Origin of the sequence: Nostoc sp., from assembly GCF_036919895.1 — a bacterium.
Lineage (GTDB): Bacteria > Cyanobacteriota > Cyanobacteriia > Cyanobacteriales > Nostocaceae > Nostoc.
Window position 1 is genome coordinate 1 of record NZ_JBALBW010000069.1, and the last position, 57,671, is coordinate 57,671.

The window sequence follows — 57,671 nt, forward strand, 5'->3', positions numbered from 1 at the left end:
CAACATTACATCACCAGGTGTAGAGGCACGGCACTGCCGTGCCTCTACGGGTGTACTCACGGACATCAAATTTTTATTCAGTTAAATGTTACTTTCGTCATTGCGATAAATACTCACATTTAACTAAGCAATTACTACACAATTTGCACAGCATACCATTAACATCAGCCTAGTTGGGAAAGGCAACAGCTGCCCCAAGGTGGACATTTACAGCAATTTTAAGTTAAAGTAGTAATGAGTTTGTTTTAGATTAAGGTCTGACAAAATAGCCATCAACAAGCAAAAAATAGAGCATTATTTATCGCCACCTGTTACTTCCCCAACATCACAAGCCAAAATACAAGTACAGGTAGAACAATGGTGTGCAATATTATTGCATATATTAAATAAACAATAAAAATTGAAGTGGGAAAATTCCCTCAACAGTTAACAAGCTGTAATATGCAAAAACAAACAATTTCTACAAAACCAATTCGTTCTCTAGAAGATGCGCTAGATAGGTGTCAAATCCTGGGTATGCGTGTCAGTCGTCAACGTCGCTTTATTCTGGAATTACTTTGGCAAGCAAATGAACATCTTTCTGCTAGAGAGATTTACGATCGCTTAAACCAAGAAGGTAAAGAGATCGGCCATACCTCTGTTTATCAAAATCTAGAAGCATTATCCAGTCAAGGCATCATTGAATGTATTGAACGCTGTGATGGACGTTTGTACGGCAATATCAGTGACTCTCACAGTCATATTAACTGTGTGGATACAAATCAAATTCTTGATGTTCATGTGGAACTTCCAGAAGATTTGATCCGCAAAATTGAAGAAGAAACAGGAGTGCGGATTACTGAATACAGTATTAACTTTTTTGGCTACCGTCAGCCGCAAGAAGGCTAGGGATTGGGGATTGGGGATTGGGGGAGTAGGGGTAAATAAGCAATGCCTAATTACTAATATGTACTACTCTCATCAATGGAGTCATTGCCAAAAACTGTTTTATCTTCGACATCTTCATCATATAAACCTACTGGTAAAATTGTACCTTCGGAGCTTTCGATTACTCCGATCGCAGGGAGTTTGGGCCAATTCTTATCTGTGTTTGGTGCAATTTTGACAGTGTTTAAAAAGGGTTGGTGCGCTCGCAAATTTTTCAGTCTTTGAAATGACTCTTTGGAGAACAAAGCACCATTATCAGCAGCTAATTTTTTGTCAGCCTCAGTCAGGATGGCATCAAATAAACAGGCGTTGGTGAGATTCGCTGAATTAAGATTTGTCCCCATCAGGTTTGTCTGTTGGAGGTTTGCGCCTGTAAAGTTAGCCTGTTGGAGGTTTGCGCCTGTAAGGTTAGCTTGTTGAAGGTTTGCGCCTGTAAGGTTAGCTTGTTGCAAATTGGCTCCAGCAAAATTTGTCCCGATTAACTCCGCATTGGATAAGTTTGTCTGCTCAAGATTTACCCCAGTTAACATCACTTGCAACAAAGAGGTTCCCGATAAATTGAGTCCAGCTAGAGACTTGATTCGGGTTGCAAAGGCACTTTTGTGCAAAACGGTTGTCCTCGCAATTAGCACACTCAAAGCCTCTGGATTGAATTCTGTTAAATTGAGTGGATTGCCACAAGGGCAAAAAGGGATTTTTGTTTCTCGGTAACAAGCACAAAGCAATAAAAACACATTTAATCCTACCGCCGCATTCACCTGCTCAACATTTACCGGGTTTTGCAGTGCGTGGAAATGAGTCAAAGCCTTGTGAACTATCCCTTCATCCAACCAACAGCCTTGACAGTAAGCACGCCAGAAAGACAAAAGCCGTTGGAACAAAACTTCAAAAGAAAACTTGTGCTTTTGCTCCCGCCGCAAAATTGCGATCGCCAGTTCTTCAATTTCCTGGCTAAGGATGCCATAACCCAGTAAATTATAAATATGCTGGGCAACATTACTGGGAGAATCAAGCACAAAAGTGAGCGAACCATAAGCCTCACTTTGGTACTGAGTCAATAATTTCAACTCAGCAGTCACAGCCTTAGCACAAAGAAATTCTCCTAGCTTAATATGGGAAAACTCAATTAAATTGGTTTTTTCTGAGCTTTCTAAATTCTGAATCTTAAAATAAAACCCTGGTAGACGATTAAATTCACCAGCCAAATTAATCTGATGACGTTGAGAGTGTAAAATTTTCAAAGCGATCGCTTGCATCTGATCAAGTAAATCTTGGGGATGACGATTAGCCAGTAAATTAGCGATCGCTTCTGGAGTTCGGTGGATATGAGCCGAACCTGAACGCAGCAGCATCGTCTTCATCTCACCAATTAGCGGATAGCCCAATAACCATCGACTCAGGCGATGGTAAATTTCCGACAGAGAAGACTTTGGGGTATTAGCAGCTAATTGCAACACTTCATCATCTAGCAGTCCATCTCGGTGTAAAATGCCCAATAAATGCAGCATCAGGGGTTGACGGACAAGGGGAGATAATTCTGTAAACCTTGATTGGCTGGCAAATAAGCCTGACTGTTTTAAGAATGTAAAGAAATTTTGAGCGATCGCCAACGATTGTACTTTTGCCCACTGCTGAAACCATTGTTTGAATTCGTCCACATCCAACGATTGAATGATAATTCGCTTCAATGGTAGAGGTATCTCTGGGGCAATTTCCTGTAATGTTGTTGACCGACTCGTTAACACAATTTTGTGTCTATGCTGAGATTTAAAGTTCAGTAATTGCTGAATAAAAATTGCTTTGGTTCTTATACCATGAGCAGAAGGGGGCAATTCATCCAAACCATCCAGTAGCAAAAGACAAGGCGGATTTTGTTGCTCTAACCAAGTTGAAAGATTAACATCAAAAGCAGAATTTAGGGTTTCGGTGAAAGTTTTGCCATAAGTTACATCCCGTAACCTAATTACTATAGGCATCCAAATAGGGTAAAATTCTTGTGCTATCTGTGCTGCCCAGAGTTGGCAAAAACTGGTTTTTCCATAACCAGGTTCCGACTCAATCATCGCGATCGTTTCTAAATCAGCTAGCTGTTGCTGCGCCCATGTCTTTAAATCAACCGGCTTAACAGCTTTTTTTTCCCGATCGGAAATACTTTCCTCTATTGGTAAGCCTTTTTGTGGCACATAGATATCCTTGAGAGAAAAGGATTCTATAAGCAACGGCATACTGAGATTTTTAATCAAACTTGCACGGTAGTGTTCTCGATGCAAATCAATTTTCTCACCGACTAGAGAACCAACTTCTGGAGCGTTCAAACTGGGAGATAATGAAATCCCCAAACGGAAAAACTTTTGCAGTTGGGCTAAAGGGGCAGCATTTTCGGTAACGACTACCAGTATGTCACCAGGAAGAGAGTTGACCAAACGCTGTGTTAAAAGTTTAGCTTCATGTTCCTCTGCACCATTGGCAACTAACCAAGCGATGACAGCATGATTTATTTGTTGTACCAGTAATGAATCTGCAACCAGAGATAGGGCTTGTTCCGCCTGAGTATCAGTTAGTTTACCTGGCGTGAGAGTTTTTAGTAATCCTTGCAGTTGCGAATCTTGGAGGGCGAGTTTACCCACATCCTCTTTAAGTATTTGGGCTTGGATTGGTATACTTGCCCGATCTAGCCACGGTTTTTGCAGGCTTACTTCTTGCTTTAGAATTGTTTGCAAAGCTTGGAGATAGGCAATTTGAAACGCTAGCCATGTGCCTTCGTTACGTTTTAACGGTTTTTTTTGGCTGAGACTACGCAACAGGTTTTCTGTCAACTGGGAAATGACACTGATTTCTTCCCAAACAATCCCTAAAGGCAGTTCTAAAACTTCTACCAAGGTACAGATATCAAAAGGCATAAGGCTTTTGACTTCCATATCCTGAACAATCCGGTAGGCAATACCTGCCAATTGGCCTGCCGAAAACTCTCTGATTTGATTGATTGCGATATAGCGTTCTGCCAACCAGTGCCGAATACTCAAGTTCATTTAATTACACAGTGATGGCTGTCTATGGCAATTACGATGGATTTATCAGTTTGTGAAAACAGGTAACAATGAGGGAGACAAAGTTTTGTTTGTATCAAAGCTGTTTTCTGATTAGTAAAAAACAGTGCTTGTGTAATTGATGGACTATGAGCGATCGCCATTTAAAATTATTGTTATTCGACCAAGACCCGATTTTTCGTCTGGGATTACGGGTAGCTCTGGAAGCAATTCCTAACCTGGAAGTAACAGGAGTAGTAGAAACTGACACCACTGCCTTGCAAATTTTAGCAGAAATTGCCCAAGAAGACCCTAAACAAGTAAATTTGCTGGTTTTAGAATTCGGTAATGGCCGCTCCACCACCAGCCAGCAGCTAGGTTTACAATTCTGTCGGCAACTCAAAGCCTTATATCCCAACCTGCCAATTTTGCTCCTAAGTTCTGTGCAAGAACAAGGACTGCTATTAGCTGCCAAATCTATTGGTGTAAATGGCTACTGCGCCAAAGGGACACCACTACCTGAATTAGTCGCTGCCATGCAAGAAGTTGCAGATGGTGGTGACTATTGGTTTCGGGACACAGAAGCGATGGCTTTGCCAACGCCAAGGGCGAACGCAATTCCTAACTCCTCACTCCCTAGTAGAGACGCGATTAATCGTGTCTCTCCCTACTCCGTACTACCTTTTTCTAGACTGCGAAATAATTTACGTTTGTCAGGAATTACTTACATTGAGGCTACTCTAGCCGCAGTCACAGCACAATTACAAGTTCCCGGATTACCAGTGCTAGATCGAGCAATTCTAGCTGGACAGAGGCGAGAACTCCTAGCGGCTCGTTGGTTGTTAAATCGGTTGTTAGTTTCATCCCAAGAAAGGCAAGAGGAACATATTCCGGTTGCTGATCAGCCACCGCTCACACCTTTATTGAGTAGTGCCATTGAGCAAAGGCAAACTGTTTCACCTTTACTTAGTCCAGGAACACTACAATCTGCCTTGTTTACATCTTGTGTTACTAAACTTCAATTTCCTTTAAGAAATGTCACAGATGTCCCTTTAGAAATTGACATCTTCCGTGAAGATAAAAAACGAGAATTACTTTATCTTATTCTGCAAAAATTGGCTGAACAGTTGGATGAATTGCGTGCATCTCAAATCCAGTTAAGTCAATTAAATGAGGTAAAAAATGCCTTAATAGGCGATTTATGGCAAGCCGCAATTACAGATTTTTTTGGTAAGTTTTCTCGGATAAAATTAGGAAATAAAAACATAGAAATTGTTAATTTATTACTCCAAAATTCCGAGGTTGTGCAAAGAGATATTCTCAATAAAATTCCGTTATTTTGCGAGTTGTATTCTTATCTACTATTTCAAACGGAATTGAACATTGATAATACCTCCTATCCAGTAGTGAGTGCTGAAGCCAAATCCCAAACATTAATGATTTTAGAGAACTTGTTAATTCAGGTAGCCAATGGGGTAGTTCAACCACTACTAAATTATTTAGCAGATGTAGAAGAGATTAAAGAAAACTTTTATGGTCGGCAATTAATTTCTACAAGAGAAATTGAACGGTTCCGAAACGATTTATCATGGAAATATCGGTTGAGCAATTATATAAACGAACCAAAAGCAGTTTTTGAAAGTCGTTATGAGCTATTTGTAATTGCGCCTCGTGGCATTGCCAGTACTTCAGTTTATGCTCCTCGAAATCAGGAGTTAGGAAAACTGTCTAATATTCCTTTAGTAGTGACATTGCTTCTAGAATTTAGTGATGCGATCGCACCGCGCTTAAAATCACTATTATCTTTTTTAGGTAGCGGTATAGTCTTCATCCTCACCCAAATAATCGGTCGGGGTTTAGGTTTAATCGGTCGTGGTATCCTTCAAGGCATTGGTAGCGTTTCGTTACTAGAAAAGAACCTAAGACGAAATAGCGATCGCACTAAGTGAATAAGCAAGGGAATAAGTAATATTGATAATTAACCAATGACAAACAATGATTTTATCGGGCTAGCAATTTCTTATATTTACGCGACTAGTCTGCTTGTGATTGGCGAGGGACTGCGTAGGCTGTTTGACGTAAAGCCGGATTTGACCCGTAAGGTGATTCATATTGGTGCAGGGATGTGGGTTTTCGGTGTCTTGCTGCTGTTTCACCACTGGGAAATCGGAATTATACCCTTTGCGACCTTTATCGGACTTAACTACCTGTTCTACCGCTACCGAATTATCGGCGCAATGGATACTGAGGAAAGCTCACCCGGTACAGTTTATTTTGCTATCTCAGTGACACTACTTTTCGGGCTACTATGGCGACCAGACGGGCCATTAGATAGTGCCCCAATCGCTGTAGCTGGGATAATGACAATGACTTGGGGTGATGCATTGGCAGCATTAATCGGTAGACGGTTCGGACAGCATAAATATCAAGTGGGAAATTCTGTGCGTTCCTGGGAAGGTTCGGCAGCAATGTTTGTAGCGAGTGCAGTGGCGATTTTCTTAGTGCTGTTGCTACTACCTGGTTCGTCGCTGAGTCCTCTGGCAAAAACTTTTAGTTTGGGATGGGTTTTGTTAACTACGGTAATAACTGCGACTTTTGCCACCCTAGCAGAGGCAGTCTCACCCCACGGCACAGATAACCTCAGCGTGCCTCTAGTCGCTGCGGGTGTAGTTTGGATTGTCATGCAAGGATTTTAACTCCTAACTCCCCCCTCACAAATTCCAATTGCGGCGGAAATGAAAGAAGCCTTCTAAAAATTCTTGCAAAGCAATATTGCTATTTAACTTTTGCTTACTCCACTCTCTTGCGGCTTGTTCCAGAATTTCAGAGAAACTGGGATAGACAGGAGATAGATTTGCTAAATCTTTGACTTTAATTTTTTGTGACATTGCTAAGGCAATCAAATTAATCAATTCTCCAGCTTCTGCGTTCAATATCGAAGCTCCCAAAATTTCACCGTTGCGTAGCACAATCAATTTACATATACCAGTGGTTTCGTCCCGAAGTTGGGCTGCTGCAACTGTTTTAAAATATTGACGCAAAACTAAAACTTCATCTCGACCAAATAGGCGTTTTGCTTGTGCCTCTGTCAAACCCACTTGCGCCACCATCGGCACAGAAAACATTGCCCAAGGAATGGAGCCATAATTTACTCGTAACCTGGGGAAAAAGAGTGCATTGTTCAGGGCAATTTTTGCTTCATAATTAGCGATATTGGCACAGTCGTAACCACCAATTACATCACCACAGGCGTAAATGCGGTGGTTAGTAGTTTGTAGTTTATCATTCACTACTAAACTCCGCCGATGCCATTTCACGCCTACTGTTGCCAAATTTAGGGATTCAAGATTCGGTTGTTGTCCAGTCGCCACTAAAATTTCATCAGTTTCAATGGCTTTGTCTCCTGCTTGAATCCATTTTTTATTCTCAATCAGCTTCACCTGAGTCACTGTTTTATCGGTGAGGACGCGCACACCTTCGACTTCCAACTGCGCCTGAAGCAAGATGGCTATTTCAGGGTCGATATTGGGTAGAAGATATGGATACTTGACCACCAGTGTCACACTACAACCAAACCGCGCTAAAGTTTGAGCGATTTCAATGCTTTGGGGAATCCCGCCGATAATAACCCAACTTTTGGGTAGTGTCGCTTCCTTTAGGGATTGCCAAATATTAGAAAGGGTTAGATAGCCAGTAGTTTGCAATCCTTCAATCTCTGGAATTTCTGGACGCGAACCACTAGCTAGCAAATAAGTACGGGCGCGTAGTCGGCGATTATTAACGGTAAAAGCAAGTTGGGGTGAAGATTGAAATTGACCGCTACCAACAATAATATCAACTCCCTGCGCGGCTAATATGGCGGGAGAATGCTGTTCTTTGAGATTTGAGGCGATGCATTGAGCATATAGCATCGCTTCTTGCCATGCCATAAATATGTGGCATTCTTCTGAGGTATCAGTATGTGTGGCATGAATACCAAAACTAGCGGCATCATTCAACCTTTGTGCCAGTTTACCGATTTCGGTAAGAGCATGGTAATGAGTAAACCTGTAGTCTACTTTAGGTTCCACCAGGGCGACTGTAGCACGTAGTTGGGTGGCAGCAAGGGCAGCGTAGTATCCAGCAAGACTGCCGCCAATAATTACAACATCATAGTCAATTGTCATTTATCAATTGTCATTTGTCATGGCTGAGAATGGAGAATGAAAGTTACCTCATCTCCCATACTCCCTATTCCTCACTCAGCGCTGTTAGTAAGCGTTGGTTATCGGACTCTTCACGTACAGCAACCCGGAAAAAACGATCGCCTAGTTCTTTAAAGCTAAGGCAATCACGGATTAAAATCTGGTGATGCTGGAGTAATTTTTGCTGTAACTGCGAAGTAGACTTCTGGGACTCAACCAGTAAAAAGTTAGCAGCACTTACTTGGGGTTGGAATCCTGGGATTTTAGCCAAACCCTGAAAGAGTTGGTTTCGTGCAGGTGGTAGCCATGCCCAGGTTTGCTGCTGAAACTCCGTATCTTGGAGTGCCGCAATTGCCGCTGCCGCCGCTAGGGTGTTTACGGGCCAGGGGTCACGCCATAGCTGCCATTTAGCTAGGTAGTCAGGGTGGGCGATCGCATATCCTAATCGCAGTCCGGGGAGACTGTAAAATTTGGTTAGCGATCGCAATATTACTAAATTTGCATATTCCTGCACCAGTGGAATCAGGCTTTGTTCCTCATGAGGCGGTACAAAATCCATAAATGCTTCATCCACCACAACCAAAGCAAATTGCTCCAGGTAGGGCAAAATAGAGTCCCGTGAGAATATTTTTCCGGTTGGGTTGTGGGGATTATTCAACAATAGCCCTTTGTTATTTGTTCTTTGTCCTTTGTCCTTGGTTAATGACCAATGACCAGTGATAAATGACAAAGGACACTCCAGCACATTAGCGTTATACCCTGCCAAGGTTCGGTAATAGTCGCCAAAGGCTGGAGTGATTAAAATTGTCGCGGCTAATTGAGCTAATTCTCTACCCACCAAAGTAAGCAATTCTGCGGAGCCGTTACCCGGCAGAATCCACTCAGGAGGTAGTTGATGGAAGTGACTGAGAGCTAGTCTCAGTTCACTATAGTTTGGGTCTGGATAGTGCTTAAGATTACCAAATTGGGACAGTATAGCAGCGATCGCGCTGTTTGGAGGCCCCAACGGGCTGATGCTAGCAGAAAAATCCAGAATAGCATCAGGGGGACAGCCAGCCAGTGCTGCTGCCCAGGCTAAATTTCCCCCATGTGCAGGTTGCCGCATTAAAAAAAAGTTCCCGAAGACAGAATCTATACTTTTGGGGGTGCTACCTTTTCTCTAAACAGTTTTCCTGCGGAGAAGGCAGGAACCCTCGTAGCGGGAATTTCCATTTTTTCATTTGTTTTCGGGTTGCGACCTTCGCGGGCTTTACGTTCCCGTGATTCAAATGAGCCAAATCCCACTAATGTTACTTTATCACCAGAGGAAACCGCTTCAATAATGGTTTCCAAAGCGGCAGTTAAGACTTGATCCGCTTGTTTCTTGGTAACACCAGCCTTTTCAGCTACGGCATCAACTAATTCACCTTTGTTCATGTCAAACTCCTGAAGGTTTACTTGAGATTCTTTACGGATGCACCCTGGTACATCCGTACTGAAATCTTGGTTCGTGGGAATAAAAAATCATCCTTTGGGAGTACTTTTACTCAAAACGGCTGTACATCCCATCGGCTCGACTTTTCAATGAATCATTCTAAGGTGTTGTAGCCTGATGTGGATAGATGAAACCATTAATTTATATAGATTTCAGGATTTTTTTTCATTTTAGGGTAGTTGTTTCACTAAAAACCACGTCTACAGTAAGAAAAAATACCTATTGAAACTACGTAGGGGCAGCCCACCGGAGGCATTGCGAGGAGAACAGGGGAGGAGGTAGAGGCAGGAGGGAGAGATATAATTTATGTATACTAACCCTCCTCTGTCACTTCCCAGTAGGGCGATCGCTATAAGCCTTATGAGGCAATCAATACAAGCTATACTATTGAAAAAAAATGAGTCTTGTATTTGTTATTAGATAAAGAATCGCGCGTAGGCGTAGCCCGTAGTAGACATCGCTTGCTATACAAAAGCTCTAGAATTCAGAAATGGCAAAAGTTTTCGGAGAGTGACAGAAGAGGGTTAATTAAAGATTATGTGCGATATTTCACTGTAGGAAGATGGCGACCAATATAGCCAATAATCACTATTCCCGGTTGTTCTGCAAAAAAATGGATTCGCCAGTTGCAAAACCTCAATTTAACATGTCGTTCAAATAGGCGCTCTCTACCATCAGGAGAACAAAAAGTTCTTTCTTTAAAATATTTACCAAGCGTTGGTTTACTTTCGCCCGATTCCTCAATAGAATACCCGTCGAGATTGAAATAGGCATTATTCCAGTTTTTACAGCATTTGTGAAGCTCAAATAATATGTTCACAACAGGCTGTAATTCCAACTGTCCAGCACGGATATCTTCTAACTGCTTTCTAACAGCATCACAGAATTCTAGGTTAGGAAACAATTCCTCCCTGCGATTCCAAACTTCTAACCCATCGCTAACATTTTGATAAATGCGTTCTTGGTTTTGTTGAATCAGACTAGCGTGTTTTTGTACATGGCTGCTACGGCTAGCATGGATAATTTCTACAACTTCACTAATTATCTCTCCATCCTCATCTAAGTATCGGAATTCAAGTTTTACACGGTTACAATCCCAGCATTCCTGAGAAAGTAAGCTGATTGCGATCGTATTAAGTACATAAGCAATACCAAGCCCAATAGCCATTTCTCCTTGATGACGAAATTCAGACAAGCTAGCATTATTTTCAATATTCTGGATTTCGGAATTTACAATATCAGTTGAGAAAGGTGCTTTAGTTGCAAGAGTTTTGATAAAAAGTCGTTCAACTTGCTCTGCATCATTAAGCCAATGACGAAGAGGATAGTTAGGTGCAAGTATTGTTGTATGAAAATCTTCTTTAGTGCGGAGGCTTACTTTTACCCCTTGAGCTTTAACTGCTTTTATGGTCTTAATTAGCTCAGACATTCTTTGCTGTGCTACTTGTTCATTCGGAGCCGGATTTCGCAGAGATAACTCATTTAATATTAAGTCAAAATCCACCTTTTACTCTCCCGCAGGCTCAAGTAAAACATCTAAACTTTTTTCCCATTCATCAAAGAAACCATCAGGCCATTTATCAATTCTTCCATTGCGATCAATATATGGAGATACTACTTCTGTAACAGTTTGTCCTTCTTTTTCTTGTCGCTGAAAATAATGTAACTGAACATCATAGGGCTTAATTTTTCCTTTATGAACAGCAAGACGAATACCATTTAAAACATGATCACTATGAGTTTCTATTACTATTTGAATTCCACAACTAGCTGCAAGCGATAATAATTCACCCATCTTGACTTGCCCTTTAGGATGTAGATGTGCCTCTGGATTTTCAATTATAATTAGTGTACCCGGAGAAGATGATAAAACTGCTACGATAATCGGTAATGTGTAACTAATTCCAAATCCGACATTAGTAGTACGATAGGGGTTACTATCCCCATAAAAATATTGTAAACTCATCAAACCTATATCTGAATTAGAGTTAATTTTAATCCTTGTACCAGGACTAACTTCTCTCATCCATCCTTCAACCTGGCTGCTAAGAGCGTTAGATTTTGCCATCGGATGTCTTAGTTTACTTTGAAGAACATCTTTATCTTGATTAATTGCTAAAAAATGTGCAGTATATTCACCCTTACTACCTAACTGTCCTAGTCGTCGTGCTTGATAATCTGACATATCATAAGATGTTCGTGGCCCGAGACGTTCAGCCTGTAAATAGTGAAATCTTCTATTGAAAGGACTTAATTTATAGACATTCTCAATTGGTAATTTAGATTCTAAATTATTTAAAACATCTGCACCTGTCTTAATTTGGTCATAGCTAAAACGCCAAATCCCTTTTTTTCTATCATTCCAAATAATCTCAAAACCAAGATAATCCTCTTTGGCTCTTTCACAAAATGCATCTTGAGCAGTACCAATGCGTACCAGTTCACCATTCAATGCTAAACCGATATTTGGCAATAATTCTTGTTGATAAGATTGACGCAGCAAAAGTAGGGATTGTAAGACAGAAGATTTTCCCGTACTATTTAGACCAGAAAGTAAAGTTAGTGGCTTAAATTCGATTAACTGATTTTCAAAGGCTTTGTAATTGGTCAATTTCAGAGAATTAATGAAATTAATCATAATAATACTTCTTGGATAATTTTCTCTACTGTTTCAAATCTATGCTCAATTTTATTTTTTACTTGAGAGATTGATACTAGAAAGTCCGCATCGTTATCTACATATCTAACAAAAGTATCTATTAGCTTTTGTTTTCTATCTTTTAAAATTTGAATGTTTTCTATATTTAGTCTTCCAAGATTTACAGACCAAACTTCAAACAAAGATTTATTAAGGGGGAACTTTCTTTTGTTTTTATTAGAAATTTTGCGGAAAGCGTTATTATTAAAAATATCAAAAGCTGCAATCAGCGCTTTCTTAAAAGTTTCTTCTATTTTTGTTATCTCCTCATTGGAAAGACTATTTATTTTCGATAAAGCTTTACTGAGGAAAGAATCTCTAGTTTCCTCTTGATATTCTTTGTAAGAAATTAGATAAAAAGCAAGAAATCCTAGTACAAACTCCCTATCATCCATTCTCTTTTTCTTTGAGTCACTGAGATTAACAACACATTTGAACTCTGAGAAAGAAGCTAGTTTTGCCACCAATTTTATAGCTTTTCCAGGATTCAAAGCATGGCGCAGTTCTTGATTGGAAAGAGGCACACCTCCCGTATTAATACGTTTAAATATATTATATTTGACTTCTAAAGGCGTACCTTTTTCAATTAAATATACTGTGACTTGAGTTTCTAAAATACGACGTTGATATCTCCTTTCTAATTCATCATAGTATTTGTTATTTAAGTCTTTTAAATATTATAATCCAACTAATTTAAGCCTATTATCACTTTTATCAATTACAAATTGCTTTAAGGCAGACAATCTTTGTAATCCATCTACAACTACCCATTTATCTTCATCTGTCTCTTCGTTTGTAGCATCAATATAAAAAGCAGGTAATGGGATTCTAATCAAAATGGATTCAATTAATTTACTTTTTGCTTCTAAAGTCCATATATTAGCTTGTCGTTGAAAATCAGGTGCTAAATCAAGGGCTTCTTCGTCAATTCTTCTGAGTAATTGCTCAATAGTTGGCTCCCTTGTAGCAATATTTATTTTTTCTGGATCGTATTGAAAAGTTACTTTTTCATATTGCTCTTCATCATTTTCTTCTTCATCTAAAATTTCTTCATTAGCTAATTCTGCATTATAATTATTCAAATTTACCACGGCGCTTACTCCTTATTATTAACACTCATTAATTCAGTTATTGCTGATATTTAGTGCTATTACATCAGCAAGTGGGGCTGTTTGACTGGCGTACTTAAATCCTACTCTCTCCACAAATTATAAAGGCGCAAAAATTCGCGTCTCTACGTACCTAGTCTATTACTTGTTTAACTTCCCCAGCTAAATCGAGAATTGGCGCGATCGCACCCTTAAACCAAATACTTAAACCTCTGGTTCAACACCGAGCGATCGCAATTGAGCAGTTAAGCGATCGGCTCTTTGGCATTCTAATTCTGCCCTTTGGCTTTCCTGCTCCGCTCTTTCCTCACCACTCAACAACAAATTACCTTGCAAATCCCACCAGCGCAGCCAAGGTAATTCTGCATTCTGATAAATTCCTTGCCAAATACCTAATTCAACTCCCAAAGGCGCAATGGGATAATGTCCCCGTTCATTTGCTGGTAAAAGTTGATATTGGCTTTCAATAATGTGGTACATTTCCACACTGGCTTTATTCACTTCATAAATGCCATAGAAAGCCGGATGAATCACTTGCTCATAAATCCAAAATTTGCCCTTCCAAGGAGTTTTATCTCGCTCTTCACTACCATCCCCGGAGACAAATTCCAATACAATTAAAGGAGCAATGTGTTCTTGCCAAAGCACATAAGACCGGCGCATTTGCCCATTGAGTGTAGGCGGCACATTCGGGACATAGAACCAATCGGGAGCTTCTGCACCTCGTTCTGGCGGGTCAGTAATGCGCCAGTAGATGCCACTATCTTGACCTATGCAATATTGCCCGTCAGGATGACGTTTTTGCAATACTGGTTTAATGGCCTCTGTTATTAAAATGCTTTGGGGATGTTCCTGGAAGTTTTTCACGAAGGTGCCATCAGACTCTGGAAGTTGAGTGTGGTCTGGAAGTGTAGTACTAGTAGCTGGATTCGTTGCAGTCATAAGGCTACCCTCGCGTTCAACGCGCCAGTTTGTTATTTAGTCTACCAAAGGTAAGCACAAACAGAAATTTGAAAAAAACTAAGTATTCTAGTCTGCGGTAACACCTAATAGCGATCGCTAAACGATAATCTCAAAGTACACGCAGTAAACTAGGAATGCTTTCAATCGATTCAAAATCCCGAATTTCTGCCAAAGCTTGCCGGAAATTACCTTCCCGCACATCATGGGTAACAACCACAATCTCTGCAAGTTCTCCTTGAAAGCCAGTTTGGACAATTGACTCTAAGCTAACGCCATAGTTACCAAAGCAAGTTCCCAATTTACCAATAACTCCAGGTTGATCGTTCGTGAGGAAACGGGCATAAAACCGAGTTATCAATTCTGCCATCGGTGCAATTTGACAGTATTCTTGATGTCCACAAGCTATTAAAGGATTTGCAACTGCTGTATTGGTTTTGAGGACAGCAACTAAATTCAAGATATCTGATGTCACAGCACTGGCGGTTGCACCAGCACCAGCACCGGGGCCAAAAAACATCACTTGCCCTATGGGTTCTCCTTCCACAAGGATGGCATTATAAACGCCGTTGATGCTAGCCAAAGGGTGGGCTTGAGGCACTAAAGTCGGATGAACTCTAACAGAAAGTGGGGATGAGGGAGTATCACGTTTAGCGATCGCTAACAGTTTAATCACAAATCCCAATTTTTCGGCGTAGACAATATCTGTTTTGCTGACTTGCCGAATCCCCTCAGTATAAACATCTTGTAGGTTGATGCGTCCACCAAAGCTTAATGATGCGAGGATGGCGATTTTATCGGCTGCGTCTAAGCCATCAACATCAGCTGTAGGGTCAGCTTCAGCATAACCCAAGCGCTGGGCATCAGCTAAGACATCGTTGAAGTTGCTGCCTTCTGTTTGCATCCGCGTCAGGATGTAATTAGTTGTACCGTTCACGATGCCTGTGACAGTGTGAATCCGGTTAACACTTAAAGACTGCTTTAGGGGTTGAATCACCGGAATCCCACCACCCACAGCAGCTTCTAGCATGACGTACACGCCGGCTTGATTGGCAGTTGTGAAAATTTCTGCCCCAAAGCGGGCGATCGCTGCTTTATTGGCGGTAACTACGTGCTTACCATTACTCAAAGCTTTGAGAATTAGCGATCGCGCCGGCTCTAATCCGCCCATCACCTCGACAACTATATCTACCGCCGGATCGTTGACAATTGCTTCTAAATCTGTGGTTAATACATCCGTAGATAATTCTACTGCACGGGGTTTATCGAGCGATCGGACTCCCACCCGATAGATTTCTATCTCTTGCAACAACGGGTGACGACCAACCCTATCTTGCAACAACTGCACTGTTCCCGTTCCCACGGTGCCTAGTCCCAGTATTCCTAGTTTCACACCCACAATTTCTGCACCCAATTTCACGAACAACAATAGTAGGTAGAGCATTTGCCCTACCTACTGATTATCCTGCTTCCCTTGTCATTTGTCTTTTGTCATTAGTATTTACAAATGACCAATGACTAATGACTAACTTAGTAAGTTTCTACGTGCCAGCGACCAGCTTTCTTGATTTCCTTCTGGTAAACACTCCAGGTTACGCCTTCCTTAGCAGCAGCAGCAGTTAAAGCTGCATCAATACCTTCTTCCATACCGCGCAAACCGCAGATGTAGGTGTGGGTTTTTTCATTTTTAATCAACTGCCACAATTCATCAGCATGTTCTGCTACGCGGTCTTGAATATACATTCTACCGCCTTGGGGATTTTTTTGTTCGCGGCTGATGGCAGCAGTGAGGCGGAAGTTATCAGGATATTTTTGTTGAATCTCTTCCAGTTCTTCCTTATATAACAGGTTTGGAGTTGTTGGTACGCCAAATATCAGCCAAGAGAGTCCTTTAAATTCGTATTCTGGGTTAGCAGCTTTTTCCGCATCTTTAAACTGCCGCCACAAGTAAGCCCGCATCGGCGCAATACCTGTTCCGGTTGCCATCATGATCACATTAGCTTCAGGATCTTGGGGTAACAACATTTCCTTACCCACTGGCCCGGTAATTTTCACATCTTCCCCTGGCTTGAGAAAACACAGGTGTGTAGAGCAAACACCATAGACTGTTTCGCTAGTTTCTGGGTGCTTGTATTCCAACTGGCGGACGCACAGTGATACTGTCTTATCATCTACATCATCGCCATGACGAGTTGACGCGATAGAATATAGCCTGAGTTTTTCCGGTTTACCGTTCTTATCTACTCCTGGTGGAATAATCCCAATACTTTGACCTTCTAGATACTTCAAATCACTGCCAGAAAGGTCAAATTTAAGGTGTTGAACAATACCAATACCGTCTTCTTTGACTAGCGGTTCATTAGATATTACCTTGCCAATAAATGGAGCATTGGGACGGTAAGTGTTAACAGGAACGTCACCGTGGTCTTTTTTGGCTTTCGCTTGAGTCATGGTGTTGCCTTTCTTGTCCTTATTCTTAAGCTGTTCTTCAGCTGGTGGTTTAGCAAAACCTTTGGTTTCACTATGAGTATTTACAGGTGTGGCTTTACCATTCCCTTCAGTGTTAGCAGTTTCCCCAGATGTAGCTAACTCGCTGACTTCGCTTGTAGCATTCCCAAGTGAGGCTTTACCATTAACTGGCTGTAGCGCAGTTACAGGCTGAATACCAACAATTGTGCCGCCTAGACGAGTGATACGTCGCATTTCTTGATTCATGCGGTTGTAAGGCACTCTGATGAACACACTGCCACTTTTGCGAATTGGGTAGTTAGTTTGATCGGTTTCTTCTCCCTGACGCAAACCCACCACTTCATAAACGAAGACGCGGCTACCTAATTCTATGTTGGCAGCACCCTCAACAGCACCTTGATTGTACATTCGCTCTACCACTCCGATAATTTACTTAACCGTTTTTCAAAAAAAAACAATTCCCCTACCTTACCAGCTTTAGTTTACCGGATTTTCGTTTCACAAAACTGGCTCTGAAGGAAAAACGGCATCATTAAATTAATGCTTTGCTAAGTACACTCACCAAAGACATGCAGGCATAGCAAAAAACACACCTGTTCACCTTCTAAGGTAAAGGATAAGTCTTGTGGAGAATGTTAATAATGAGTCAATTTAATCTTTTTTTTGTTAACTACCATCTGCATCAGCGAGATAGTTTTTTACCTGACTATCCAACACTACCCAACGAGTAACTCACGATAGATAGCAGATATTCATAAGGAGGACTAGTTTGATTGTCAAGCTATATTCAGTAATCTGCTATAAACCAACGCTTCTATTTGAGCCTATCCATAAATTTACAGCGAATAATTTGACTAATGACAAGTTGTTGGCTCATTCGTTGGATAGATTTTTGCTTTGAATATCTTAAGCATTGTCGAACTGGAATTACAATTTAAGAACATCAATAAAATCGCTGCAATCTTAAATTATACCTTATAAACTTAAATTTGTAGAGTCATAAGTAGCAGAATTACAGAGGTGCAATACTCATGAGCAGTGTTGATCCCCATTTTTAAATTAACAACTAAATCACCAAAAAATGATTCATGAACCATGCTAATTCTTCTTGACAGCAATCTTGTATGGGATACCTCCTTCTGTTAAAATCAAATATACCACTAGGATTAAATACTTACCGGCACCAACATTCAGGCTAGTCCGACGAGTAGCAACTTAATTACTTTGTTGTTTACCCGCTTGGTGTCTTATAGATGTGCTAGGTAGCAAGAACGCAGGATGAACCAAAGGGATCAACTCCTGGCTTCGGAATCTGCTGTGTGAAAAAATATTGACACAATTTTAGTATTTTAGAGGAGATTTATGACAAGTAAGCCGGAACGCGTGGTACTGATTGGAGTAGCCGGAGACTCTGGGTGTGGGAAGTCTACGTTTTTGCGTCGTTTGATAGATTTGTTTGGTGAAGATTTAATGACAGTCATCTGCTTGGATGATTATCACTCCTTAGATCGCAAACAGCGTAAAGAAACTGGGATAACTGCATTAGATCCTAGGGCGAACAATTTTGACCTAATGTATGAGCAAATTAAAGCGCTCAAAAGTGGTCAAGGGATTGATAAGCCGATTTACAACCATGAAACTGGCTTGCTCGATCCGCCAGAGCGGATCGAGCCGAATCGCATTATAGTTGTTGAAGGACTGCATCCTTTATATGATGAGCGGGTGCGATCGCTAATCGACTTCAGTGTTTATTTTGACATTAGCGATGAAGTCAAAATTGCCTGGAAAATTCAGCGAGATATGGCTGAACGCGGTCATCGCTACGAGGATGTCTTAGCGCAAATCAATTCCCGCAAACCTGACTTTGAGAAGTTTATCGAACCACAAAGAGAATTTGCCGATGTAGTTCTCCAAGTATTACCCACAAACTTGATCAAAAACGACACCGAGCGCAGAGTCCTACGGGTACGGATGCTTCAACGGGAAGGGAAGGAAGGCTTTGAACCGACCTACCTATTTGATGAAGGGTCAACAATTAATTGGACTCCTTGTGGACGCAAGCTGACCTGTTCTTACCCTGGTATGCAACTATACTATGGTTCGGATGTTTATTACGGTCGCTATGTCTCAGTACTAGAAGTAGATGGTCAATTTGATAACTTGGAAGAAGTAATTTACATCGAAACCCATCTCAGCAATACATCCACCAAATATCAGGGTGAATTGACTCACTTGTTACTCCAGCACCGCGAGTATCCAGGTTCCAATAACGGTACTGGTTTCTTCCAAGTACTGACAGGTTTGAAAATGCGTGCTGCTTATGAGCGGTTGACAGCTACAGAAGCAAAGTTAGCGATTCAGGTTTAAAAGTAGCAGTGCTTGTGTCAAAGTTTGTGGGGACGCTTCTGAGTGTCCCCCTTTTTTTGTGTTATTAAACACATTCGCCCCAAAAAATAATTAGCATAAATTTATCTTATTTACACATACTTGCCTTATGATTAGTGGTTTTTATCAATATCAACAAGATACTAACTACTGAAGTATAAATATTGTTATGATTTCATAAATTAACGTGAGTTATACAGTTTATGTGGTGTTCGCCTAACGAGCTGAATCAAAAGACCTCTAAGAACCTAAAGCTGTCTCTCTCCGAATCTGAGAGGGATGGACTTGAGCTAAAGTTCAAGTTCGGGAGAGGTTCATAGAACTCACGTTAAATTTAGGTAGTTGAACTAAATACTCACATTTAGTCAGCGAAAAAACTCAATTCAGGAGGAATTTGCTGTGTCTCGTCGATATTTATTTACCTCCGAGTCAGTCACCGAAGGTCATCCAGATAAAATCTGCGATCAGATTTCTGATACCATTCTGGATGCCTTACTGACACAAGACCCCACTAGCCGGGTCGCTGCTGAAGTAGTAGTTAATACTGGCTTGGTGCTAATCACTGGTGAAATAACCACCAAAGCCAATGTGAATTTCGTCAATCTCGCCCGTAAAAAAATTGCCGAAATTGGTTATACCAATGCTGATAATGGCTTTTCTGCTAACAGCACCAGCGTTCTGCTGGCTTTAGACGAACAATCACCCGATATTGCTCAAGGCGTTAACACCGCCCAAGAAACCCGCGAGCAAGATAGTGATGAACAATTCGACAAAATTGGTGCAGGCGACCAAGGTATAATGTTTGGCTTTGCCAGCAATGAAACACCAGAACTGATGCCATTACCCATCAGTCTCGCCCACCGCATTGCTCGCCGATTGGCAGCAGTCCGCAAAACAGGTGAATTGTCATACCTGCGTCCTGATGGTAAAACTCAAGTAACTGTAGTCTACGAAGATGGGCAACCAGTAGGTATTGATACTATTCTAATTTCTACCCAGCATACAGCCACTATTGGGGAAATTACGGATGAAGCGGCTGTACAAGCCAAGATTAAACAAAACCTCTGGGCAGCAGTAGTCGAACCTGTTTTTGGCGACATTGACGTTAAGCCTAACGAGCAGACACGTTTTTTAGTCAACCCCACTGGCAAATTTGTCATTGGTGGCCCTCAAGGAGACTCTGGTCTAACAGGACGGAAAATAATCGTTGATACCTACGGTGGCTATTCACGGCATGGTGGCGGCGCTTTTTCTGGCAAAGACCCCACGAAGGTAGACCGTTCTGCTGCTTATGCGGCTCGCTATGTAGCGAAAAATATTGTCGCTGCTGGGTTGGCAGAAAAAGTTGAAATCCAGCTATCCTATGCTATTGGTGTAGCGCGACCAACAAGCATTTTAGTGGATACCTTTGGCACAGGCAAAGTGGATGAAGAAATCTTATTGGAATTAATCAACCAACATTTTGAACTGCGTCCAGCAGGGATTATCCATACCTTCAACTTACGCAACTTACCAAGTGAACGAGGCGGACGTTTTTATCAGGACGTCGCGGCTTACGGTCATTTTGGGCGGACTGATTTAGACTTGCCTTGGGAACAGACCGATAAAGCCGAATTGTTGAAGCAAGCAGCAAACGATTCACTTTCGGCAGTAGTTGCTCAAGCGTTAACTTAGACTTATAGGCGACTGCAAAAACTTAGTTTATAGAAATGAGGATATAATCAACTTCAAAAATTGCCTATACCCTCATTTATTTTTCAACTGTCACCCGTAAGGTTCAGTTAAGAATTATTAAGACGCGAAGTCAAGGCGATCGCACGCATATCGAGTAAAATCTAGATAAATCCTGTTTAAAACGTTAACCACGAACAATATTCTACTGGTTAGCGATCGCAATTATCTAATCAGGTGTCTTTCTACTTCGTTACCTCTGCTCCTAGTTTATTTAACTCATTAGATGAAGCTGATTCTGGCTTCTCTGATTGCGTCTCACTAGTTTGTTGCAATTGATTAAGGTGAATGTTGTTCACTTGAACAATAAAGTATTCTAATGCTTGACTTGCCTTTTGTTGCTGTTGCGTTTCATCAGACACATCATAGCAACGATAAGGTGGAGTCACTCCCAATATAAATTTCTCTTGTTCAGCTTCTAACAATTCAACGGCTGTGTTAGCAGCAAGGGAATTTTTCTGAAAAGGAAAAGAGGTAACTATACTAGCAACGATAGAAGCAATAGCTGGGCAAAGTACAGGGAGCCACTTGAGCCAAGCTTGTCCTGCTTCTAATTTGTCTACTAGAACTAAAATTGGTGTGACTCCTGATAAAATTACTGTCGCAATTTGCAAACTATAGTAAAGGTTCCTTGATAGACCCCTAATTTTTTTATAATCGTCAATCAAGTCTTGGCTGTATTGTAAAGCCTTTCCTCTGGTTAGAGTCAGCGTCTCTTTATCCCAAGAATTAGGATTGGTCAACAGATAACTATAGAGTTCAGCTTTTTTGGTGAGTTCTGACTGATTAGCTGCCTTTTTATAGTTCTGGAATACTTGTCTATTAATGAGTAACAAAAAAAACAAGAAAGTTAGAGATACTGCTCCAGAAATTACAACTGTTTTATCTTCTGAAAGAAAAATAATAAAGAGTCCAGAAGAGACAAAAGCTGCAAGTAATAAATACTCAATAACTTTCAAGTTAAACAACTTTTTATCATCTGATGGAGAAGATAAATTTTCAATCCTATTAGAAATCCTGCTTTGGTTTTTTTTATCGAGATTAGTTAATTCAGAAGTAGTCATTGCTTCTTACTCAATTCGTTATCGGGTGAAATATAGGAATAAAATGAATAGCAACAAGTAGAATTGTGTTCAGGGGTTAGAGTCAAGATAACCTCACAAATAGCTATAATTATAACTTTTGCTTAGACATTCCTTCTATTACTGCTCTTAAGTAGTTTCTCCTTCCCAAAACTTTCTAGTATCTGCTACTAAATCCCACTTTGCGATTGACTAGCTGGCTTAGAATGCTTTACAACAGCTATAAATGTTTCTTTCTGTTGATGTGAAATCATTAAATCCAGCAAATCTAATCAATCCTAACCATACATACATTTGATTGATAATGCAAGACTTTTTTAGTAGTAATCTTACGTAGATATGAAAATATTTTTTACCTATTTCTCAATATCAGCTTCCCGCTTTCTTACAGGAGTTCAGAGGCTTCAATTCATCAGGGGTCGAATCCTCCAACCCCTTCTTCCAAATTTAGGGTGAGGGCGAAACCTACGATTCTCAACTTAGATGAGGTCTAGGTAGCGTGCTTGACCCAAAAAATACATGATTCAGACTTTGCAATACTTAAATTTTTTTAGAGAATTTTAACCCTATCCAGGGTGTTAAGCTGTCGCGTAGAGATTGGTAACAACTATTTCGAGAGGAAATTATGCAAGAGTCTCTGATTTATCAAGATATCCTTCAAAGAGGAAGATAGCAGGAAGCACTAGCACTGATCAGATGCGAACAATTGCAGAAATTAACGAGAAAATTATCCGTAAACGTGCGGTAGTACTGACAACTGAAGAATTAAAGGCACGAGTTGTAGAAATCGGTGTTACTAAAGCTGCTAAAGAAGTTGATGTAATTACCACTGGTACGTTTGAGCCGATGGAATCAAGTGGTGCAATTATTAATCTCGGACACACCGATCCACCGATAAAAATTCGCCGTTGCTGGTTAGATGGCGTGCCAGCATACTCTGGTTTTGGGGCAGTAGATTTATATTTAGGTGCGAGTTGTGCTGTGGAGACAACAGATGGCGAAGAAGTCCGAGAACGTGGCGGGGGTCATGTAATCGAAGATTTAATCGCTGGCAAAACTATACACGTAAAAGCGCAGGGGCAAGTAACTGATTGTTACCCCAGAGCAAGTTTTGAAACTACAGTTACTAGTGAAACGATTAATCAGTTTTATTTATTCAATCCGCGCAATCTTTATCAAAATTTTATTGTCGGTGTAAATGGTGGCGATCGCCCCCTCTTCACCTATCTCGGCCCTTTACAACCGCGTCTGGGGAATGCTGTTTATTCTAATCCCGGTGCTATTTCCCCCTTACTCAACGATCCCGATTTGCAACTCGTTGGTATAGGGACTCGAATTTTTTTAGGCGGCGGTGTTGGCTATGTCGCCTGGGAAGGCACTCAGCACTTCCCCTTACAAAAACGTTTAGCTAATCGGACACCGATTGGGCCTTCCGCCACTTTAGCTTTAATTGGTGATGCCAAGCAAATGGATGCTCATTGGGTGCGGGGTTGTTACTTCAAAAGTTATGGCCCCTCATTGATGTTAGGCGTTGGTGTCCCACTGCCTGTATTAAATGAACAAGTAGTTGAACACTGTGCCGTCCAGGATAAAGACTTAGTAGCCCCAATAGTGGATTTTTCCATTCCCCGGCGGGTTCGTCCCACCTTTGGTTTGGTAAGTTACGCCCAACTCAAATCTGGAAGGATCGCTATTGAGGGCAAAGCTGTACGCTCTGCCCCTTTAGCGAGTTTGTTTTTTTCTAGACAAGTCGCCCTAGAGTTGAAAAAGTGGATTGAAGCAGGGACGTTTACCCTTACAGAACCAGTTTCGCCAATTCCGATGGATCGATCTTTTCTACCCCAAGACCGTCGGACGGATTTTTGAGGCTGGGGAATGGGGACTGGGGACTGGGGACTGGGGACTGGGGATTGAAAAAAATTAGTTTAACCCTAATATTTAATCTAATCCCCAATCTCTAATTCCCAATCCCCAATCCCCAATCCCTAATCCCTAATCCTACTCTTGAGTCGGTTTTGGTCGCTTGATAATAGGCTTCGGAGCAGGCGTTTTTGGTATAGGTTTTGACACCACAGAGATGTCGCTGCCTGCGCCTGTTTTCTTGATAGGACGCGGGGTTTCGCCACTGCGTCTGGGGGGGAATGGTTTTCTACCACCAGCACCAATACCACCGCTACCGCCAGCACGAGGGCCACCTCTGAATGGTGGTTTACGTTTTTTGGGCAAGTCAGCGATCGCTTCAGCTTTTTCTACTATCAAAACGTCAGCTTCTCGCTTGGCTTGAAAATCCCAGAACTTTCCTACTGCTTTGGTCGTCAGGACACCCCTCAATTTCAATTTGAAATACTTGGGTTTGTCAGTTGGTTTGCGTGCAGCCTGCCTAATTTTGACTACTAAGCTCTTAGCGTCAAAAGATTGGTATACTACCTCACCACGAACAGAAAAACCACCATCAGCTACTTCTGATGAGGGGATCGTGGGAATTGTGCTTAATTCAGAATTTTCGGATAAGCCATCATCGAGTGTTTGTGACTCTTGCAACTCTAAATCTAACTCATCCTCATCTGTTGAGTTTTTAGCCAGATTTTCTGGCTCCCAAACTCCGACGATTTGGATGTGCAAGGTGTCATTTTCTTGTCTGGTACGTGGATATACTACCCACAAGTGTTCTTTTTCTAAATCTAGGTGATTCTTGACTAAGCTCATAATCCGGCCTAGGAGGACGGCATTGAGTTCTACACCATCTGTGGTTAGCAGCGTACCCTGAGTAAATTGTTCGCTGCTAGCATGATAGCGACCCCGGACTAATCCGATCGCTCGATACTGCATCGGTTCGCTGGGAGGCGGAATCGGTTGCTGTCGATTGGCTAAGTTGCCATTTGAGTCAGTCTCACTGGGGTTAACAGGCGAATTTTCAACTTCTTTAGAGGACTTGGCTGCTATGCGAACATTAGCGGCTGCCTCTATATTAGTTGGGCCCTGGTTAGAGGCAGAAGAATTGGAGGATTCAGGCAACGGCATCAGGTCGGAATTCATAAAAACTCCTTGCGGCGGAGACACATCCCATTGTGGGATTTTATAAAGGTAGCTGAAAAGAGCATTTGTGCGACTGATGAAAGTATATTTGCTTTTCACAAAGTCACACTAGGATACTCTATACAATCCTAAAGGCGCTAAATTTAGTGTTTGTACATTAAACGTGTAATTTAGCGCCCTGACACTAGTTTGGGAAGCATATCATAGCTACAATTCTGACGGCTCCTCCTAAAGTCATCACTTACTTTAGCAGTGTAGATAGTTAATTGTTATAAAATTCACAGGCAATTGGCGGTATTCCGCAAAGTTTTGGAAATTTTTAACTTTACGATTTGTGTAAATGATAATGTCATTAGAGTTCAGGAGAAAGACAAAACTGTGTTTCAAACACGCAATCGCTGGATGGTTCAAGTTGTCTTGGCGCTGGCAGTTCTTGCTTTTGTGGGTGTTTCAGTGATTCCCATAATTGGAGCATTTAATAATACGCCACCCTCAAATCAGAATACCGCTAGCACCAGAGGCACTTTGCCCTCCTCTGACCAAAAATCAAAACTGGAAGACGAAGTACGGGGTTATGAACTGGTTTTGCAAAGGGAACCGGAAAATCAGACTGCGCTTAAGGGCTTATTGCAGGCGCGGCTACAACTATTGAGTCAAAAAGAAAAAAGTGAAATTAAACCAGCTGATATCCAAGTTGTTATTGAACCCCTAGAAAAGCTAGCCAAGCTAAATCCCGAACAGTCAGAATATTCAGTCTTACTAGCTCAAGCGAAACAGCAAATAGGCGATCGCGAAGGAGCCGCTCAAGCTTATCGCACGATTTTGTCCACAAAACCGGGCGATTTGAAGGCTTTGCAAGGAATGGTAGCTCTGTTAATCAGTCAGCAACGCCCAGAAGCAGCTATTGGTTTGCTGCAAGAAAGCCTCTCTAAAGCAGCCCAAGCAAATACAATTCAGCCGGGAAGTGTAGATACAGTAGCCGTGCAAGTGCTGTTAGGTTCTGTTCATGCTTCCCAGAAACGCTATGCTCAAGCTAGCTCTGTATACGACCAGGCAATTAAGAAAGATCCTAAAGATTTTCGCCCTGTTGTGGCAAAAGCGATGCTCCTGAAACAACAGGGCAAAAACGCAGAAGCAAAACCTTTGTTTGATACTGCCGCAGCTTTAGCACCTGCTCAGTACAAAGACGAAATTAAAAAGGCAGCAACTGCTTCCCTCATTCCTAATCCGGCTGCATCTCCCGCACCTTCATTGAAAAGTACTCCAAAGTAGGGAATCGGGAATTGGTTATTAATTCTCTCCCCCTGCTCCCCTGCTTTTCCTCTCACGCTCCCTCAATGGCAGCAACGACACCAAAGACTAAAAACAAGCATCCGCCAACAAAGGTGAGTTGACGCTCAGAAATGCGTCCGGCAATCATTTTGCCGCCGATAACTGCGATCGCAGCACAAATGGCATGTCCTAAAATTGCACCTATTGTCACTCCAATTGGATTATTACCTGCGGCTAGGGCAATGGTGGCAATTTGGGTGCGATCGCCCCACTCTGCCATAAATGTCAATATAAAGGCTTCTATGACAATTGCTAAGGAAGTCTTTTTCTTTGGTAACTCCAAATCTGCTTTTTTCACCGCAGCTTCGGCTTCTTCTACAACTGCTGTATCACAAGCAGCCGAGGACATTTTACTAGCGTCGTATAACAGCTTGATACCAAAGGCAAAAAATAAGGCTATTTCGGCGTAATGAATATAAATTTTTGGCAACAAAGATACCACTTGCCCAAATAGCACCGAAAGGATTGTCATTGCAGCTAAAGCAGCTGTCACTCCTGTAAATACCAGCCGCCTCGGGTGGTGCATTGCCAAAATAACGGCGATAAAAAATGTTTTATCGCCTAGTTCGGAAACTGTAATTAATAATAAAGCTGCGGTAAAAGCTGTTAACACTCTCTCAAGCTCCTGAAGAATCGTTTACCGATGTGAAGCTTGATGAGAACCAAAAGACCTCACCAAGTTTACACTTTTCGGTGTGAACTTAGTGAAGGTCTCGCTTTCAAATATTTACTTGCCATCTGAACCAGGCTCATCGCCAGTATGTTGATTCAGATGTACTGGCTTTTTATGTTTTTTGCCAGCAGCTACTCCCCTTCAATGTAATTATGATTATATATCTGTTAAAGGTGCAAGTCAAGGAAACTAGCTACACAGCAAAGTTAGACAATGACAGTAATGTTTGCATTAGCAAGCATTGCCTAATTCGAGAAGTGGGCTATCTTAACTTGTGCTGTACCACCAACTCCATCTTTATCAAAGAATAGGTTTCCCGTACTTCGATCGTAGATGAAGCGATCGCCTGTTGTTGTCGCACTAGTCCCAAGTCGCAACAAACCCGAATCGAGTATCGTATCCTGAGATTGTCTCAGTCCGAATTCTGCCTTGGAAATGAAGATAGTACCATTTCCAATAGTAAGATTAGCGATGATATCATGACCTCTGGTGTGGGCATTAGTCAGTTTAAAACTATGTTGCTCAGTTTCACCGAGGAGTACATCCTCACCTACGCCACCAAATAAGGTGCCATTCCCCAAACCACCAATGAGATTGTCACTTTCTATATCACCATTTAATTCGTTTGTAGTGATGCTGTCGTTAAAAGTGGTGGAAGCATCATTATTAACCACTGTCAGGGCAAAAACATCGCTGACATCTGTTATTCCATCACTAGCGATAACTTTGATGTTGAGGCTACCAACGCTGTCATTTGTGGGAGTACCGCTCAAAGTAGTACCGTTCCAAGTCAACCAACTGGGGATTGATTCGCCATTTTCCAGGGTGGCGCTGTAGGTGAGGTTATCTGCCGCATCTTCATCTGCAAAGGTGTTTGTTGCTAGGTTGAAGTTGAAAGTGGTGTCTGTTGTCGCTGTTTGGTCGGCAATGGCATTTGCCACTGTTGGGGCATCATTAATATTGTTGACTGCGATCGCGATCGCTTTCTCGTAGAATAAGCCACCTCCATCTGTGGTGCGTAAACGGATGTTGTAGCTATTTTTGGTTTCGTAGTCGGGTGAGACGTTGATGTGTAACTCGTTACCTACAATTGTGAAGACGCTGTTATCGGTGCTGTCTGCACCTGAAACTAGGGTGTAGGTGTGGGTGTTATCTGTATCAGCGTCAGTGGTGCTAAAGTTGCCAATTACTGTGTCAGCAGGAACATTCTCGTTAATACTAGTGGCACTCAGGCTGAGGTCAGTAGGAGTACTGTTCAGGTCAAGCTTAAAAAGTTCTTGCCCAGTACTTCCGTTGTCAGCAAAAAAATAGAGTTTGCCATTGACATAAGTTAGGTTGTTAGGGTTGGAGCTAGCCGTACCAGAGAAGATATCCTTGACGCGGATAGTGCCAGCATCAGTGCCATCACTCTTCCATAGTTCATTGCCCCCACTGCTGTCGCTGGCACTGAAGTATAGCGTGCCGTTGATATTGGTCAGATTTTGCGGATTAGAGCTACCTGTACCAGAGAAGATATCCTTGACGCGAACAGTACCAGTTTCGGTGCCATCACTCTTCCATAGTTCAGTCCCTCCAGTGCTGTCGCTGGCACTGAAGTATAGCGTGCCGTTGATATTGGTCAGATTTTGCGGATTAGAGCTACCTATGCCAGAGAAGATATCCTTGATACGGATAGTTCCAGTTTCTGTGCCATCACTCTTCCACAGTTCATTGTCTCCACTGCTGTCGGTGGCACTGAAATATAGCGTGCCGTTGACATTGGTCAAATTTTGCGGATTAGAGCTACCTATACCAGAGAAGATATCCTTGACACGGACGGTACCAGTTTCTGTACCGTCACTCTTCCACAGTTCAGAGCCACTACTGCTGTCGCTAGCACTGAAGTACAGCGTGCCGTTGACATTTGTCAGATTTTGCGGATAAGAGCTACCCGTACCAGAGACGATATCCTTGACGCGGACAGTGCCAGCATCAGTGCCATCACTCTTCCACAGTTCCCGACCCCCACTGCTGTCGCTAGCACTGAAGTACAGCGTGCCGTTGATATTGGTCAGATTTTGCGGATTAGAGCTACCAGTACCAGAGAAGATATCTTTTACAAGGACAGTACCAGCTTCGGTGCCATCACTCTTCCATAGTTCCCGACCCCCACTGCTGTCGGTGGCAACGAAGTACATCGTGCCGTTGACATTGGTCAGAAAGTTCGGGTCAGAATTACCAGTACCAGAGAAGATATCCTTGACGCGGACAGTACCAGTTTCTGTGCCATCACTTTTCCACAGTTCATTGCCCCCACTACTGTCGGTGGCACTGAAGTACAGTGTACCGTTGATATTGGTCAGATTTTGCGGATTAGAGTTACCTGTACCGGAGAAGATATCCTTGACACGAACAGTTCCAGCTTCTGTACCGTCACTCTTCCACAATTCATTGCCGCCACTGCTGTCGGTGGCTCTAAAGTACAGCGTGTCGTTGACATTGGTTAGAAAGTACGGTTCAGAGGAAACTGTGGCAGTATTTATATCCTTGACGCGGACGGTACCAGTTTCAGTGCCATCACTCTTCCACAGTTCAGAGCCACTACTGCTGTCAGTAGCTCTGAAGTACAACGTGCCGTTGATATTGGCAAGAGAGTTAGGATTAGAGCTAGCCGTACCAGAGAAGATATCCTTGACGCGGACAGTACCAGCTTCAGTGCCATCACTTTTCCACAGTTCATTGCCCCCACTGCTGTCGCTAGCACTGAAGTAGAGTGTGCCGTTGACATTGGTCAGATTTTGCGGATTAGAGCTACCTGTCCCAGAGAAGATGTCTTTGACTCGGACAGTGCCAGCCTCAGTGCCATCACTCTTCCAAAGTTCAATGCCTCCACTGCTATCGCTAGCACTGAAGTACAGCGTGCCGTTGATATTCGTTAGATAGTTAGGGTAAGAGCTACCTGTCCCAGAGAAGATGTCTTTGACTCGGACAGTGCCAGCCTCAGTGCCATCACTCTTCCAAAGTTCAATGCCTCCACTGCTATCGCTAGCTCTGAAGTAGAGTGTGCCGTTGACATTTGTCAGATTTTGCGGATTAGAGCTACCCGTGCCAGAGAAGATATCTTTGACACGGACAGTACCAGCCTCGGTGCCATCACTCTTCCAAAGTTCAGTCCCTCCAGTGATGTCGCTGGCACTGAAGTAGAGTGTGCCGTTGACATCGGTCAGATTTTGCGGGTAAGAACTACCTGTACCAGAGAAGATATCCTTGACGCGAACAGTACCAGTTTCGGTGCCATCACTCTTCCAAAGTTCAGTCCCTCCAGTGTTGTCGCTGGCACTGAAGTAGAGTGTGCCGTTGACATTAGTCAGATTTTGCGGGTAAGAACTACCTGTACCAGAGAAGATATCCTTGACGCGAACAGTACCAGCCTCGGTGCCATCACTTTTCCACAGTTCAGTTCCTCCAGTGCCGTCGCTGGCACTGAAGTAGAGTGTGCCGTTGACATTAGTCAGATTTTGCGGATTAGAACTACCTGTACCAGAGAAGATATCCTTGACGCGGACGGTACCAGTTTCGGTGCCATCACTCTTCCACAGTTCAGTTCCTCCAGTGCTGTCGATCGCTCTAAAGTATAGTGTGCCATTGACATTAGTCAGATTTTGCGGATTAGAGCTACCTGTACCAGAGAAGATATCTTTTACAAGGACAGTACCAGTCTCTGTACCATCACTTTTCCAAAGTTCAGAGCCACTACTGTTGTCGATAGCAACAAAGTAGAGTGTGCCGTTGACATTGGTGAGATTTTGCGGGTTAGAGGAAACTCCACCAGTATTTATATCTTTTACCAGGCTAATCGATGCTTCTTCTGTTGCCATAATCGTTTTTCCTTAAACCTTTGGATAAGAATCACAAGCGAAATCAGGCGTTGGTTGATGCTCCAATCTTCTTGCTTGCAGAGATGCGATCGCTGAATGCCCTAGCTTCGCTTTTTTACAATTCAATAGCCTCAGTAAAGATGTTGAATTTTATCAAGAAAGAATTTAGGAGGCAGGAGCCAGAATTCACAAGAAGGTTAAGCAATTAGCAATTAATCAAGGGTTTAGCATCCTCCACTAAATATTAAATTTAGTGGACTTCAATAGCGGATATAAATCCTCACACTAATAGATTCTGAGTTATTCCTAGAATTTTCTTTATATAAAGATATAAAACCAATTTAGGAGGTATGCATAGATGTGCGCTTGGGAAACCCGCCCACACGACTTGCTCCCCTACGGATCTTTTTGTAAATCAAACCGGATTTCTAATAGCCATAGTTCATATTTAATCTTCTCTGCTTTTCCTGAAGATTATTTCAGAGCTATGGCTTATACAAATTAATTTGAAATTAAATAAAGCTATCAATAAATTCAGAGGTGACTTAATAATCACCTCAACCATTTTTCACCTGGATATAATGCCGATTAATTTAAAAAAAGTGGATCGATGAATTAATGAATTATGCTCCAGGATAACGCTAAATCCTATGCCATCATGCAATTCCAACCAACTTGGCGCTTAGTTGCCATAAGCGATCGCCTTTGTCATCATCGCGGGCTTGAGAAGAAACCTTTTGAACAAAGGATTTACCATCTTCTTTCTGGCGATTTCCCCAACTCCAATACACACCAGATTGATTATACTCAGGATCGGCAACCACCGCCGCAACCCTTTCTCCTGCCAACTCCTGAGACACATATCCCTTAGTGATGTACTTCTGGAATAATGGGAAGATTTTCTGAAACAGGGGATAGTGGTTTCTAAATAGCGGCGTTTCTGCAACACATCCTGGATAGAGAGAGTTGAAGACGATACCTGTTGACTCGTGATAGCGCTGATGGAGTTCCCGCATGGTTAGCACGTTACAAACCTTGCTGTCTTTGTAAGCTTTGACTGGTTCAAATTTCTTGCCATCAATCATTGAGATTGGTTCTTTAAATCCTTCTGCAAAGCCCTGCAAATCGCCCAAGTCTGGACGCGGCGGAATCTTCCCACCCAGTTCGTCTGGATTGTGGGTAACAGTTCCCAAAATTACGAGCCTTGGATTTGAAGATGACTTCTTTAGATCTTCTAGCATCAGGTTGCACAAAAGGAAATGTCCGAGGTGATTTGTCGCAACACTTAACTCAAATCCTTCTGGGCTTCGCAGTGGCTCCTTTAGCAAAGGCATATAAATTGCAGCGTTGCACACTAAAGCGTCTAAAGAGTTTCCGCTTGCTCGGAAGTTCTTCACAAATTGTCGAACGCTATCCATTGAGCCAATATCGATATGCATGATAGTATAGCTGCCCTGGTGGGGGATTCCTACAGATTGGGCTGCAAGTTGAGCCTTCGCTACATCTCTACAGGCCATCACTACATACCATCCCCTTTCAGCAAGAGCCTTGGCAGCGTACAAACCGACACCTGAAGAGGCACCTGTGATTATAACCGTTGACTTCCTATCCTGTACCATTCTATTCTGACTCTGTTAATCACCTTTTCCTATCTTCAGGATTTTACAGCACTCCTGATGGAAAAGTTATGATGAGAAAGGTTTAAGCCAACGGCGTTGAATAGCGATATCAAGAGCGATCGCAGCAAAGGCAAACCACAATAAACTTTCTGCTGCTAATACCAAAAAAGGCCAAATTGTACTATGAGAATTCCACCCAAGCTCTATCTGAGTTAATCCCCGCACCAAGCCAAAGGCCAAAACACCACCAGCTTTGAGTTGGGGATTTTTATCTGAGCGGATGATATAACGATAGGTAACACCAAATAATAAGCCAGTAAAAGTTGCAACTGCACCACCGATCAACCAATGCCAGTTAACATTACTTTGCAGACTTGCAAGGATCTCAAAATACTTTGCTAATCCAAAAGTATTCAAGAGACTGGTAAATATAAAAGTAAAACACATAGATAAACCTCCAACTATTCCAGCCTTGAGGGATTCTATGCGTTCTACTATTAATTTAGGATCTAAAGTTGAATTCACTCTATATATAAATGAGGGATTGGGTATTGGGAAAATACTTCCCCAATATCCAATATGATAAATGCTACAGCAGCTTTGTAATTAATTAAATGCTGCTATTATATGGGAATTTTGATGATAAACTCAGTTCCCATACCTGGTTGAGAATTTACATTTAATACACCTTTGTGTTTCTCTACAACTATTTCATAAGCTATGGACAAGCCGAGTCCAGTGCCTTTTCCCACGCTTTTTGTGGTAAACAACGGCTCAAACAAGCGTTTTTTTAACCGTTCAGGAATACCAATTCCATTATCAGCAATCCGAATTACAACCAATTTTTCAGAATCTATTTCTGTTGTAATTTTAATTTGAGGAATTAGATTGCTCATTTTGCCTTCCAGTATAGCTTCATCAAGAGCATCAATTGCATTTGCTAGAATGTTCATAAATACTTGATTCATCTGACCGAGATAGCAATTTATCTCTGGTAATACTCCATAACTTTTAATAACTTCAATGCCGGGACGATCGCCACTAGCCTTGATCCGGTGTTGTAAAATCATTAGTGTACTATCAAGTCCTTGGTGCAAATCGGCAGAAATTTTGGCATCACTATCCGAGCGACAGAAGCTGCGGAGTGAATTAGAAAGGTTGCGAATTCGTTCACTTCCTATCTGGAGTGAGTTCAAAATTTTTCCGATATCTTCGAGAACAAAATTCAGATCCAAGTTCTCAATAGCATTGGTAATTTTGGCTGTTGGGTTGGGATATTCTTGTTCATACAGTAAAAGCAACTTAGTGATTCCAGCAATGTATTCTTCCAAGGGTGGAATATTGCTAGAAATAAAGTTAATGGGGTTGTTGATTTCATGGCCAATACCAGCGATTAACTCTCCGAGCGTTGATAGTTTTTCTTGCTGTACCAGTTGGACTTGGGCTTGTTGCAAAGCCTTGGTGCGATCGCTAACTTGTTGTTCCAAAGATTCATTCAATTGTTTGAGTTGTAAATGCACGCGGACTCTAGCAATAACTTCCTCTTGGGCAAAGGGTTTCGGAATATAGTCTACTGCACCGAGGGAAAATCCCTTAGTTTTGCTTTCCGTATCCGCCAAAGCAGTGGTGAAAATAATTGGAATGTTTTCGGTGACAGGATTAGCTTTGAGACGACGACAAGTCTCAAAGCCGTCAATACCCGGCATTTGGACATCCAGCAAAATCAATTCTGGTTGATTGCGTTCAGCTTGGGCGATCGCAGTTTCTCCATCGACTGCAACCCGGAAACGAAAACCCTCACTATTAAGCGCGGCACACAGGACAGATAAATTTGTCGGGTTATCATCTACAATCAAAATAAATCCATTATTTTGGGGTTTTCTCATGATCGGTTAAAAATGCAATTTGACTTAAATTAATTGATATATTCTTCAATAAAACTTTCCAACCGCTTGAGTTGGAAATTACTAGCAAGCTGGATTATCTTCTGAACAAAAGTGTTTAGTCGCTGATCAGATACAGAAAGTTGTTCAACCATTTCTAAAATATTTTGAATATCACCGTCTTGGGCTAGTTCGAGCAACTCTTGTAAAACCTCTTGAGCAGGATAAATGATTTCAGTCTGTTCTTCAAAACCACCTGTAGAGGTTTTTGCGATCGCGTCTAAATTAACGTCAAAAATCCATTCTAGCTGCAAAAATTGTCGTAGCATTTCTAGCAGGGTTTCAGCTTCTATAGGTTTTGGTAAAAATGCATCTGCACCGACATCAATACTTTTGTGTTGATCGACTGCAAATACACTGGCTGAGGAAGCGATGACAGGAGTCTCCTTAAATTGCCCAGACTGACGCAAACGATGAATGAATTCAAATCCATCTAATATCGGCATTACTAAGTCAGTAATAATCATATCTGGTTTGTTAGCTAGAGACTGTGCCCACGCTTCCTGACCATTATTAGCTTCTACAACAGTAAATCCAACCGGCTCTAGTAAATTTACAATTACCGATCGGTTTTCCCATTTATCATCTGCAATCAAAATAGTGCGCCTTTGTCCTTGATAAGCAATAATAGTTCCTTGCTCAACCACTCTAGAAACCTTTGCCCAGTCTTTAGATTCTGACAATTTTGCCTCAAACCAGAAGGTGCTACCTTTGCCAAATTCACTTTTTACCTGAATTTGACCACCCATCAACAAAACAATTTTTTGGCTGATTGCTAATCCTAAACCTGTACCTTCAGATTGTCGTTTCTGACTTCCCACTTGCTCAAAGGGCTGGAAGATTTTCTTAGCTTGTTCAGGGCTTATACCCGTGCCAGTATCTATTACCTCAAAGCGAATTTTGTAGTTAGTTTTGTCATTGGCATTTGATTCTTGCTCAACTACCTGAACTTTGAAGGTAACACTGCCTTGATGAGTAAATTTCATGGCATTACTAAGCAAGTTAATCAGTACTTGCCGCAAGCGTTTTTCATCAGCATGAATACCCGTTGGTAAATTAGGATCGAGTTCGACGTTAAATGCGATTACTTTTTGTTCTGCCCTAATGCGGCAAATTTCAGTCACGCTATCTATAAAGGCAGGGAAGTAGAAATCAATAGGATATAATTCCAACTTCCGGGCTTCTATCTTGGAGAGATCCAAAACATCATTAATTAAGGTTAAAAGATGAGAACCACATTGATAAATAACGCCGAGTCCTTTCCGTCCTTTTTCACTCAAAGATTCTGTGCGTTGGATAATTTGTGTATAACCCAGGATGCCGTTAAGGGGTGTGCGTAGTTCATGACTCATATTGGCGAGAAATTCACTCTTGGCTTGGCTGGAGTTTTGAGCTATTTCCTCCGTAAGGCGTAGTTCTTTCTCGATGCGCTTACGCTCAACAATTTCAGTGGAAAGGATTCGATTAATAGCTTCTAACTGGGCTGGGCTAGGTAGTGCCAGAGCTTGAGGCATGAGGTAAAATAACGCAAATGCCGTATATATGGAAATAATGGCAGTTAGAGCTTTTAAAGCACCTGAAACCCAATAGTCTGGATGCCAAAGCGTCCAAATATCTATCAAGTGTCCAGTACCACAGGCAATGATAAAAGCACCAAATAATAAAAAGACTCCATTAAAAGGAACGTCTTTGCGCTTGGAAATAAAGTAAATTAGTAAGAAGGGAATAGAATAATAGGCAAGGGCAATGGTGGCATCAGAAATAATGTGGAGCCAAACTAATCCAGTTTGCCAGAGATAACAATGCCCGTGGGGAATAAAACCGTTAGATTGGAAAAAATAGCTGAAAAATGTCGGCATAACACTAGGGGTTGTTAGATTTGGAATATATACCCGTAACCCTAGTATTCCCAAAGTATCTAGTTGAGAAAGCGCGATCGCTATTTTTTCACATTATTAATGCTGGAAGTACTAGCGTACCAAGAAAAGATGGTGTCTGCTTTGCGTAGACTTAGCCTGTCGTAAACATCGCCCGCCAAAGTTACAATGTAATTTATAAAAAAAATCTCAGCCTGCCCAATCCCTGTATGATAAAGATTAGAAACCTTTTGTAATTATTTGAAAAGCGGGACTATGGAGATTTTGACACTAGGTTGGGTATCGCTGTTAGTTGTGTTTACCTGGTCAATTGCAATGGTAGTTTGGGGACGTAACGGACTGTAGAAGCACTGTGGAAAGTCCATTTTTGAGTATTTTAACTTTAGTAGCCATAGTGCTGCTCGTAGTAGTCACCGGTGGTATTGGTTATTTGACTGTGGCAGATTGGCGCGATCGCCGTCGCCGAGATGAAGAAAAACGCACCAGCCGCAGCGCCACTCCCAAGCGGCGATAATTTTCTCGTGGTTGAAAATGTTTTTGTAGGGACACGATAGTATCGTGTCCCTACAATGTTTTTTTGGCATTCCGAGGAAATACTGTTACCTTTGCGATCGCAACGGGAATCATGAGATAGAAGACTTTCAATATTTTAAAGTCCCACTGGGAATGGAAAACTCCTCTACTACTCAACCCATAGAACCAAATTCAGAACGGCAAGAATCTCACTCAGATGTAACATCCTCTTTGCATCAGAATGAGCAACAAAAAGCCTTGTCTGGAGTTATAGCCCGCATCCGCGAGTCTCTAGATATAGACGCGATCTTCAAAATTACAGTCACTGAAGTCCGCCAACTTCTGAAAAGCGATCGGGTTGGCGTGTTTCGTTTCTATCCTAATTTGGCATGGGAAGGAGAATTTATTTATGAAGATGTGGCAACAGAATGGGATTCGGCACTAGCAGCCAAACTGCGCGACCACTGCTTTAGCGAGGAGTTTGCAGGGTTGTATCAGCAAGGCCGAATTAAAGCAATAGCTGATATTTATCAAGTTAATGCCAGTGATTGCTACATCCAGATTCTAGAAAGATTCCAAGTCCGTGCAAATATAACTGCCCCCTTGATAAAAGGTAAAAATTTATGGGGATTATTATGTATTCATCAGTGTAGTAATTCTCGGCAATGGGAAGCATCAGAAATTGAGTTTGTGCAATTAATCGCCGAACATCTAGGAGTTGCTTTACAGCAAGCAGATTACATAGAACAAGTAAAACTACAATCAGCACAACTAGCACAAGCAGAAGCCAGAGAAAAAGCAGCCCAATGGCAGAAAACCATAGCCATAACCATTGAGAAAATCCGTCAGTCTCTAGACTTAGAAGGCATTTTCCACACAACCACCGGAGAACTGAGGCAGCTGTTAAATGCCGATCGCGTGGCTATTTATCGCTTCAATCCCGATTGGAGTGGTGAATTTGTGTTTGAATCAGTGGCAGAGGGTTGGATTTCCCTGATCGATGAACAATTGCATCGGCCAGAATTGAGTGAAAACGTTAGTGAATGTAGCGCCAAAGATTTAGCTAAACCCCCAGTTGCTGATACCTACTTACAAGATACGGAAGGTGGTAGCTTTAGCAGTTGTGAAGTATACCGGATTTGTAATGATATTTATAATTCAGGTTTTAGCAATTGCTACATTAAAATTTTAGAAATTTATCAGGCAAGAGCTTATGTAATCATTGCCATTTACCACGGTCAGAAACTCTGGGGCTTGCTAGCAGCGTACCAGAATGCTGGAACCCGTGAGTGGCAAAAAGATGAGGTTTACTTGCTTACCCAAGTGGGTACGCAATTAGGTGTGGCTTTGCAGCAAGCGGAATTTATCCAACAAATGCAAATCCAAACGGCAGAGATTACTAAAGCTGCTGAAAGGCAAAGGGCGTTAGCAAACACCGTAGAAAAAATTCGTCAGTCTTTGGAAATTGAAGCCATCTTTAAAACCACAACTCAAGAAGTTCGTCGGCTATTAGAAGTGGAACGAGTTGCAATTTACCGCTTCTATCCTGATTGGAGTGGCGAATTTGTCGCCGATTCCATTGTTGATGGCTGGACACCAATGGTTAAGCCGCAGCCAGTGACAGAAGGCGTTCTTGTGCAAAGAAAGCAAGCGGGTAAGTATGCACGGAATGAAGCTTTTGTACCAATTTCTCAAGGCGAGAAGTTGTGGGGATTGTTAGTAGCTTATCAAAACTCCCAACCCCGTTATTGGCAAGATGAGGAAATCAACTTATTGGCGCAAGTTGGCATTCAATTGGGAGTAGCATTACAGCAAGCTGAGTCATTGAAACAGATGCAGGTTCAAGCCCAAAAACTAGCTAAAGCCGCCGAACGAGAACGGAAAGCGGCCGAAAGAGAGAAGGCCTTAGCCGCAACGGTGGAGAAAATTCGCCAATCTCTTGATATTCATACCATCTTTGCTACTAGTACAGAAGAAGTCCGGCGGTTATTGGAGGTCGATCGAGTCACAATCTATCGATTCGCGGCTGATTGGAGTGGCGAATTTGTTGCTGAATCATTAGCCCAAGGTTGGACACCAGTAAGGGAAATTGTACCTGTAGTTGCAGATGATTACTTACAAGAAACGGAAGGCGGAAGGTTTGCTAATGCTAAAAGTTGTGTCATTAAAGATATTTACAGCGCCAATTATTCTATTTGTCATATTGCCCTGCTTGAGCTAATGGAGACTAGGGCATATATGATTGTGCCGATTTTTCAGGGTGAGAAACTTTGGGGATTACTAGCAGCTTATCAAAATACCAAACCTCGTGATTGGCAAGGAGATGAAATCGATTTGCTGATGCAGATTGGTACTCAGTTAGGTGTAGGACTTCAACAAGCAGAACTACTCGAACAAACTCAACGTCAGAAAGAAGAAATCACTCAGACTCTTAAAGAATTACAGCAAACTCAGAGCCAGTTAATTCAAAGTGAAAAAATGGCAGGATTAGGGCAGTTAGTTGCTGGGGTAGCACATGAAATTAATAACCCGATTAGTTTCATTTATGGCAACATTACTTATGTTAATGAACATACCGAAAATTTATTTAAGTTACTGCGCCTCTATCAAAAACAGTATCCTAAGACAACAGAAGAAATTAAAAAGCAAGTTGCAGCACTGGATTTAGATTTCATTAGTGATGACTTGCCCAAAATTCTTACTTCAATGCAGATTGGGGCAGATCGAATCTCTCAATTAGTCTTATCGTTGCGAAGTTTTTCTCGACTTGACGAAACCGGAATGAAGCCCGTCGATCTTCATGAAGGTATCGATAGTACTTTGTTGATTTTACAACATCGACTGCAAGCACAGACTAATTCTTTAGCTATTGAGGTGGTTAAACAATATGGTGAATTACCTCCAATAGTCTGCTATGCAGCCCAGATGAATCAGGTATTTATGAGTATTCTCAGCAATGCGCTCGATGCACTGGAAAACTCAACAACTAGTGGAGAAATAATTGACAATCCTAAAATTTGGATACGTACAGAAGTTATAGAAGAGAATACTGTTCTGATTTGGATTGCTGACAATGGTTGTGGGATTCCAGAGATGGTGCGATCGCACATTTTTGAACCTTTCTTTACCACCAAACAACCTGGACAAGGTACTGGTTTGGGTTTATCTATTAGTTACCAAATTATTGTAGAAAAACACGGCGGTACTATCAAATGCGTTTCTGAACCTGGTAATGGCTGTGAGTTCTCGATACAAATTCCGATTAAACGGACAATTAGTTAGGAAAAAACAGGCGATTAATTCTCTACGAGAGGCTACGTCAGAGGATACACAGGAAACAGGAAAAGGCGATCGCTCTTTTTAACGAACTACAGAGGCGCAGAGGACACAGAGGAAGAGGAGGAGCGATCGCTTGGTAGAATACATATTTTATTGCTGATGTTGCAACCAAGCCACTAAATCAGCTTCAGTGGAGAAATCTAGCAAGGCTTCGGCTAAATCCTCTCACAATGTTAAAATTATATATCCATAAAGGAGAAGATTATGAGCAATCAATCTGTTCCTAAAACAAATAGTCTCTATGCACAAGATTATCACTTGTGGTTAGAATACACTGTTGATTTATTAAAAAATAAAAAATTTTTAGAATTAGAGTTAGAAAATTTAATTGAAGAAATTGAAAGTATGGGAAGAAGTGATAAAAATGCTTTAAGGAGTAATCTTAGAGTGCTTTTAATGCACCTTCTCAAATACAAATTTCAACCCCAGAACCGATCTAATAGCTGGTTATATACAATCTATGAACATCGTCAAAGATTACAAGAAGCATTTGTAGATAGTCCTAGCTTAAAATACTATTACACGGAAGTTTTTGACATTTGTTACCAACACGCTAGAAAAGAAGCATCTATTGAAACAGGTCTTCCTCTGTCTATTTTTCCTAAAGACTATCCTTTTTCTGTTGATGAAACCTTAGATTCTGACTTCTTCCCAAATTAATCATAATCGCACGATGGAGATTTTACAGGCGATCGCTCTTTTTAACGAACCACAGAGCCGCAGAGAACACAGAGGGAAGAAGAGAGCGATCGCACTGTGGAGATTTGAGGGGCGATCGCTTTTTTAATTTTAACTAACCCCAAGATGCCAAGGAGTCAGATTTTAGGTGAGCGCATTTTGGCTAGTGTGTAGCGATCATTTTTTGTCTCAGGCAAAGGCACACATATTTTATTAATTAGATAAACCTTCTTTTTTTGAGACAAATCCTATACCCAAAAATTCTATTTTTTCTTGTTCGTTTCCTATGCTCAATTTCCATCTTTCTTCCATAAAATTTAGTAAATCAATACCTCTTTTAAGTATCTCCTTAGCTGTCCAATCTTCATAATTTGCTACTTCATTTTCAGAAAAAGACCCATATCTATATCCAATAGTATTTATTTCATTCCCTTTTTTTGCAAGGAAAGATTTATTGCTAAAGCTAGAGTTTTTAGCTGATGAAAGAGGTAACAAGTTACCAAGAGAATTTTTTAATATCCTTTTTTCTTTAACTGTATACTTTTGAAAAGCATCACGCCAATATTTGTCTTTGTCAGTTTGTGGATATATATGTTCAACAGTCTTATAATCTTCTGTAATATCATTATTAATGAATTCATACCAATTTATCTTTATTTGGTTATGTTTTGACAATGATTGTAGATATAAATCATATTCATAAAGAAAATATTTTATTCCACGCCACCTGTAAAACCCTCGTGTCTTCAAGTCAGACTTTATTCGTTTTAATGCACTCTTTTCACAACAGGCTTCATCAAATATTTCTTCCAACTCTTTTATTAATTTTTCTGCTGTAACTTTACTTTTACTTAGGTTTATTGCTTTTTCCAAAGTATTGAATCCTGTAAGAGAAAATATTGCCTGAGACGGAAAACCAATTAATAAGCCAAAAAACATTAGTAATTCTAAAGCCTTTAAAAACCTGATCCTCTTGTCTGTGTTAGTTTCTTTCTTGAAAAAAGACATTATCAAAGGAGGAACAACAGATGTCGTTCCAATATTTACTAATCTGTTTAGTTTATCTAGCCAAATTTTCTCATTTTCTGAAAAATCACTAAAATAAGGATTAGAGATTTTATGCCATAAGACAACTGATTGCTGCAAATCTCTGACATAATCATTTATGAATTTAGTGTTTAACTTAATTGTATTATTGCTGTCCTCACTATTATTTTCTTGAACGATGTTTTTAGATATAAATATTTTTTCTAGCAGGACTTTATAGTATTCAGCACGAATAATATAACGACTTGTATTTATATTGACACCAAAAGTTTCATCACCAGATATTTCATCCTCAGTGCTTGTATCTTTTCCAAAATATAAAATAAAATGATTAAATAAAAATTTGTCATCATCTAGTGGATTATCTTTATTTTTACCTAAATTATGATATACAGTTTTCCATGCTTCATTGATACTATGCCTCAAATCTCTTTTTTCATAATCTTCAACATTAAGCTTTATAGAAAGATATATTAATCTATTTTTCAATAATTCAAGCACTGAAAGAGGTTTTCCTCTATTGTTCATCGTCTCAAAAGCAATACAAACATCTATATCATTAGAAATTGTAAATAAATTAAACAATAAATGCTGTGTTAATTTTTGAAATATATTTTCTCTTTGGGTATGAGACAATTTTTCTAATGCATCTCTAAAAAATCTTTTAGCTATTTCGAGGTTATGAGTATAAATCGTCTCTTGCTTGTCAGAAATATTAAAAGAATGCTCGTCAAAAACCTTTGTCTTTAAAAATTCATAACTTGGATTATCTTTTTCATAACCAAATATATACGATCTAGAAATGCCGCCGTCGTCATCTTTTGAATCAAAAATGTATTTTTTGCGGATCTCATCAACGGTATTATAATTTAATTTACTATTTTTCTCGGTACACTCAATCAATCCTTGAATGAGAATTATTGAGGTTGTTAATCTCTGTTGACCATCAACAATATAGTAAGCATCATAACCTTTGGACTGTATGATCCATGAATCATTTTGCCACTGATTGATAACCTCGCTAGAAACTTCTTCTAAAGTTAAAACTCCTACATAATGGTTTTTTCTATCCTCCAGTTGTTCTAAATCATTCCAAAAATCTTTAAGCTGCTTCAGATTCCAAGCATATCCTCTCTGGTAGTCTGGTATTCTATATAGTTTTTCTGTAAAAATTTTAGATAGTGAATATAGTTCTTTGTCCATAAATTATTTATCCTGCACCAAAATAGATAGTTAAATTAAGTTGCGGTTAGTCTGTGTAACTTTATACATATAAACTTAAAATTACTGTTTTGTCAAAGCCCAAGAGCTAATTTCGACTATAAAATTTTGTAAAACTATACTCAACACATGAATTAAGCTTTTATTAGTACAAAATTAGTACGTTTTTATTAAAGTCTTATTTATCCTAAACAATCTCCAAAAAAAATTGCCTTAGAAGCATTACACTCCCAAAGCAAGCCAACTCTTTAAATTCTTTACTCCGCGCTCTCTGCGGTTCGTTAAAGCTGCTTCACTTCCGAAACCAACTTCGCCACCATATCCTTAGCGCTACCAAAAAGCATCGTCGTTTTCTCCTTGTAGAACAACTCATTATCTACACCGGCAAAACCCGTACTCATCCCGCGCTTAATCACAATCGTCTGCTTCGCCCGATCTACTTCCAAAATCGGCATACCATAAATCGGGCTATTTGTATCACTCCGCGCCGCCGGATTTACCACATCATTTGCCCCAATTACTAAAGCCACATCCGCTTGATCAAACTGGGGATTAATATCATCCATGTCGTACAACTGGGTATAAGGCACATTTGCCTCCGCCAGCAATACATTCATGTGCCCCGGCATTCTTCCAGCAACGGGGTGAATGGCATACTTGACATCAACGCCCATTTTTTCCAACTGATCTGACAATTCCCGGACGCTATGTTGGGCTTGGGCAACTGCCATACCGTAACCAGGCACAATTACCACAGAACGGGCATAACCCAACATCATTGCCCCTTCTTCAGGATCAATGCTGCGGACGCTTTGATCGGTTGCACCACCACTAGCAGCACCACTAGAACTAGAACCTGTACCAAAAGCGCTGAACAGCACACTAAATAAGGAACGGTTCATCGCCTTACACATAATCTCGGTAAGGATTAATCCAGATGCTCCCACCAAAGCACCAGCAATGATTAACATATTGTTCATCACCACGAACCCCGCCGCCGCCGCCGCCACACCTGACAACGAGTTCAATAGCGAGATTACCACTGGCATATCGCCGCCACCAATGGGGATGACGAACATCACGCCCAGCACTAAAGAAACGCCAACCACTCCCAAGAATATGGGTAAGCTATCTGGTGTAATGATTAAGTAGACACTTCCTACTACATAAGCACCCAGAAGCGCAAGGTTAAATGGTTGCTGGAATGGAAATGTAATCGGGGAACCGCTAATTAAACCTTGCAATTTGGCAAAGGCGAGAAAACTACCTGTGAAGGTAACACCACCGATTAACACATCCAACAGCATGGAAATGTTGACATCTAAGGGTATCGCCTGAGAACTATCTAATAACCGCCAGAATTCGGCAACGGCTACTAATGCCGAAGCCGCACCGCCCAAACCGTTGAGTAAACCCACCATTTGGGGCATTTCCGTCATTTGGACTTTGTAGGCTACGATCGCACCAATTCCCGATCCAATTGCCAAGCCCAATAATATCATCTGGTAGTTCAACACGTGTTGATCGAGCATTGTTGCTGCGATCGCCAGCAGCATCCCCACAGCCGCTACAATATTACCGTTTCTCGCTGTAGCCGGCGATCCCAGCTTTTTCAAGCCCAGAATGAATAACGATGCAGCGACTAAGTACGTCAGCTGAATGCCAGTTGGTAAAAAGTCGCTCACGCCTTAATCTCCTTCTTCTTGAACATTTGCAACATTCTGTCTGTCACTAAAAAACCACCCACAACGTTGACTGTTGCCAATACCACAGCAATCAAACCGAGAATTACCGATACACTTGTGTCTCTCGCACCAGCAGCAACTATTGCTCCCAGTACCGAAATGCCAGAAATCGCGTTTGAGCCTGACATTAAGGGCGTGTGTAAAGTCGGTGGGATTTTGTTGATGACTTCAAAGCCGATAAAAGATGCCAACACAAATACAAACAAAGCAGCAAGTAATGCCTCTGTCATGAAATCAAAACTCCTTATGGTAATTTTTGGCTATTAACCTGCTCCAACGCCACTCAAAGCTTGTAGTGCATCCCGCACTCGTTGATTGCGAATTTCACCAGCGTGGGTAACGCAAGCTGCATCAACGATGTCGTCGCTAAAGTTTACTTGCAAGGCTTTGTCTTTAATTAGCAATTGCATCAACGAAGTTACGTTCTTGGCATACAATTGGCTGGCGTGAATTGGCATTGATGATGGGAGATTGATGGGGCCGATAATTGTCACGCCGTTCCATACAATATCTTTACCGGGTTCGGTACAGGCGCAGTTACCACCCTGATCAGCAGCCAAATCCACAATCACTGAACCTGGTTTCATTTGTGCTACCATTTCTTCTGTAACTAGCCGTGGTGCTTGTCTTCCAGGTACTTGGGCGGTGGTAATTACAACATCAGAATTTTTGACGTGTTCGGCGACAACTTCTTGGGTACGTTGTTTGCTCGCTTCAGAAATTTCCTTGGCGTAACCGCCAGCAGCGACGGTTTCTTCGTCTAATTTGACTTCAACGAATTTTGCCCCTAAGCTTTGCACTTCTTCTTTAACGGCGGGACGAATGTCAAAGGCTTCTACCACTGCTCCCAAACGTCTAGCGGTAGCGATCGCTTGCAATCCGGCTACACCAGCACCCATAATAAATACTTTCGCTGGTGCGATCGTCCCTGCGGCTGTGGTTAACATCGGGAAATATTTCGGTAATGCAGCTGCCGCAATTAATACTGCCTTGTAACCTGCTAATGAAGCTTGCGAGGACAAAGCATCCATACTTTGCGCCCTGGTAGTACGGGGAATCATCTCCATACTCAAGGCTGTGATTTTCCGATTTGCTAGTTGCTGCGCCACAATAGGATTTCCCAAGGGATTGAGGAAACTAATTAAAACAGCCCCTTCCTTTAACAAATCAATTTCTGAGCGTCCATCTTCTCGTTCTTGTGGTGGGCTGACTTTCAGCAGAATATCTGTTTCACCCCATAATTTGGCAGTATCGCTGATTATTGTAGCTCCTGCGGCTTCATAGTCAGGATCGCTGAAAAAAGATCGCTCTCCTGCACCTGCTTCTACCCAAACTTCCAAACCTTGTTTTACCAATCGAGCAACGGTGTCAGGAATTAATGCCACACGACGTTCACAAACTTCAATTTCTTTAGCAACTGCTATTCTCATGAAATCTCCTGAAGATAAATACCTAATCTCTGCCAAGTAAGCGATTGTCTAGATGATGCGTATCCCGCACTCATAGTACTTAGGCAGGAACATCAGCCATGAATTTTACTTGTAGATTGAACCTTGAATCTTTCCTCTCCCACTCTTAGCTCTCCAGGCAAAGCCTGACTTTGCCGTTCGCAGATGTCATATTTTCAGATAGTTGCAAACAGGGTTACGTATTGCACATCCTAAATTGATTCCCAAATTTTGCATCTTTATCTTTAGCTTGTTTTCGGGATTGAGAAATTTTGGTATTCCTTTCTTATAGAGTAATATTGACCGAATTTTTGAAGCTTGATAATTTCCCAATCAAATTTTAATGATTACAACTTTGATTCCAACTTATCCTAATCAATCTATCTCAAGTTAACTGGCGATCGCTGATGGCATCCCTCAACTTTTATAACAAAACTCTCAAATTTAGATACACTTGTACATATTTAGAAACACAATCCAATCCCAACTGTGTTTATATTTAGTTGAAAATTTGACCAACCTAGTCATAAAATCAGTACTCTGTAAGGGTGATGAAGTAAATTGATTATTGGTTAAATTTATTACTAAGGAATTTTACTGCCGCCCAAACATCAGGGAGGGTGGCACCTTTTGTTGTTACGGAACGTCAATTGTCAGGAAGTGAGTAGTAAACTTTAGTAACGAATACTAACACACGGTTATTTTAGATAACAGATTTGTTTTTTGGTAGAGGAAGCTCAATTATGCGACGTTTACTTTCCGCTTTAGCCGTGACTAGCTGTTTAGTGACTGGATTTCCAGCCCTGACTTGGGCACAAAGTTTACCTGGATTTACGCTGTTTAGCGGCGTTAAATCCGAAAATCAACTACCCTTCCGGTTAGATTTTGGTGGACAAGCCAATGGTTGGGATCGATATATATTAAGGATTCCAGCTAAAAGAATGAAATTGGCAGTTGGTCAATTTGCCATTACCTACCCTGATTATTACAAAGGAACTTTTGACCAGAAAAATATTGAAATCCGAGTCAAAGGCAAAGCAGTTCCGCTTTCTGAGGTGAAGTGGGACAAAGAAGGTAAGCTAATTAATATTTTTCCTCAAGAGCCGGTGCCAGCAGGTAGTGCAGTCGAGGTAGTGTTATCTAACGTGAAAAACCCATCCTTCGGTGGAGTTTACTATTTTAATTGTCAAGTTCTGTCCCCTGGCGATGTACCACTACTGCGCTACCTGGGAACATGGATTTTGAGCATCAATTAAGACTGGGGAATGGTTACTGGGGACTGGGCAGATAAGGGAACAAGAGGATCGATCAATTCCCAATTCACTAAAAAAGGTGATACAGTTAGAGATTGTGAGTTTTTATAAAAATCACCTAAGAGGAGAAGAGTATGAAAAGAACATTAGGCGGCACTAGCCGTAAGAGAAAAAGAACCTCTGGTTTTCGCGCCAGGATGCGGACACCAGACGGTAGGAACGTGATTAGCGCTAGGAGAAGAAAGGGTCGTCACCGTTTGAGCGTTTAGGACATATTGAGCTAAAAGAGCATCTGTGGCTTTGCCTAAAGCAAATCGGCTAAAATCCCGCAAGGATTTCCAGGCAGTTTTCCGGGAAGGAATTCGGCGTAATGGTTCTTACTTAACATTGAGAGCCTTAAAGCCGTTGTGTTCAAGAAAACCTTCTTTGGACACTGCCACCCAGACTACACAAGCAATTGACTCAGTAAATCTTGCCAGCACGCGAATTGGTATTTCCATAAGCACGAAAGTCAGTAAAAGGGCAGTGGTTCGCAACCGCATCAAACGGCAAATTACCTCTGCTTTATATAACTTGCTGCCCAAATTATCACCAGGATGGCGGTTAGTGTTCATTGTCAAACCTACAGCAGCAGAATCTAAGTGCGTAAGCCCACAATTTCTGCAAGAATTAGAGCAGTTGTTGGCACAAGCTGAGGTGTTCGATGGGAATTCGTGAAGATGTCTATTATGAAGGTGGCCCCCATCGTGGGGATTTAATTGTCAACCTGCTAATTGGGCTAACCATTGTCGGGATACCATTAACAGTTGGGGCAATTGTCAGGGCATTGTGGCTGCGTTTCCGCATCACCGATCGCCGAGTTACCGTGATTGGAGGTTGGCAAGGGCGCGATCGCACTGACATAATTTACTCAGAAATTGTCAAAGTTGTTACCATCCCCCGTGGCATTGGTTTGTGGGGAGATATGGTACTAACCCTAAAAAACGGCAGTCGTCTCGAATTGCGTGCAATTCCCAAATTTCGAGAAGTCTATGACTACATCAATGAAAGAATTGCTGCGAAAAATCCCGAATATAGCGCTACTGCTAACAAGTGATGAAAGTAAGGGGAGGGAGAAGAACCAATGCTCAATTCCCAATGCCCTATTTGTATGTGCGGCTATCCGTAGCTAAGGGTAGTCGCACATAATTTATGATTTAGATAAATTAGATTCAGTCAGTTTACAGTACCTCAGGTTGAATTCAGAATAATGGATTTTGGTATCGGCTTTCTCTCGAACAACGTGATGTTGCCAATCATAGATTTCTTCTATGGTATATTTCCGAGCTACGGATTGGCGATCGTTGCTTTGACATTGATAGTCCGCTTCGCGCTCTATCCCCTGAGTGCTGGCTCAATTCGCAACATGCGGAAGATGCGAATTGTACAACCTCTAATGCAGAAGCGGATAGCAGAAGTTAAAGAGCGTTATAAGGATGAACCGCAAAAGCAGCAGGAGGAAATGGTCAATGTCCAAAAAGAATTTGGCAACCCCTTAGCAGGCTGTTTTCCATTACTAGTACAAATGCCGGTCTTATTAGCGCTGTTTGCCACTTTACGGGGTTCGCCTTTTGCAAGTGCAAACTACAGCGTTAACTTGCAAATCCTTCCCGCAGAACAAATCGAGCAAATTCAACCGCAAGCCTTTGCTACTGCTCCTCAGAATATTTATGTTGCCGATGGGGAACACGTTAAAGTAGCTGCAATCCTTCCCAGTGGTAGCAAACTGGCCGTTGGAGAACACACTAAAATTCAATATCAGACTGTTGAGGGCAAACCCTTTCAGGTACTTTTAGCAGAACACCCAGAAAATAAGCTAGTTCCTGATTGGAAAGTCACCAAAGGGGAAGAGCGGATAAAAATTGATGCTGATGGCAATGTAGAAGCCTTGCAACCGGGAGAAGTTAGCATTCAAGGAACAATTCCTGGACTAGCAGCAGAAAAAGGTTTTCTATTCATTGATGCTTTAGGCAGGGTTGGCGCACAAGATCCTGATGGCACAATCCACTGGGATATTGTCGCCATGATTGTCTTCTTTGGAATCAGCCTTTATGTTAGCCAAATGCTTTCTGGGCAAAATTCCAGTGGTGGTAATCCCCAGCAGGATACCGTTAACAAAATCACTCCAGTTATCTTTTCTGGGATGTTTTTGTTCTTTCCCCTACCAGCCGGGGTGCTGATGTATATGGTGATTGGTAATATTTTTCAAACTGCACAAACTTATCTTCTTTCTCGCGAACCTCTATCAGAAGAACTGCAAAAGATCGTAGAAACCCAGGAGAAAGAAGCAACAACATCTACTGGACAAAAAGCATTGCCATTTGAACCGAAAAGTTCCAAGAAAAAGGCCACAGGGGGATCATGAGCAACATTTCGATGCAGCGAGGTCAGCAGTGGTTAAAAACCCTGCTGGAACTCACTGGAGTACCTGCTGAGATTCAGGGTCATTTAGAAACTCCCCAATCTCAAGACAGCGATTCCCCAGAACCAGATAATTACTGGTTGACAATCGATCAAACTAATTTGACGACAGAACAAATTCAGGTATTAATTGGTACTGATGGTTCTGTGTTAGATGCGATTCAGTATCTAACTAATTCGGTTATTAATCTGAGCCAACCCCCAGAGGAACAAGCTTCTTACACTATTGAATTGAATGGCTACCGGGTCAAAAGAGAAGCCGAAATTCGCGCATTAGCAGAAGCAGCAGCCGATGAAGTGCGCTTTTCTGGTAGAGAAGTGGAAATCAAATCTCTCAGTTCTGCTGAAAGGCGACAAATCCATACTTTCTTGAAGGAATTTGGAGATTTGGAAACCTTCAGTCGCGGCAAAGAGCCACATCGTCATCTGGTTGTGCAGCCAGTTTCTTTGGAAGAAGAGAGACGCGATTAATCGCGTCTCTACAAGGGTTAATTGAAAGCTCAATATAATTTCAAAATTTCTCTTGTTCCTAAAAGCTAAAATAAAGATGTAGTATCAGTATTATTGCTGATAATGACCATTAATTTTCGTGAGGATGTCTCACAAATCCTATGGACGCAATTTATATTCCGCAGCTAACCAAAGCCCCGGAGCGGACAGAGGAAGTTCAAGTTGAGGAATTTCTGCCTGGTCTGGAAACGTTGACACCAGTTCGCGGTCATGTGCGCGTGCAGCATCATGGTAGTTATCTGGAAGTGTCCGCTCAGGCAGAAACAATTATTACTTGTACCTGCAATCGATGCTTACAGCAATACAATCGCCGCTTAGGGCTTGATACGAAAGAAATCATCTGGTTAGACGAAACTGCAAATCAAGTAAATGACTTGCCCTTAGAGCGGGAAGTGGTTATGGAAGAGTTGCTTGAAACCCTTCCACCCGATGGTTATTTTTCTCCTAACGAATGGCTGTATGAGCAGATGTGTTTAGCAGTACCTCTGCGCCAGCTGTGCAGCAGGAATTGTCCAGGTATTCCTGTAAGTAGTACTGTTGATACTACTGATAGTCCTGAAACTCCAGTTGATAACCGTTGGGCTTCTCTGGAAGCTTTGAAAAAGCAACTTCCTGGGTAACAGCTTATTGTTTATGCCTCAAATTCTGTGATTTACCACCCGTGCGTAGTTTACCAACCTAGGCATCGCTTTCGGGAATATTAACTCGACAGAGACAGCATGGGTGGCAAATATACGAGGCTTGTAAGATGCGATCGGAAAGTTTATGTCTACTATTATATCTCGGCTCGACATTACACAAATATTCTGTGATGTAGATGACTTCTGTAAGCAGTGGGAAAACTTATGGCAACAAATACCACTTTTACAAGGCATCACCGGAAAAATTAGGGTGACTGACCATCAATAACATTTAGAAAATCTTCAGCCGTGATAATCGGGCAAGAAAAATTATCTTTTAGACTGAGTAAATCGCGATCGCCGGTCACGAGATAATCAGCCTCGCTGACCACAGCCAAAAGTAAAAAAGGCACATCAAACGGATCGCGACATTCAGGAATTACAGGCAAGCGATCGGGCATTGCTACAGCTTCACAAAAGAGTATGTAATCCGATAGTAAATCTTCTTGCTCAGTTGGCGTGAGCTTAAACTTTGGATAAGCCAGCACTCGGATTAACTCAGTTGTTGTCGCTTTAGAAACAAGTGGAGTGAAGAGATCGTCCTGCCATGCCAAACGAAGCCTAGATACTCTGCCCCCAAATATCAGCGCTGAGATGATAATATTAGTATCAATTACCACCCGTGGACAAGCCATTACGATTGACGCGCCCAAGCCACTGCATCAGCCACATCCTGCTCACTCAGTCCTAAATCCGCTAGCTTAGATCGAACCGCATCAGCCCGCTGAATTTTTACAGGAGTCAGAATAATTTGCCCCCCCTCCACCTTTACCTCAAAATACTCAGCCTCACCGATTTCACGAGTAATACTTTTAGGCAGCGTTAGTTGATTTTTAGAAGTTAACTTGGCGAGCATGACTTGCCTCCTAGCCTTTGCTATCAAATGTAAGGATTCCTTACTTGAGTGTATACATCCTACCTTACTAAATCTAAAACCTTCGCAGGTTTGGTAACAGAACATTAAGAGCATCTTAACCAAGGTGATTACCCGCCTGTGCGTAGTTTACCGCCGTAGGCATCGCAATTGTCCAGGTATTCATGTAAGTACTAGAGCTGATAGTTCTGAAACTCCAGTTGATAACCGTTGGGCTTCTCTGGAAGCTTTGAAAAAGCAACTTCCGGGATAGTAATTTGATAATTCCGTTAGACTGAAGTCTGCGGCTACACGAACTAAGCCTGTCTACACAGGCTTATTGTTTTATATTTTATTAACTATTTAAAAGATATCAAAAATTGTTGTATTTTATCAATTGCTAAAATTCAATAGATCAGAATATTCGGCAACTCTATGCTTAAACTAAATATTAAATAACTCATTTGTCAATTTTTATGTAATAAAAAATATTAATTTTTTCTATGAGTTACTATTTTATTAAGTTTATAATTGAGCAAACTATGTTTAATATTTAAAATCCCAAATTATCAGTTAATACTATTAAAGCTTGTTTTGTTAAACTACTGATTAATTAACTTCCAATACAAAGATACTATAATGAAGACTTTTGACTGGGAAAGTCGTATTAGAGAATGGAGCCGTCAGCGAATAGAAGCACTCGAAGAGTATGAGCAGGAAGAGTTAGCTCCAGAAGTTATTGAATCTGGATCTCTATGCTATCCAGGTGCAAATGAAGAAGAAATTTCTGCTACCGAAGCTAGATTAGGTGTAACCTTGCCGCCTTCTTACAGAGAGTTTCTCAAAGTTTCTAATGGGTTGTATTCTACTTCAAAGTGTGGCATCAGATTTTATTCAGTTGAAAAAATTCAGTGGTATATTTTAGATAAAGAAACCTATATACATCGTTTAGTAGAACTGAACCAGGATTTGGAACCAGTACCAGACGAAGAATACTTTATTTACGGTGATGAGCAAGCTTATAGTCGTGTAGAACATCTACAAACGTGTCTAGAAATTAGTACTGAAGACTATCAGATAATTTTTTTACTTAATCCTCAAGTTATTACAAGTGATGGTGAGTTGGAAGCTTGGTATTATGATTCTAAATATGGAGACGCACAAAGATATCCATCTTTTGGTCAAATGATGGAAGAAATATTAAACGATCCAGAATTTTTACCATAAACTACGCGAAACCCAACCCCCTGAACCACAAGAGGAAAGGTTTTTCAGATATCGTGAAAAGTCAGACCTATTATTCAGTTTGGTTATTTTCTTCTTTGATTTGTTCTAACAATGGACGAAATGAAGAGCGCGAAGTATAACCATTTATATTTATTCCTCTTACTTTTAACGTCTGCAATAGTTTTGAACGAATATAAAATTCTGCTGTTTTGTCTATATGAATTAAAGCGTCAATTATCTCTTTATTCCAGTTACCAAGTTTTGAAAAAGCATCAACGCATAAGTAGTGAGTATATTCATCGGAACTTTTATATATTAAATCAATTAGAGCATTAACAGCGTCTCTATTGCCTTTTGCAATAATTCCTAAACTATAAGCAATATACTGACGAGTATGTTCTTCCTCAGTTATTTGTGCCAAATTTATTAAACTAGTAATTGCATATTGATTACCAACAGCAATTTTTGCCAAATTCTGAGCTGCTATCCTGCGGGTAGGTATACGAGCAGTGTTAAGTTGCTCAATCAAAGTTTGGATAACATCATTATTATCAGTACCAATTTCGCTCAAACTTTGAATTGCTGCCCAGCGTATTGGTTCATCAATTGTAGTGCGTACTACATGAATCAAGGCAGCTATGACATCCGGGTTATTAGCACCAACAAACCCCAAATATTTAGCAGTCTGTTTAAGAACAGCGTTATCTTGACTTGTGCGTAGTTGCTGAACGAGAAAATCAATATTGTATTGTTCTTGCTGGTTACTCATTGGCTTTCTGAACCAAGAAAGTTGTACATTGCGTTCAAGATAAACTAACCAATAACAGCTATATATGAATTTCCGTGAAGAGTTTAAACTGCTGCTACGCGCCCGTTACCCGTTGATTTATATTCCCACTTATGAGGAGGAGCGGGTAGAAACAGCTATCCGGGAAGAAGCAACCAACCAGGGTAATCGCCCAGTATATACTTGGGATTTTGTCGATGGCTATCAGGGAAACCCCAATGATGTGGGGTTTGGGCGACGTAACCCCCTACAAGCTTTAGAATTTATCGAAAAATTACCAGCTTCCGCACCTGCGGTATTGATTCTCCGAGACTATCATCGCTTTTTAGATGATGTTGCGATCGCTCGCAAACTCCGCAATCTCTCCCGACTCCTCAAGTCGCAACCAAAAAATATTGTCCTACTATCGCCACGCATCGCCATTCCTGACGATTTAACCGAAGTTCTTACAGTCGTCGAGTTTCCCTTACCCGCCGCCGCAGAAATTAAAACTGAGGTGGAACGCTTACTACAAAGTACAGCAAACTCCCTTTCTGGCAAAGTTTTAGATGATTTGGTGCGCTCTTGTCAAGGGCTTTCGATGGAACGGATTCGTCGAGTTTTGGCAAAAGCGATCGCTACCCACGGTGAATTGCAGCCAGAAGACGTGGATCTTGTTTTGGAAGAAAAGCGCCAAACTATCCGCCAAACCCAAATCCTGGACTTCTACCCCGCCACTGAGCAAATTTCTGATATCGGCGGACTCGATAACTTGAAAGACTGGCTGATCCGTCGGGGAGGCTCATTTACTGATAAGGCGCGACAGTACGGATTACCGCACCCCCGTGGTTTAATGTTGGTGGGTATTCAGGGAACTGGTAAATCGTTAACGGCAAAAGCGATCGCTCATCACTGGCATTTACCCTTGCTACGTCTGGATGTGGGCAGGTTATTTGGTGGCTTGGTGGGTGAATCAGAATCTCGAACTCGGCAAATGATCCAAGTAGCCGAAGCCCTCGCTCCCTGTATTTTGTGGATTGATGAAATAGATAAAGCCTTTGCTGGAGTTGGTAGCAAAGGTGATGCCGGAACAGCCAGCCGGGTGTTTGGTACTTTTATTAACTGGCTAGCCGAAAAAAGCTCACCCGTTTTTGTCGTCGCCACCGCCAACGACATCCAAGCCTTACCGCCAGAAATGCTCCGCAAAGGGCGATTTGATGAAATTTTCTTTGTGGGATTGCCTACCCAAGAAGAGAGAAAAGCAATTTATGATGTTCATTTATCCCGATTGCGTCCCCATAACTTGAAAAGTTATGACATCGAGAGGCTAGCTTATGAAACGCCCGATTTTTCGGGAGCAGAGATTGAGCAAACTTTAATTGAAGCGATGCATATTGGATTTAGCCAAAACCGCGACTTTGCTACCGACGACATTTTAGAAGCAGCCAGTCAAATTATCCCTTTGGCGCGAACTGCCGTAGAGCAAATTCAGCAACTCCAAGAATGGGCGGCGGCTGGGAGAGCGCGTTTAGCATCGAAACACAATCCTTTAAGCGATCGCCTCCGGCGCACTACGTGAACGCTTCAACAGTAGCTACAATAAATTGATTAGTTAATAATTGCTAGTTAATAGCCAATAGTTAATCATGAATTACTATTGACTATTGACTATTTACCACTGGCGATCGGGTTTTAACTATGTTGTCTGGCTTAACAAAATTTATACTTGGGTTTTTCTTAGCGATCGCTGTATTAGTAGGTGGCGGCGCTGCAATTGCACTCTATTTTATGAATCGCACCGGCATACCTCCTGCCAAACCCGTTTATTCTAACGATAGTCCCTCGGTGAAAGCCCAAGCTCCAAAAGGAACAGAGCTTGGAGGAGCTAAACCCAGCCTTACACCTAGGACATCTAGTAAATCGTCTCCAACTCCCACAGAATCGCCAAAGGCTACCCCATCATCACCAAAACCATTGCCATCGGGAGCTTACCGAGGACGTGTTAATTGGGCTGAAGGCTTGAGTTTGCGATCGCAACCAAATCAAGAAGCTGAAAAAATTGGTGGGGTTGCTTTTAATCAGAAAATTATTATTTTGTCAGAAAGCGAGGACAAAGCTTGGCAAAAGATCCGTTTGGAAGGTAGCGAACAAGAAGGTTGGGTGAAAGCAGGTAATACTGAAAAAGTTGACGAACAACAGCCTGAAAAACCAGAGCAATAACAATTCTATAAATAAATTTTGTTGCTCTGAAACTGGTATGGCTCTTTTAATTCTTTCTCCCTTGTAAGAGCAGATCCCCTCCCACCTGCATCTTCTGGAAAATTACTTATAAAGAATCATACAAAAAGCAACCATTACACAGAGAAATTGGTATAACTATATGTAGCCATAACTTGAAAAAAGCAAGTGAAAACAGGGGTAGATAGTTATTTAACTAAGCTTGCCTCAGTCTATGAGGCATCTGAAAGCGTCAAGATTGTTCCTAGCATAGCTAATTTCAAATTTTTGAATTGGAAAAAGTTATCTAGCAGTGCGTCAATGCGTCTTTTATCTGTGGCACTGATTACAGGGCTTCTGAGTGTAGCTGGGCAAGCTTTAGCACTTCAGAAAATCGGAAGTAATGGGCTGGAAGTTAGCAGTAGCCAGAGATGTTTAAAAAAATTAGGCTACTTTAACGGCCCTGTAACAGGTAAGTTTGCTGGTTTGACTCAAAATGCTACGATCAAATTTCAGCAAGCAAACAGAATACCTGCTGATGGGGTTATAGGTGTTAATACGCAACAGGCTTTACAACGAGCATGTCAAAGTAGAACTGGTCGTAGGAATAATAGTAGCGCATCGCGTAGGCGCAGCCCAACCCAGGCATCGCCAATTGGTCAATATCCTGTTCTCTCTCAAGGCAAAACTGGTGCAGCCGTCACAAGGTTACAACAGCGTCTGCGGCAGTTAAATTACTTGAATGTTAATCCCACTGGAAATTTTGGCCCAAAGACTAGAGATGCTACGATCAGATTCCAGCGAAGTTATGGCATAGCTGCTAACGGGATTGTGAATCAACAAACTTGGAATGCACTGCTAGGTTCGTCTCCAACTCAAGCCAGAACCAGTTTCTCGACTCAACAACCCAGCAGAGATTATCTGACTGTAGGCGATCGCGGTGATAATGTCGCATTAGTTCAACAGCGTTTATTGCAGTTGAATTTATCTAATACCAACCCTGATGGATTTTTCAGCAATGACACCAGAGAATCTGTAATTGCATTCCAGCAATCTTCTCGACTTAATGCTACTGGAAATGTAGATTGGCAAACTTGGCAAGCATTAGGGTTGAATAGCTCAACTGAGGGTAATTCTACTGAGGCTAGTAATGGTTATTTAGTACCCCTTAGCAATCGCTATGCTACGCCTGAGAATAATCGCTATGTGTTACCTCCTGCCAATGGCTATGCTGTACCTGGGACTAATGGCAACACATTAGTTGCTAATAATCCTTACAGAGTAATAATACCAATTTCCAGTAATGATACTCTGAGCAAAGTGCAACAATAT

The 57,671-nt window shown here is 41.5% G+C and carries 48 protein-coding genes and 3 pseudogenes (1 of these 51 running past the window's edge); 24 read left to right on the forward strand and 27 right to left on the reverse strand.

The genetic code is table 11. The features are described from left to right. The first annotated feature begins 441 nt into the window (after window positions 1-441). On the forward strand, window positions 442-888 hold the full coding sequence (locus V7K55_RS13170) for a Fur family transcriptional regulator (RefSeq protein WP_334831913.1): 447 nt from the start codon (window positions 442-444) through the stop codon (window positions 886-888). 53 nt (window positions 889-941) lie between these two features. On the opposite strand, the gene V7K55_RS13175 is transcribed toward V7K55_RS13170, so the two are convergent. Next, complete coding sequence (locus V7K55_RS13175; protein WP_334831915.1) at window positions 942-3,956, reverse strand: pentapeptide repeat-containing protein; 3,015 nt, start codon at window positions 3,954-3,956, stop codon at window positions 942-944. Between the two features lie 146 nt (window positions 3,957-4,102). Between V7K55_RS13175 and V7K55_RS13180 the strand changes: the two genes are divergently transcribed. Together V7K55_RS13180 and V7K55_RS13185 are read left to right on the forward strand one after the other, a co-directional pair. Beyond that, a complete protein-coding gene (locus V7K55_RS13180) occupies window positions 4,103-5,902 on the forward strand; it encodes a DUF3685 domain-containing protein (protein ID WP_334831917.1) in 1,800 nt (599 codons plus the stop codon). Window positions 5,903-5,938: 36 nt separating this feature from the next. Continuing rightward, entirely contained in the window at window positions 5,939-6,649 is a 711-nt protein-coding gene (locus V7K55_RS13185; RefSeq protein WP_334831919.1) for a diacylglycerol/polyprenol kinase family protein, read from the forward strand. A gap of 15 nt (window positions 6,650-6,664) precedes the next feature. Here V7K55_RS13185 and V7K55_RS13190 read toward each other — a convergent pair whose 3' ends face one another. From V7K55_RS13190 to petH, 10 genes are all read right to left on the reverse strand, one after another. Beyond that, window positions 6,665-8,119 carry a dihydrolipoyl dehydrogenase family protein gene (locus tag V7K55_RS13190; protein WP_334831921.1) on the reverse strand — a complete coding sequence of 485 codons (1,455 nt, stop codon included), beginning with the start codon at window positions 8,117-8,119 and terminating at the stop codon, window positions 6,665-6,667. Window positions 8,120-8,183: 64 nt separating this feature from the next. Next, window positions 8,184-9,242 (reverse strand): threonine-phosphate decarboxylase CobD, encoded by a 1,059-nt coding sequence (gene cobD, locus V7K55_RS13195; protein ID WP_334831923.1) that lies wholly within the window; start codon window positions 9,240-9,242, stop codon window positions 8,184-8,186. A 26-nt stretch (window positions 9,243-9,268) separates the two neighbouring features. Continuing rightward, window positions 9,269-9,553: an HU family DNA-binding protein gene (locus V7K55_RS13200; protein ID WP_334831925.1), complete on the reverse strand. Its 285-nt coding sequence runs from the start codon at window positions 9,551-9,553 to the stop codon at window positions 9,269-9,271. Window positions 9,554-10,146: 593 nt separating this feature from the next. After that, entirely contained in the window at window positions 10,147-11,115 is a 969-nt protein-coding gene (locus tag V7K55_RS13205; RefSeq protein WP_334831927.1) for a hypothetical protein, read from the reverse strand. Window positions 11,116-11,118: 3 nt separating this feature from the next. After that, window positions 11,119-12,249 (reverse strand): AAA family ATPase, encoded by a 1,131-nt coding sequence (locus tag V7K55_RS13210; RefSeq protein ID WP_334831928.1) that lies wholly within the window; start codon window positions 12,247-12,249, stop codon window positions 11,119-11,121. Next, window positions 12,246-12,833, reverse strand: coding sequence for a hypothetical protein (locus tag V7K55_RS13215; protein ID WP_334831930.1), 588 nt, complete (start codon window positions 12,831-12,833; stop codon window positions 12,246-12,248). Before V7K55_RS13215 ends, V7K55_RS13210 begins: the two co-directional genes overlap by 4 nt. A gap of 153 nt (window positions 12,834-12,986) precedes the next feature. Further along, the gene (locus tag V7K55_RS13220) at window positions 12,987-13,400 is read right to left on the reverse strand and encodes a DUF262 domain-containing protein (protein ID WP_334831932.1); all 414 of its coding nucleotides are present in this window, start codon (window positions 13,398-13,400) and stop codon (window positions 12,987-12,989) included. 222 nt (window positions 13,401-13,622) lie between these two features. After that, window positions 13,623-14,360 carry a Uma2 family endonuclease gene (locus V7K55_RS13225; RefSeq protein WP_334831934.1) on the reverse strand — a complete coding sequence of 246 codons (738 nt, stop codon included), beginning with the start codon at window positions 14,358-14,360 and terminating at the stop codon, window positions 13,623-13,625. Window positions 14,361-14,490: 130 nt separating this feature from the next. Then, a complete protein-coding gene (locus V7K55_RS13230) occupies window positions 14,491-15,777 on the reverse strand; it encodes a homoserine dehydrogenase (protein WP_334832006.1) in 1,287 nt (428 codons plus the stop codon). Window positions 15,778-15,908: 131 nt separating this feature from the next. Continuing rightward, window positions 15,909-17,255, reverse strand: a complete 1,347-nt coding sequence (gene petH / locus V7K55_RS13235) for a ferredoxin--NADP reductase (RefSeq protein WP_334832008.1) — start codon at window positions 17,253-17,255, stop codon at window positions 15,909-15,911. Between the two features lie 954 nt (window positions 17,256-18,209). Here petH and V7K55_RS13240 point away from each other — a divergent pair. Together V7K55_RS13240 and metK are read left to right on the forward strand one after the other, a co-directional pair. Continuing rightward, a complete protein-coding gene (locus V7K55_RS13240) occupies window positions 18,210-19,214 on the forward strand; it encodes a phosphoribulokinase (protein ID WP_094327608.1) in 1,005 nt (334 codons plus the stop codon). A 417-nt stretch (window positions 19,215-19,631) separates the two neighbouring features. After that, window positions 19,632-20,906, forward strand: a complete 1,275-nt coding sequence (gene metK / locus V7K55_RS13245) for a methionine adenosyltransferase (protein WP_334831936.1) — start codon at window positions 19,632-19,634, stop codon at window positions 20,904-20,906. A gap of 242 nt (window positions 20,907-21,148) precedes the next feature. On the opposite strand, the gene V7K55_RS13250 is transcribed toward metK, so the two are convergent. Next, window positions 21,149-22,027, reverse strand: a complete 879-nt coding sequence (locus tag V7K55_RS13250; RefSeq protein WP_334831939.1) for a DUF4231 domain-containing protein — start codon at window positions 22,025-22,027, stop codon at window positions 21,149-21,151. Window positions 22,028-22,741: 714 nt separating this feature from the next. On the opposite strand from V7K55_RS13250, the gene V7K55_RS13255 reads away from it, so the two are divergent. Continuing rightward, the gene (locus V7K55_RS13255; protein WP_334831941.1) at window positions 22,742-23,911 is read left to right on the forward strand and encodes a homocysteine biosynthesis protein; all 1,170 of its coding nucleotides are present in this window, start codon (window positions 22,742-22,744) and stop codon (window positions 23,909-23,911) included. Between the two features lie 132 nt (window positions 23,912-24,043). Here the strand turns inward: V7K55_RS13255 and V7K55_RS13260 are convergent, their stop codons facing one another. After that, window positions 24,044-25,081: a hypothetical protein gene (locus V7K55_RS13260; protein ID WP_334831943.1), complete on the reverse strand. Its 1,038-nt coding sequence runs from the start codon at window positions 25,079-25,081 to the stop codon at window positions 24,044-24,046. A 378-nt stretch (window positions 25,082-25,459) separates the two neighbouring features. Here V7K55_RS13260 and V7K55_RS13265 point away from each other — a divergent pair, with 378 nt between their 5' ends. Beyond that, window positions 25,460-26,353: a tetratricopeptide repeat protein gene (locus tag V7K55_RS13265; protein WP_334831945.1), complete on the forward strand. Its 894-nt coding sequence runs from the start codon at window positions 25,460-25,462 to the stop codon at window positions 26,351-26,353. A gap of 52 nt (window positions 26,354-26,405) precedes the next feature. Here the strand turns inward: V7K55_RS13265 and V7K55_RS13270 are convergent, their stop codons facing one another. From V7K55_RS13270 to V7K55_RS13295, 6 genes are all read right to left on the reverse strand, one after another. Next, entirely contained in the window at window positions 26,406-27,026 is a 621-nt protein-coding gene (locus V7K55_RS13270) for a TMEM165/GDT1 family protein (protein WP_334831947.1), read from the reverse strand. Between the two features lie 305 nt (window positions 27,027-27,331). Further along, window positions 27,332-30,943: an ELWxxDGT repeat protein gene (locus V7K55_RS13275; RefSeq protein ID WP_334831949.1), complete on the reverse strand. Its 3,612-nt coding sequence runs from the start codon at window positions 30,941-30,943 to the stop codon at window positions 27,332-27,334. Between the two features lie 656 nt (window positions 30,944-31,599). Next, window positions 31,600-32,562, reverse strand: a complete 963-nt coding sequence (locus V7K55_RS13280) for a protochlorophyllide reductase (RefSeq protein WP_334831951.1) — start codon at window positions 32,560-32,562, stop codon at window positions 31,600-31,602. 66 nt (window positions 32,563-32,628) lie between these two features. Continuing rightward, complete coding sequence (locus tag V7K55_RS13285) at window positions 32,629-33,060, reverse strand: hypothetical protein (RefSeq protein ID WP_334832010.1); 432 nt, start codon at window positions 33,058-33,060, stop codon at window positions 32,629-32,631. 125 nt (window positions 33,061-33,185) lie between these two features. Continuing rightward, the gene (locus V7K55_RS13290; RefSeq protein ID WP_334831953.1) at window positions 33,186-34,448 is read right to left on the reverse strand and encodes a hybrid sensor histidine kinase/response regulator; all 1,263 of its coding nucleotides are present in this window, start codon (window positions 34,446-34,448) and stop codon (window positions 33,186-33,188) included. 29 nt (window positions 34,449-34,477) lie between these two features. Then, window positions 34,478-36,364, reverse strand: a complete 1,887-nt coding sequence (locus tag V7K55_RS13295) for an ATP-binding protein (RefSeq protein ID WP_334831955.1) — start codon at window positions 36,362-36,364, stop codon at window positions 34,478-34,480. A 273-nt stretch (window positions 36,365-36,637) separates the two neighbouring features. Here V7K55_RS13295 and petN point away from each other — a divergent pair, with 273 nt between their 5' ends. From petN to V7K55_RS13310, 3 genes are all read left to right on the forward strand, one after another. Next, a complete protein-coding gene (petN, locus tag V7K55_RS13300; RefSeq protein ID WP_012408302.1) occupies window positions 36,638-36,727 on the forward strand; it encodes a cytochrome b6-f complex subunit PetN in 90 nt (29 codons plus the stop codon). Window positions 36,728-36,734: 7 nt separating this feature from the next. After that, window positions 36,735-36,896 (forward strand): hypothetical protein, encoded by a 162-nt coding sequence (locus tag V7K55_RS13305; protein ID WP_292702163.1) that lies wholly within the window; start codon window positions 36,735-36,737, stop codon window positions 36,894-36,896. A 152-nt stretch (window positions 36,897-37,048) separates the two neighbouring features. After that, a complete protein-coding gene (locus tag V7K55_RS13310) occupies window positions 37,049-40,177 on the forward strand; it encodes a GAF domain-containing sensor histidine kinase (RefSeq protein ID WP_334831960.1) in 3,129 nt (1,042 codons plus the stop codon). A 147-nt stretch (window positions 40,178-40,324) separates the two neighbouring features. Here the strand turns inward: V7K55_RS13310 and V7K55_RS13315 are convergent. Next, window positions 40,325-40,396: pseudogene (locus tag V7K55_RS13315) on the reverse strand (DUF4351 domain-containing protein); the annotation flags it as partial. Window positions 40,397-40,438: 42 nt separating this feature from the next. On the opposite strand from V7K55_RS13315, the gene V7K55_RS13320 reads away from it, so the two are divergent. Beyond that, window positions 40,439-40,894, forward strand: a complete 456-nt coding sequence (locus tag V7K55_RS13320; RefSeq protein ID WP_334831962.1) for a DUF29 domain-containing protein — start codon at window positions 40,439-40,441, stop codon at window positions 40,892-40,894. Window positions 40,895-41,125: 231 nt separating this feature from the next. On the opposite strand, the gene V7K55_RS13325 is transcribed toward V7K55_RS13320, so the two are convergent. The 4 genes from V7K55_RS13325 to V7K55_RS13340 all read right to left on the reverse strand — a co-directional run bounded on the left by V7K55_RS13325 (window position 41,126) and on the right by V7K55_RS13340 (window position 46,355). Beyond that, entirely contained in the window at window positions 41,126-43,162 is a 2,037-nt protein-coding gene (locus tag V7K55_RS13325; RefSeq protein ID WP_334831964.1) for a DUF262 domain-containing protein, read from the reverse strand. A 299-nt stretch (window positions 43,163-43,461) separates the two neighbouring features. Beyond that, the gene (locus V7K55_RS13330; protein ID WP_334831966.1) at window positions 43,462-44,865 is read right to left on the reverse strand and encodes an NAD(P)(+) transhydrogenase (Re/Si-specific) subunit beta; all 1,404 of its coding nucleotides are present in this window, start codon (window positions 44,863-44,865) and stop codon (window positions 43,462-43,464) included. Then, window positions 44,862-45,155, reverse strand: a complete 294-nt coding sequence (locus V7K55_RS13335; RefSeq protein ID WP_094327626.1) for an NAD(P) transhydrogenase subunit alpha — start codon at window positions 45,153-45,155, stop codon at window positions 44,862-44,864. Before V7K55_RS13335 ends, V7K55_RS13330 begins: the two co-directional genes overlap by 4 nt. Before the next feature lie 33 nt (window positions 45,156-45,188). Further along, the gene (locus tag V7K55_RS13340; protein WP_334831968.1) at window positions 45,189-46,355 is read right to left on the reverse strand and encodes a Re/Si-specific NAD(P)(+) transhydrogenase subunit alpha; all 1,167 of its coding nucleotides are present in this window, start codon (window positions 46,353-46,355) and stop codon (window positions 45,189-45,191) included. A gap of 761 nt (window positions 46,356-47,116) precedes the next feature. Between V7K55_RS13340 and V7K55_RS13345 the strand changes: the two genes are divergently transcribed. The 8 genes and pseudogenes from V7K55_RS13345 to V7K55_RS13380 all read left to right on the forward strand — a co-directional run. Next, a complete protein-coding gene (locus V7K55_RS13345) occupies window positions 47,117-47,629 on the forward strand; it encodes a DUF2808 domain-containing protein (protein ID WP_334831970.1) in 513 nt (170 codons plus the stop codon). Between the two features lie 131 nt (window positions 47,630-47,760). Beyond that, entirely contained in the window at window positions 47,761-47,895 is a 135-nt protein-coding gene (gene rpmH / locus V7K55_RS13350) for a 50S ribosomal protein L34 (RefSeq protein ID WP_094327629.1), read from the forward strand. A gap of 25 nt (window positions 47,896-47,920) precedes the next feature. Further along, window positions 47,921-48,343 (forward strand): ribonuclease P protein component, encoded by a 423-nt coding sequence (gene rnpA, locus V7K55_RS13355; RefSeq protein WP_334714994.1) that lies wholly within the window; start codon window positions 47,921-47,923, stop codon window positions 48,341-48,343. Then, window positions 48,330-48,722: a PH domain-containing protein gene (locus tag V7K55_RS13360; protein ID WP_334831972.1), complete on the forward strand. Its 393-nt coding sequence runs from the start codon at window positions 48,330-48,332 to the stop codon at window positions 48,720-48,722. The genes rnpA and V7K55_RS13360 overlap by 14 nt, the downstream gene beginning before the upstream one ends. Window positions 48,723-48,875: 153 nt before the next feature. Further along, window positions 48,876-50,030: a membrane protein insertase YidC gene (gene yidC / locus V7K55_RS13365; protein WP_094327632.1), complete on the forward strand. Its 1,155-nt coding sequence runs from the start codon at window positions 48,876-48,878 to the stop codon at window positions 50,028-50,030. Further along, window positions 50,027-50,557 (forward strand): Jag family protein, encoded by a 531-nt coding sequence (locus V7K55_RS13370; protein WP_334831975.1) that lies wholly within the window; start codon window positions 50,027-50,029, stop codon window positions 50,555-50,557. Before yidC ends, V7K55_RS13370 begins: the two co-directional genes overlap by 4 nt. A 140-nt stretch (window positions 50,558-50,697) precedes the next feature. Next, window positions 50,698-51,216 carry a YceD family protein gene (locus V7K55_RS13375; protein ID WP_334831977.1) on the forward strand — a complete coding sequence of 173 codons (519 nt, stop codon included), beginning with the start codon at window positions 50,698-50,700 and terminating at the stop codon, window positions 51,214-51,216. Between the two features lie 145 nt (window positions 51,217-51,361). After that, window positions 51,362-51,493, forward strand: a pseudogene (locus tag V7K55_RS13380) (IS982 family transposase); the annotation flags it as partial. Here the strand turns inward: V7K55_RS13380 and V7K55_RS13385 are convergent. Then, a complete protein-coding gene (locus tag V7K55_RS13385) occupies window positions 51,483-51,911 on the reverse strand; it encodes a putative toxin-antitoxin system toxin component, PIN family (protein WP_442949087.1) in 429 nt (142 codons plus the stop codon). The pseudogene V7K55_RS13380 and the gene V7K55_RS13385 sit on opposite strands and share 11 nt — an antisense overlap. Further along, a complete protein-coding gene (locus tag V7K55_RS13390) occupies window positions 51,911-52,132 on the reverse strand; it encodes an AbrB/MazE/SpoVT family DNA-binding domain-containing protein (protein WP_029637898.1) in 222 nt (73 codons plus the stop codon). The genes V7K55_RS13385 and V7K55_RS13390 overlap by 1 nt, the downstream gene beginning before the upstream one ends. A 163-nt stretch (window positions 52,133-52,295) precedes the next feature. On the opposite strand from V7K55_RS13390, the pseudogene V7K55_RS13395 reads away from it, so the two are divergent. Together V7K55_RS13395 and V7K55_RS13400 are read left to right on the forward strand one after the other, a co-directional pair. After that, a pseudogene (locus V7K55_RS13395) lies at window positions 52,296-52,403 on the forward strand (YceD family protein); the annotation flags it as partial. A 365-nt stretch (window positions 52,404-52,768) separates the two neighbouring features. Continuing rightward, on the forward strand, window positions 52,769-53,356 hold the full coding sequence (locus V7K55_RS13400; protein ID WP_334831983.1) for an SMI1/KNR4 family protein: 588 nt from the start codon (window positions 52,769-52,771) through the stop codon (window positions 53,354-53,356). 70 nt (window positions 53,357-53,426) lie between these two features. Here V7K55_RS13400 and V7K55_RS13405 read toward each other — a convergent pair whose 3' ends face one another. Beyond that, window positions 53,427-54,125 (reverse strand): HEAT repeat domain-containing protein, encoded by a 699-nt coding sequence (locus V7K55_RS13405; protein ID WP_334831985.1) that lies wholly within the window; start codon window positions 54,123-54,125, stop codon window positions 53,427-53,429. A gap of 64 nt (window positions 54,126-54,189) precedes the next feature. On the opposite strand from V7K55_RS13405, the gene V7K55_RS13410 reads away from it, so the two are divergent. The 3 genes from V7K55_RS13410 to V7K55_RS13420 form a co-directional block, all read left to right on the forward strand. Further along, the gene (locus V7K55_RS13410; RefSeq protein WP_334831987.1) at window positions 54,190-55,701 is read left to right on the forward strand and encodes an AAA family ATPase; all 1,512 of its coding nucleotides are present in this window, start codon (window positions 54,190-54,192) and stop codon (window positions 55,699-55,701) included. 119 nt (window positions 55,702-55,820) lie between these two features. Further along, entirely contained in the window at window positions 55,821-56,342 is a 522-nt protein-coding gene (locus tag V7K55_RS13415; protein ID WP_334831990.1) for an SH3 domain-containing protein, read from the forward strand. 186 nt (window positions 56,343-56,528) lie between these two features. After that, window positions 56,529-57,671, forward strand: the 5' portion of a protein-coding gene (locus V7K55_RS13420) for a peptidoglycan-binding protein (RefSeq protein WP_334831992.1). 138 nt of this gene lie beyond the right edge of the window; only the first 1,143 of its 1,281 coding nucleotides appear in the window; the start codon lies at window positions 56,529-56,531; the stop codon falls past the right edge of the window.

What these genes read in the sequence shown, in the direction of transcription:
- V7K55_RS13275 (WP_334831949.1), bottom strand. Translation starts at nt 30,943, where the DNA reads ATGGCAACAGAAGAAGCATCGATTAGCCTGGTAAAAGATATAAATACT.
- V7K55_RS13225 (WP_334831934.1), bottom strand. Translation starts at nt 14,360, where the DNA reads ATGACTGCAACGAATCCAGCTACTAGTACTACACTTCCAGACCACACT.
- V7K55_RS13405 (WP_334831985.1), bottom strand. Translation starts at nt 54,125, where the DNA reads ATGAGTAACCAGCAAGAACAATACAATATTGATTTTCTCGTTCAGCAA.
- V7K55_RS13360 (WP_334831972.1), top strand. Translation starts at nt 48,330, where the DNA reads ATGGGAATTCGTGAAGATGTCTATTATGAAGGTGGCCCCCATCGTGGG.
- V7K55_RS13415 (WP_334831990.1), top strand. Translation starts at nt 55,821, where the DNA reads ATGTTGTCTGGCTTAACAAAATTTATACTTGGGTTTTTCTTAGCGATC.
- V7K55_RS13290 (WP_334831953.1), bottom strand. Translation starts at nt 34,448, where the DNA reads ATGAGAAAACCCCAAAATAATGGATTTATTTTGATTGTAGATGATAAC.
- V7K55_RS13280 (WP_334831951.1), bottom strand. Translation starts at nt 32,562, where the DNA reads ATGGTACAGGATAGGAAGTCAACGGTTATAATCACAGGTGCCTCTTCA.
- V7K55_RS13210 (WP_334831928.1), bottom strand. Translation starts at nt 12,249, where the DNA reads ATGATTAATTTCATTAATTCTCTGAAATTGACCAATTACAAAGCCTTT.
- cobD (WP_334831923.1), bottom strand. Translation starts at nt 9,242, where the DNA reads ATGCGGCAACCTGCACATGGGGGAAATTTAGCCTGGGCAGCAGCACTG.
- rpmH (WP_094327629.1), top strand. Translation starts at nt 47,761, where the DNA reads ATGAAAAGAACATTAGGCGGCACTAGCCGTAAGAGAAAAAGAACCTCT.
- V7K55_RS13340 (WP_334831968.1), bottom strand. Translation starts at nt 46,355, where the DNA reads ATGAGAATAGCAGTTGCTAAAGAAATTGAAGTTTGTGAACGTCGTGTG.
- V7K55_RS13325 (WP_334831964.1), bottom strand. Translation starts at nt 43,162, where the DNA reads ATGGACAAAGAACTATATTCACTATCTAAAATTTTTACAGAAAAACTA.
- V7K55_RS13200 (WP_334831925.1), bottom strand. Translation starts at nt 9,553, where the DNA reads ATGAACAAAGGTGAATTAGTTGATGCCGTAGCTGAAAAGGCTGGTGTT.
- V7K55_RS13170 (WP_334831913.1), top strand. Translation starts at nt 442, where the DNA reads ATGCAAAAACAAACAATTTCTACAAAACCAATTCGTTCTCTAGAAGAT.
- V7K55_RS13175 (WP_334831915.1), bottom strand. Translation starts at nt 3,956, where the DNA reads ATGAACTTGAGTATTCGGCACTGGTTGGCAGAACGCTATATCGCAATC.
- yidC (WP_094327632.1), top strand. Translation starts at nt 48,876, where the DNA reads ATGGATTTTGGTATCGGCTTTCTCTCGAACAACGTGATGTTGCCAATC.
- V7K55_RS13370 (WP_334831975.1), top strand. Translation starts at nt 50,027, where the DNA reads ATGAGCAACATTTCGATGCAGCGAGGTCAGCAGTGGTTAAAAACCCTG.
- V7K55_RS13180 (WP_334831917.1), top strand. Translation starts at nt 4,103, where the DNA reads ATGAGCGATCGCCATTTAAAATTATTGTTATTCGACCAAGACCCGATT.
- V7K55_RS13250 (WP_334831939.1), bottom strand. Translation starts at nt 22,027, where the DNA reads ATGACTACTTCTGAATTAACTAATCTCGATAAAAAAAACCAAAGCAGG.
- V7K55_RS13375 (WP_334831977.1), top strand. Translation starts at nt 50,698, where the DNA reads ATGGACGCAATTTATATTCCGCAGCTAACCAAAGCCCCGGAGCGGACA.
- V7K55_RS13385 (WP_442949087.1), bottom strand. Translation starts at nt 51,911, where the DNA reads ATGGCTTGTCCACGGGTGGTAATTGATACTAATATTATCATCTCAGCG.
- petN (WP_012408302.1), top strand. Translation starts at nt 36,638, where the DNA reads ATGGAGATTTTGACACTAGGTTGGGTATCGCTGTTAGTTGTGTTTACC.
- V7K55_RS13310 (WP_334831960.1), top strand. Translation starts at nt 37,049, where the DNA reads ATGGAAAACTCCTCTACTACTCAACCCATAGAACCAAATTCAGAACGG.
- V7K55_RS13190 (WP_334831921.1), bottom strand. Translation starts at nt 8,119, where the DNA reads ATGACAATTGACTATGATGTTGTAATTATTGGCGGCAGTCTTGCTGGA.
- V7K55_RS13345 (WP_334831970.1), top strand. Translation starts at nt 47,117, where the DNA reads ATGCGACGTTTACTTTCCGCTTTAGCCGTGACTAGCTGTTTAGTGACT.
- V7K55_RS13320 (WP_334831962.1), top strand. Translation starts at nt 40,439, where the DNA reads ATGAGCAATCAATCTGTTCCTAAAACAAATAGTCTCTATGCACAAGAT.
- V7K55_RS13185 (WP_334831919.1), top strand. Translation starts at nt 5,939, where the DNA reads ATGACAAACAATGATTTTATCGGGCTAGCAATTTCTTATATTTACGCG.
- petH (WP_334832008.1), bottom strand. Translation starts at nt 17,255, where the DNA reads ATGTACAATCAAGGTGCTGTTGAGGGTGCTGCCAACATAGAATTAGGT.
- V7K55_RS13295 (WP_334831955.1), bottom strand. Translation starts at nt 36,364, where the DNA reads ATGCCGACATTTTTCAGCTATTTTTTCCAATCTAACGGTTTTATTCCC.
- V7K55_RS13335 (WP_094327626.1), bottom strand. Translation starts at nt 45,155, where the DNA reads ATGACAGAGGCATTACTTGCTGCTTTGTTTGTATTTGTGTTGGCATCT.
- V7K55_RS13255 (WP_334831941.1), top strand. Translation starts at nt 22,742, where the DNA reads ATGCGAACAATTGCAGAAATTAACGAGAAAATTATCCGTAAACGTGCG.
- V7K55_RS13240 (WP_094327608.1), top strand. Translation starts at nt 18,210, where the DNA reads ATGACAAGTAAGCCGGAACGCGTGGTACTGATTGGAGTAGCCGGAGAC.
- V7K55_RS13260 (WP_334831943.1), bottom strand. Translation starts at nt 25,081, where the DNA reads ATGAATTCCGACCTGATGCCGTTGCCTGAATCCTCCAATTCTTCTGCC.
- V7K55_RS13410 (WP_334831987.1), top strand. Translation starts at nt 54,190, where the DNA reads ATGAATTTCCGTGAAGAGTTTAAACTGCTGCTACGCGCCCGTTACCCG.
- V7K55_RS13400 (WP_334831983.1), top strand. Translation starts at nt 52,769, where the DNA reads ATGAAGACTTTTGACTGGGAAAGTCGTATTAGAGAATGGAGCCGTCAG.
- V7K55_RS13390 (WP_029637898.1), bottom strand. Translation starts at nt 52,132, where the DNA reads ATGCTCGCCAAGTTAACTTCTAAAAATCAACTAACGCTGCCTAAAAGT.